General features: G+C 54.1%; 63 protein-coding genes, 1 tRNA gene and 4 pseudogenes. 6 read left to right on the top strand and 62 right to left on the bottom strand.

Annotated elements, in window-relative coordinates; genetic code table 11:
- Positions 1-71: 71 nt before the first annotated feature.
- Positions 72-236, bottom strand: coding sequence for a hypothetical protein (locus B5F35_RS18905; protein ID WP_164488526.1), 165 nt, complete (start codon positions 234-236; stop codon positions 72-74).
- A 65-nt stretch (positions 237-301) separates the two neighbouring features.
- Positions 302-544 carry a DNA-binding protein gene (locus tag B5F35_RS12810; protein ID WP_206424049.1) on the bottom strand — a complete coding sequence of 81 codons (243 nt, stop codon included), beginning with the start codon at positions 542-544 and terminating at the stop codon, positions 302-304.
- Between the two features lie 457 nt (positions 545-1001).
- Here B5F35_RS12810 and B5F35_RS12805 point away from each other — a divergent pair.
- Positions 1002-1086 (top strand) — tRNA-Leu (locus B5F35_RS12805).
- Positions 1087-1147: 61 nt separating this feature from the next.
- Here the strand turns inward: B5F35_RS12805 and B5F35_RS12800 are convergent.
- The 4 genes from B5F35_RS12800 to B5F35_RS12785 form a co-directional block, all read right to left on the bottom strand.
- Positions 1148-2857: a recombinase family protein gene (locus B5F35_RS12800; protein ID WP_087241549.1), complete on the bottom strand. Its 1710-nt coding sequence runs from the start codon at positions 2855-2857 to the stop codon at positions 1148-1150.
- A gap of 97 nt (positions 2858-2954) precedes the next feature.
- Positions 2955-3134 carry a hypothetical protein gene (locus B5F35_RS12795; RefSeq protein WP_087238612.1) on the bottom strand — a complete coding sequence of 60 codons (180 nt, stop codon included), beginning with the start codon at positions 3132-3134 and terminating at the stop codon, positions 2955-2957.
- Positions 3135-3538: 404 nt separating this feature from the next.
- Positions 3539-3781, bottom strand: a complete 243-nt coding sequence (locus tag B5F35_RS12790) for a helix-turn-helix domain-containing protein (protein WP_087241547.1) — start codon at positions 3779-3781, stop codon at positions 3539-3541.
- Positions 3774-4199: an RNA polymerase sigma factor gene (locus B5F35_RS12785; RefSeq protein WP_242969517.1), complete on the bottom strand. Its 426-nt coding sequence runs from the start codon at positions 4197-4199 to the stop codon at positions 3774-3776. Before B5F35_RS12785 ends, B5F35_RS12790 begins: the two co-directional genes overlap by 8 nt.
- Before the next feature lie 489 nt (positions 4200-4688).
- Between B5F35_RS12785 and B5F35_RS12780 the strand changes: the two genes are divergently transcribed.
- Positions 4689-5018 carry a helix-turn-helix domain-containing protein gene (locus B5F35_RS12780; RefSeq protein ID WP_087241544.1) on the top strand — a complete coding sequence of 110 codons (330 nt, stop codon included), beginning with the start codon at positions 4689-4691 and terminating at the stop codon, positions 5016-5018.
- 62 nt (positions 5019-5080) lie between these two features.
- Here the strand turns inward: B5F35_RS12780 and B5F35_RS12775 are convergent, their stop codons facing one another.
- From B5F35_RS12775 to B5F35_RS12735, 9 genes are all read right to left on the bottom strand, one after another.
- Positions 5081-5455 (bottom strand): metal-dependent transcriptional regulator, encoded by a 375-nt coding sequence (locus B5F35_RS12775; protein WP_087241542.1) that lies wholly within the window; start codon positions 5453-5455, stop codon positions 5081-5083.
- 15 nt (positions 5456-5470) lie between these two features.
- A complete protein-coding gene (locus B5F35_RS12770; protein ID WP_087241540.1) occupies positions 5471-5989 on the bottom strand; it encodes a TetR family transcriptional regulator in 519 nt (172 codons plus the stop codon).
- A gap of 20 nt (positions 5990-6009) precedes the next feature.
- Complete coding sequence (locus tag B5F35_RS12765; protein WP_204750626.1) at positions 6010-6543, bottom strand: manganese efflux pump MntP; 534 nt, start codon at positions 6541-6543, stop codon at positions 6010-6012.
- A gap of 39 nt (positions 6544-6582) precedes the next feature.
- Positions 6583-8319: an ABC transporter ATP-binding protein gene (locus B5F35_RS12760; RefSeq protein WP_087241536.1), complete on the bottom strand. Its 1737-nt coding sequence runs from the start codon at positions 8317-8319 to the stop codon at positions 6583-6585.
- A gap of 2 nt (positions 8320-8321) precedes the next feature.
- Positions 8322-10136: an ABC transporter ATP-binding protein gene (locus B5F35_RS12755; RefSeq protein ID WP_087241534.1), complete on the bottom strand. Its 1815-nt coding sequence runs from the start codon at positions 10134-10136 to the stop codon at positions 8322-8324.
- A gap of 159 nt (positions 10137-10295) precedes the next feature.
- Positions 10296-10913, bottom strand: coding sequence for an MptD family putative ECF transporter S component (locus B5F35_RS12750; RefSeq protein ID WP_087241532.1), 618 nt, complete (start codon positions 10911-10913; stop codon positions 10296-10298).
- Between the two features lie 32 nt (positions 10914-10945).
- Entirely contained in the window at positions 10946-12358 is a 1413-nt protein-coding gene (locus B5F35_RS12745; protein ID WP_087241530.1) for an ABC transporter ATP-binding protein, read from the bottom strand.
- Positions 12359-12360: 2 nt separating this feature from the next.
- A complete protein-coding gene (locus B5F35_RS12740) occupies positions 12361-13074 on the bottom strand; it encodes an energy-coupling factor transporter transmembrane component T (protein ID WP_087241528.1) in 714 nt (237 codons plus the stop codon).
- Between the two features lie 122 nt (positions 13075-13196).
- Positions 13197-14144 (bottom strand): helix-turn-helix domain-containing protein, encoded by a 948-nt coding sequence (locus tag B5F35_RS12735; RefSeq protein WP_087241526.1) that lies wholly within the window; start codon positions 14142-14144, stop codon positions 13197-13199.
- A 299-nt stretch (positions 14145-14443) separates the two neighbouring features.
- Here B5F35_RS12735 and B5F35_RS12730 point away from each other — a divergent pair, with 299 nt between their 5' ends.
- From B5F35_RS12730 to B5F35_RS12720, 3 genes are all read left to right on the top strand, one after another.
- Entirely contained in the window at positions 14444-14773 is a 330-nt protein-coding gene (locus B5F35_RS12730; protein ID WP_087241524.1) for a plasmid mobilization protein, read from the top strand.
- Positions 14734-16083, top strand: a complete 1350-nt coding sequence (locus tag B5F35_RS12725; protein WP_087241522.1) for a relaxase/mobilization nuclease domain-containing protein — start codon at positions 14734-14736, stop codon at positions 16081-16083. The genes B5F35_RS12730 and B5F35_RS12725 overlap by 40 nt, the downstream gene beginning before the upstream one ends.
- A 92-nt stretch (positions 16084-16175) precedes the next feature.
- On the top strand, positions 16176-16511 hold the full coding sequence (locus B5F35_RS12720) for a DUF6050 family protein (RefSeq protein WP_087241555.1): 336 nt from the start codon (positions 16176-16178) through the stop codon (positions 16509-16511).
- A gap of 48 nt (positions 16512-16559) precedes the next feature.
- On the opposite strand, the gene B5F35_RS12715 is transcribed toward B5F35_RS12720, so the two are convergent.
- From B5F35_RS12715 to B5F35_RS19030, 34 genes and pseudogenes are all read right to left on the bottom strand, one after another.
- A complete protein-coding gene (locus B5F35_RS12715) occupies positions 16560-17426 on the bottom strand; it encodes an alpha/beta fold hydrolase (protein WP_087238580.1) in 867 nt (288 codons plus the stop codon).
- A 13-nt stretch (positions 17427-17439) separates the two neighbouring features.
- Positions 17440-17931, bottom strand: coding sequence for an ABC transporter permease (locus B5F35_RS12710; protein WP_206424048.1), 492 nt, complete (start codon positions 17929-17931; stop codon positions 17440-17442).
- A gap of 17 nt (positions 17932-17948) precedes the next feature.
- Complete coding sequence (locus B5F35_RS12705) at positions 17949-18608, bottom strand: L-2-amino-thiazoline-4-carboxylic acid hydrolase (RefSeq protein WP_206424047.1); 660 nt, start codon at positions 18606-18608, stop codon at positions 17949-17951.
- A 14-nt stretch (positions 18609-18622) separates the two neighbouring features.
- Positions 18623-19438, bottom strand: a complete 816-nt coding sequence (locus tag B5F35_RS12700; protein WP_087241517.1) for a class I SAM-dependent methyltransferase — start codon at positions 19436-19438, stop codon at positions 18623-18625.
- 19 nt (positions 19439-19457) lie between these two features.
- Positions 19458-19970, bottom strand: a complete 513-nt coding sequence (locus B5F35_RS12695; protein WP_087241515.1) for a hypothetical protein — start codon at positions 19968-19970, stop codon at positions 19458-19460.
- 681 nt (positions 19971-20651) lie between these two features.
- The gene (locus B5F35_RS12685) at positions 20652-22511 is read right to left on the bottom strand and encodes an antirestriction protein ArdA (RefSeq protein WP_087241511.1); all 1860 of its coding nucleotides are present in this window, start codon (positions 22509-22511) and stop codon (positions 20652-20654) included.
- 12 nt (positions 22512-22523) lie between these two features.
- Positions 22524-22850, bottom strand: coding sequence for a hypothetical protein (locus B5F35_RS19260; protein ID WP_242969516.1), 327 nt, complete (start codon positions 22848-22850; stop codon positions 22524-22526).
- Between the two features lie 190 nt (positions 22851-23040).
- Complete coding sequence (locus tag B5F35_RS12675; RefSeq protein WP_087241507.1) at positions 23041-25137, bottom strand: type IA DNA topoisomerase; 2097 nt, start codon at positions 25135-25137, stop codon at positions 23041-23043.
- Positions 25134-25673 (bottom strand): annotated as a pseudogene (locus B5F35_RS19665) (CD1107 family mobile element protein); the annotation flags it as partial. The pseudogene B5F35_RS19665 and the gene B5F35_RS12675, both read right to left, overlap by 4 nt.
- A gap of 114 nt (positions 25674-25787) precedes the next feature.
- Positions 25788-26300 (bottom strand): annotated as a pseudogene (locus B5F35_RS19660) (SH3 domain-containing protein); the annotation flags it as partial.
- Positions 26290-26571 (bottom strand): DUF4315 family protein, encoded by a 282-nt coding sequence (locus B5F35_RS12665; RefSeq protein ID WP_071430338.1) that lies wholly within the window; start codon positions 26569-26571, stop codon positions 26290-26292. The pseudogene B5F35_RS19660 and the gene B5F35_RS12665, both read right to left, overlap by 11 nt.
- A complete protein-coding gene (locus B5F35_RS12660) occupies positions 26558-27331 on the bottom strand; it encodes a phosphoadenosine phosphosulfate reductase (RefSeq protein WP_442856475.1) in 774 nt (257 codons plus the stop codon). Before B5F35_RS12660 ends, B5F35_RS12665 begins: the two co-directional genes overlap by 14 nt.
- Positions 27306-27755, bottom strand: a complete 450-nt coding sequence (locus tag B5F35_RS12655) for an XF1762 family protein (protein ID WP_087241503.1) — start codon at positions 27753-27755, stop codon at positions 27306-27308. Before B5F35_RS12655 ends, B5F35_RS12660 begins: the two co-directional genes overlap by 26 nt.
- A 13-nt stretch (positions 27756-27768) precedes the next feature.
- Positions 27769-29667 (bottom strand): C40 family peptidase, encoded by a 1899-nt coding sequence (locus B5F35_RS12650; protein ID WP_087241501.1) that lies wholly within the window; start codon positions 29665-29667, stop codon positions 27769-27771.
- Positions 29668-30684 carry a DNA cytosine methyltransferase gene (gene dcm / locus B5F35_RS12645; protein ID WP_087241499.1) on the bottom strand — a complete coding sequence of 339 codons (1017 nt, stop codon included), beginning with the start codon at positions 30682-30684 and terminating at the stop codon, positions 29668-29670. It lies immediately after the preceding gene.
- Positions 30672-31307: a hypothetical protein gene (locus tag B5F35_RS12640; RefSeq protein ID WP_087241497.1), complete on the bottom strand. Its 636-nt coding sequence runs from the start codon at positions 31305-31307 to the stop codon at positions 30672-30674. The genes dcm and B5F35_RS12640 overlap by 13 nt, the downstream gene beginning before the upstream one ends.
- 2 nt (positions 31308-31309) lie before the next feature.
- Entirely contained in the window at positions 31310-32065 is a 756-nt protein-coding gene (locus B5F35_RS12635; RefSeq protein WP_442856474.1) for a BRO family protein, read from the bottom strand.
- Positions 32066-32073: 8 nt separating this feature from the next.
- Entirely contained in the window at positions 32074-34515 is a 2442-nt protein-coding gene (locus B5F35_RS12630; RefSeq protein ID WP_087241492.1) for a VirB4-like conjugal transfer ATPase, CD1110 family, read from the bottom strand.
- Positions 34445-34867, bottom strand: coding sequence for a PrgI family protein (locus tag B5F35_RS12625; protein ID WP_087241490.1), 423 nt, complete (start codon positions 34865-34867; stop codon positions 34445-34447). The genes B5F35_RS12630 and B5F35_RS12625 overlap by 71 nt, the downstream gene beginning before the upstream one ends.
- Positions 34868-34872: 5 nt before the next feature.
- Complete coding sequence (locus B5F35_RS12620) at positions 34873-35430, bottom strand: MT-A70 family methyltransferase (RefSeq protein ID WP_087241488.1); 558 nt, start codon at positions 35428-35430, stop codon at positions 34873-34875.
- Between the two features lie 12 nt (positions 35431-35442).
- Positions 35443-36309: a VirB6/TrbL-like conjugal transfer protein, CD1112 family gene (locus B5F35_RS12615; protein ID WP_087241486.1), complete on the bottom strand. Its 867-nt coding sequence runs from the start codon at positions 36307-36309 to the stop codon at positions 35443-35445.
- A gap of 66 nt (positions 36310-36375) precedes the next feature.
- Positions 36376-36462 (bottom strand): annotated as a pseudogene (locus B5F35_RS12610) (Maff2 family mobile element protein); the annotation flags it as partial.
- 91 nt (positions 36463-36553) lie between these two features.
- Positions 36554-38218, bottom strand: a complete 1665-nt coding sequence (locus tag B5F35_RS12605; RefSeq protein WP_087241484.1) for a recombinase family protein — start codon at positions 38216-38218, stop codon at positions 36554-36556.
- A gap of 5 nt (positions 38219-38223) precedes the next feature.
- Positions 38224-38421 (bottom strand): hypothetical protein, encoded by a 198-nt coding sequence (locus tag B5F35_RS12600; protein WP_087241482.1) that lies wholly within the window; start codon positions 38419-38421, stop codon positions 38224-38226.
- A gap of 253 nt (positions 38422-38674) precedes the next feature.
- Positions 38675-39973, bottom strand: a complete 1299-nt coding sequence (locus B5F35_RS12595; protein ID WP_087241479.1) for a virulence-associated E family protein — start codon at positions 39971-39973, stop codon at positions 38675-38677.
- A 13-nt stretch (positions 39974-39986) separates the two neighbouring features.
- Complete coding sequence (locus B5F35_RS12590; RefSeq protein ID WP_193500438.1) at positions 39987-40631, bottom strand: CHC2 zinc finger domain-containing protein; 645 nt, start codon at positions 40629-40631, stop codon at positions 39987-39989.
- A gap of 72 nt (positions 40632-40703) precedes the next feature.
- Complete coding sequence (gene mobQ / locus B5F35_RS12585) at positions 40704-42296, bottom strand: MobQ family relaxase (protein WP_087241475.1); 1593 nt, start codon at positions 42294-42296, stop codon at positions 40704-40706.
- Positions 42297-42409: 113 nt separating this feature from the next.
- Positions 42410-42826: a hypothetical protein gene (locus B5F35_RS12580; RefSeq protein ID WP_087241473.1), complete on the bottom strand. Its 417-nt coding sequence runs from the start codon at positions 42824-42826 to the stop codon at positions 42410-42412.
- Between the two features lie 2 nt (positions 42827-42828).
- Complete coding sequence (gene relB, locus B5F35_RS12575) at positions 42829-43026, bottom strand: type II toxin-antitoxin system RelB family anti-toxin (protein WP_087241471.1); 198 nt, start codon at positions 43024-43026, stop codon at positions 42829-42831.
- 347 nt (positions 43027-43373) lie between these two features.
- Positions 43374-43694, bottom strand: coding sequence for a transposon-transfer assisting family protein (locus B5F35_RS12565; RefSeq protein WP_087241468.1), 321 nt, complete (start codon positions 43692-43694; stop codon positions 43374-43376).
- Positions 43691-43990: a DUF3847 domain-containing protein gene (locus B5F35_RS12560; RefSeq protein WP_087241466.1), complete on the bottom strand. Its 300-nt coding sequence runs from the start codon at positions 43988-43990 to the stop codon at positions 43691-43693. The genes B5F35_RS12565 and B5F35_RS12560 overlap by 4 nt, the downstream gene beginning before the upstream one ends.
- Positions 43987-44139, bottom strand: a complete 153-nt coding sequence (locus B5F35_RS19655; RefSeq protein WP_442856477.1) for a DeoR family transcriptional regulator — start codon at positions 44137-44139, stop codon at positions 43987-43989. Before B5F35_RS19655 ends, B5F35_RS12560 begins: the two co-directional genes overlap by 4 nt.
- Positions 44140-44325, bottom strand: a complete 186-nt coding sequence (locus tag B5F35_RS19650; protein WP_442856473.1) for a hypothetical protein — start codon at positions 44323-44325, stop codon at positions 44140-44142.
- Complete coding sequence (locus B5F35_RS19030; RefSeq protein ID WP_172455309.1) at positions 44326-44517, bottom strand: hypothetical protein; 192 nt, start codon at positions 44515-44517, stop codon at positions 44326-44328.
- A 533-nt stretch (positions 44518-45050) separates the two neighbouring features.
- Here B5F35_RS19030 and B5F35_RS12545 point away from each other — a divergent pair.
- Positions 45051-45863, top strand: coding sequence for a helix-turn-helix domain-containing protein (locus tag B5F35_RS12545; RefSeq protein ID WP_087241464.1), 813 nt, complete (start codon positions 45051-45053; stop codon positions 45861-45863).
- A gap of 94 nt (positions 45864-45957) precedes the next feature.
- Here the strand turns inward: B5F35_RS12545 and B5F35_RS12540 are convergent, their stop codons facing one another.
- The 13 genes and pseudogenes from B5F35_RS12540 to B5F35_RS12480 form a co-directional block, all read right to left on the bottom strand.
- Positions 45958-46707 carry a class I SAM-dependent methyltransferase gene (locus B5F35_RS12540; RefSeq protein WP_087241462.1) on the bottom strand — a complete coding sequence of 250 codons (750 nt, stop codon included), beginning with the start codon at positions 46705-46707 and terminating at the stop codon, positions 45958-45960.
- Between the two features lie 51 nt (positions 46708-46758).
- Positions 46759-46986 carry a helix-turn-helix domain-containing protein gene (locus tag B5F35_RS12535; RefSeq protein WP_087241460.1) on the bottom strand — a complete coding sequence of 76 codons (228 nt, stop codon included), beginning with the start codon at positions 46984-46986 and terminating at the stop codon, positions 46759-46761.
- A 260-nt stretch (positions 46987-47246) separates the two neighbouring features.
- Positions 47247-48866, bottom strand: coding sequence for an IME_Rho_tet family element recombinase (locus tag B5F35_RS12530; protein WP_000945966.1), 1620 nt, complete (start codon positions 48864-48866; stop codon positions 47247-47249).
- 111 nt (positions 48867-48977) lie between these two features.
- Positions 48978-49166, bottom strand: a complete 189-nt coding sequence (locus B5F35_RS12525; protein WP_087241457.1) for a transposon-encoded TnpW family protein — start codon at positions 49164-49166, stop codon at positions 48978-48980.
- Positions 49167-49180: 14 nt separating this feature from the next.
- The gene (locus B5F35_RS12520) at positions 49181-50020 is read right to left on the bottom strand and encodes an ATP-binding protein (RefSeq protein ID WP_000200031.1); all 840 of its coding nucleotides are present in this window, start codon (positions 50018-50020) and stop codon (positions 49181-49183) included.
- On the bottom strand, positions 50017-50811 hold the full coding sequence (locus B5F35_RS12515) for a replication initiator protein A (protein ID WP_001205019.1): 795 nt from the start codon (positions 50809-50811) through the stop codon (positions 50017-50019). The genes B5F35_RS12520 and B5F35_RS12515 overlap by 4 nt, the downstream gene beginning before the upstream one ends.
- A 72-nt stretch (positions 50812-50883) precedes the next feature.
- On the bottom strand, positions 50884-51270 hold the full coding sequence (locus B5F35_RS12510) for an IME_Rho_tet family cysteine-rich VLP protein (protein WP_000998386.1): 387 nt from the start codon (positions 51268-51270) through the stop codon (positions 50884-50886).
- Positions 51260-52927: a relaxase/mobilization nuclease domain-containing protein gene (locus tag B5F35_RS12505; RefSeq protein WP_009249723.1), complete on the bottom strand. Its 1668-nt coding sequence runs from the start codon at positions 52925-52927 to the stop codon at positions 51260-51262. Before B5F35_RS12505 ends, B5F35_RS12510 begins: the two co-directional genes overlap by 11 nt.
- Positions 52899-53297: an IME relaxosome accessory protein gene (locus B5F35_RS12500; protein ID WP_087241455.1), complete on the bottom strand. Its 399-nt coding sequence runs from the start codon at positions 53295-53297 to the stop codon at positions 52899-52901. The genes B5F35_RS12505 and B5F35_RS12500 overlap by 29 nt, the downstream gene beginning before the upstream one ends.
- Before the next feature lie 393 nt (positions 53298-53690).
- Positions 53691-54167, bottom strand: a complete 477-nt coding sequence (locus tag B5F35_RS12495; RefSeq protein ID WP_087241453.1) for a pyridoxamine 5'-phosphate oxidase family protein — start codon at positions 54165-54167, stop codon at positions 53691-53693.
- 304 nt (positions 54168-54471) lie between these two features.
- On the bottom strand, positions 54472-55164 hold the full coding sequence (locus B5F35_RS12490) for a phosphatase PAP2 family protein (protein ID WP_087241451.1): 693 nt from the start codon (positions 55162-55164) through the stop codon (positions 54472-54474).
- A 109-nt stretch (positions 55165-55273) separates the two neighbouring features.
- On the bottom strand, positions 55274-55879 hold the full coding sequence (gene relB / locus B5F35_RS12485) for a type II toxin-antitoxin system RelB family anti-toxin (RefSeq protein WP_087241449.1): 606 nt from the start codon (positions 55877-55879) through the stop codon (positions 55274-55276).
- Positions 55880-56008: 129 nt separating this feature from the next.
- A pseudogene (locus tag B5F35_RS12480) lies at positions 56009-56137 on the bottom strand (Maff2 family mobile element protein); the annotation flags it as partial.
- Between the last annotated feature and the right edge of the window lie 194 nt (positions 56138-56331).

Genomic DNA, 56331 nt, shown 5'->3' with positions numbered 1-56331 from the left:
GGCATGAAAAAAAGCCGCCTATTCTATGAAAAGAATAAACGGCTTGATTTAGTCGGCACAATATGTAGTTTTCAAATTCTTTTGACAGGGGCGCACATGACTTTGAGCAGAAGTTCATCCAGGCAGCCGGTGTCCCGATTTTCACGGAGCATAGTATTGCGCAGGTGATTAAGGCTCTGAATCACAATACTGTTCTCGGCGGGGGTGAGGTATATCTTGAATTTCCGTTTTTTCATAGGGCCTTCCTCCTTTGTGATTTCATTATATGTTGAAGGACTGCTTCACCGCAAATGTGCGAAAATCAAACTTGAGCTTTCAGGGCGGATCTGTATTTAGCATAATGCTCACTCAGTACATATTCGATTACGCTGGTTTTGGGAATCAAATATGTATGCCGAATGCAAAAATGCTGAACATGGTTTCCTCGCATAAGTTTCCGTGCTGTGGAATCGCCAATCCCTCCAAGCATTTTCGCAAATTCGGGAAGTGTTACCACATCGGGATATGCCTCAAACAGTTTCTCATAATGTTCGCGTGTTCTCATAATGAAATCCTCCATTTTCTATTGTCAACGGCAGAGGATTACGCTATAATTTAAATGTAAAGTGAGTTGATCGACGATCTAAGGCGTCTGCTGATGTGGCACCAGAAAGCGAAGGGGCCTCCTGATGGACCTCCGATATTCCTCATTTTCGTCGAGAAGCTCAACTGCCCGCAATCGCAGGCGTATCAAAGTATTTCGCCTGTGGGAACAGGATTGTCTTTGACGGATAGGGCTTTAGGGGTGTCTTTAGGGACCTCCATAGGGAATTACAGTCCACTCATTGCCCCGCAACCGGTAAAACTCAAAATCTACTTCGTAGGATGTTGGGTGCCTTGGCAAAACCCTTGATAAATCGGCGCTTTCACAACTTCATATTTTCATTTGGTTTTAATATCCCTCCCGCACATCCCTCCAAAATCTGAGATGTGCGGGACACAAGGGAAATTAAAATATAAATGCCGGTGTGTCGGAATTGGCAGACGACCGCGACTCAAAATCGTGTGGAGAAATCCGTGTGGGTTCGAGTCCCACCACCGGCACCATGGCGAGTGTTCTTATAGCATTTGAAACGCTGTAAGAACACTTGTCTTTTTTCTTTTGTTTTCATCCGGCGATGGTGGATGGGGCGTAGTTGACGACTACGCCCTTTCTTGTATTTACGGACACCTCCGGGGCGGGCAGCGGGATCAGCTCCGGGATCTCAATGACCCCTACGCAGTTATAGTGGATACGGAGCCGTTGCTCCCATACCCCGTCGATCTTCTCGGCGTTGAACACCTCGATCTTCTCGATGAGCTCGTTGAGCATCCGGGGCGTTAGTTTGCGGGCGCGGGTGTATTTGCGGACCAGAGAGATAAACATATCCGTGGTCATGGACTGGCTGCTCTGCTTGTCGATCTCGGCACGGAGCGCCTTGATTTTCTCCGCCAGCTCCTTCTGCTCCTCCTCGTACCGCCTCGACATACGGGCGAAGCGGTCATCAGAGAGCTTGCCAGAAACATTGTCCTCATAGATCCGTTCAAACAGGCCGTCCAGCTCCTCATCGCGGGCTTGCAGGGCTTTCAGCTCCTTTTCCTTCAGCTTTCGGTCGGTGGCCTCTGCCTGCTGGGAATGGCCGATCACAGCCTTCACAAACTCATCCTCAAACTGACTGGCAAACTTGGTCAGCCGCCGGATCTCGCCCAGCACCACCTGCTCCAGGAAGTCCACGCGAACATAATGGGTGGAAGTGCAGCTCCCACGGTTGCCCTTGTAGTTGGAGCAGTTGAAATACTTGATGTCGGGGTTGCCCTGATTGAAATGAAAGTGCAGGTTGTGTCCGCAATCAGCGCAGACCAGCAGGCCGGAAAACATATTGCGTTCCCCTTCGTGAGTACGGCGCTTTCGGATCTTGCCGCGCTTCTGCTGGACCTGCTCAAAGACCGCCCGCTCAATGATAGGTTCGTGGACGTCCTTAAAGATAACCCAGTTCTCCCGGTCATTTTCAATCCGCTTTTTGTTCTTGTACGACTTGGAGTAGGTTTTGAAATTAAGGATGTCGCCGCAATACTCTTGCAAAGACAGTATTTTGGTAACACTGGAGCTGTTCCACTTTGTCGGAGCCTGCTCCTTTCCTTTGCCGGGCCGTTTAATGCCTTTTTTGAGCCAGTAAGCGCGGGGCGTCAGGATACCGTCTTGTTCAAGACTTGCTGCAATCTGCTCTGTTCCATAACCATCCAAGGTCATACGATAAATCCGACGAACCACCTGGGCGGCCTCCTCATCCACGATCCACTGTTTGGGATTGTCAGGGTCCTTGATATAGCCGTAGGGAGGCTGCCCCATCGGCTCGCCCGCATTGCCCTTGATCTTGTTGCTGATCCGGCGCTTCTTGCTGATGTCACGGGCGTACCACTCATTGAACAGATTGCGGATGGGCGCCAGTTCGTTCTCGCCCTCGGCGGTGTCGATGTTGTCCGAGACCGCCACCAGGCGGATGTCGTGCTCCGGGAAAAACTCCTCGGTCAGCCGCCCCACCTCAATGTAGTTGCGGCCCAGCCGGGACAGATCCTTCACAAACACGGCGGCGGCCTTGCCGGCGGCAAGCTGCTCCATCATGTCGTTGAAACCGGGGCGGTCCATCGTGACGCCGGAGATGCCGTCGTCCAGGAAGTGGACCAGATTGGTGTATCCTTTTTCCTTCGCCACCTTGGTCAGCAATTTCTTTTGGTTGCCGATGCTGTAACTCTCGCCCTCCAGGTTGTCATCGCGGGAAAGCCGCTCATAGAGGAACGCGGTCACATCACGGGATTTGCGGTTGTTCGACTGTCTCATTCAGTCCTCCTTCCTCCGGGACAGCCGAATAGCACATATAACTTGTCTATGTTCATTATACCGCCATCCGCCGTCCCTGTCAGCCGGGTCCGGGAATTTACTTTGCTTCGCTCTCGGATTTCATCAGCCGCAGAAGGATGCTGCCCAGAGTATCCGGGCCATCTTGCCGAAAAACAGGTTCAACGACAAACGACCTATTGCCGAAGCGATAGGTCGTCTTTTCATCTAACGATTTCTTGGAAGAGCCGGGCTTACCGGCAATAGTTTTTTCTTGCATAAAATGACCCCCTTTCGCAAGAAAGATCAATACGAAAGAGGCAGAAAACGGATGGCTGCTGGCACAGCTCCACGGGAATCTCACCCCGGCCCATACTGATGGGTGCGGCGCACGATGCTTTGCGGGCGTCCAATGCGCGAGTCTCATTATCCTGCCTGCGCGTCCTCGCCCACAGGTTGCCACACCTGTTTTACGGCCTGGTGTTCGTCGCTCTCCTGTTTGGTAGGGGTCCCGTCCTGCGGACTTGCAACAGGGTCTTGGCGCACCGGCCGACCGGCTCCACACAGACAGATCGTATCCGTCTGCCTTATGCTGCGCCGGAGGCCTCCCGCCGGGCTTTCTTTGTCAAGGAGCTATAAAGGGACGCCGTGTGGAAAGGGGAACACACAGCGCCCGGCCCTGGATCAGCTCAGGTCAAAATCCAGGATGGAGATAATCAGCTTTGCTTCCAGCCGACCGCGCAGATCTTCGTCCACCTGGGGACGGGGATAGCCGTCAGGGCCATAGCTCGTCCGTGTAGACAGCGCGGCGATGTAGCCGGAGTAATGCCGGACTACCCGGCTCACCGCTTCGGGGTCTCCTCCCACAGCGGCGGCGATCACCGGGTAAGGGATCAGCGATGCCCGCGTGCGCGCAGATTTACTCATCCGCTTCACCTCCCATCAGCTCCTTCAGCAGCCGATAGGCTTTATGCCTGCGGGTGTTGACCGTCCGGCGGGCCATATCCATGTACCTGGCGATCTGTTCATCGGTCATCCGCAGGAACCAGTGCATCATAAAGATTTCCCGGTCCTCCTGGGACAGCCCCAGAAGCGCCTCGGCCAGCCGGTCGTCCTCGATTAGGATCACGGCCCCTCCGATGGGGAAGGTCGTGTATTCCCACGAGTAGCGGTCATAAAACGCAAGCTGGGCCATTTCAGCCTCGGACAGTTCCTCCAAAGACGCGAAACGCTTTTGGCGGCGGCTGATCTGTCGATAGCCGTTGCAAGCCTCGCATTTCAGGATCTTCTTGCAGTAGCTGTCAAAGGCGTACTGCTTGTGCTCGTAGTGGCGGTCAGGTTTCAAGTTCTCACCTCCCTTCGTGCCGGGAGGCAGTTCTTTTCTTCCCCTTTCGCTCACTACTCGTTCACGAGTGGTCCGGTTTGGCCGGTTTTCGCAATCTATCTGAAAATATTTTTTGCCGCTCATACTTGGCTCCTTTCGTTTCGTTCGGGTTGACAGGCCGGAACGGAACGGGGCGGGGAGCGGCAGCCCACGCCCAGGCGCTCAAAGAAACGGGTTTTATGAGATATGAGCCACAGCAAATAAAAAGCGAGCCATAACTCACTTTCGTGAGCATGGCTCGCTGCTGCGTTATTGGAATATTCTTCGTAGTGGAATGGGCGTCCGCCGTACAAACGGTAAACCCCGCCTTATTTTGACCTCCTTTGTGTTGGCGCTCTCATCCATATCTCCCTTTACTCCGAAATATGAGTTATAACTCATTTTACATGAGTTTCATGGTTATTTATATGAGCGGAAGCACACCCTACAATGATGTAGAGGTGATGTGTAGTGAACAATCCGCTGGATCTATTTGCATGGAAGGTGCGATCAGAACGGAAGCGCCAGCATCTGACGCAAAAGCAGTTGGCTGAACGCCTCGGTATGAACCCCCGCACGATCATAGATTTGGAGACCTGCCAGAGTAATCCGAAATTTGAAACGGTGATCCTTCTCGCCAGAGAACTGAATATCAGCGTGGATGCCGCCATCTTCCCGGAAATGGTCAGCGCGACAGTTTCAAAAACAGTCATAGACTTCTTCGCGGGGAAAAGTGAAGCGGAGATCCAGATGTATATCGCGCTTTGTAAACAGGCGGAGGCCATCCAGAAAGACAAATAACGCGGTCGGGTTTTGAGGTGCCCGGCCGCGTTACTGTTTACCCCGTTTGCCATGCGGGCAGATCATTCTTCTTTATGTGCGTTGTAAGCATCCCGCAGATGCTCGAAGGACTCCTTGCTGATGACATGTTCCATCCGGCAGGCGTCCCGCTCCGCCGACGCCGGATCGACGCCGGCCTCGGTGAGCAGATCCGTGAAAAAGCGGTGCTTCTCATAGGTCTGCTCGGCAATTTCTCGCCCTAAGTCAGTCAGATGAAGAAAGAAGTCCTCATCCATCGTAAGGAACCCACCTTCTTTTAGAGTGGTCACGGCATGGCTCACACTGGGCTTTGACACCTCCAGGTGCCGGGCAACATCCACGGAGCGTACCATGCCCTTTTGCCTTTGGAGAACAAGGATAGCCTCCAGGTAATCTTCGCCCGATGCTCGGAGTTTCAAGGTTTTCCCCCAATCTTAAAGAAGCATAAACTTATCCATTATCTGGATGCTTCTTTGTGCTGTTTCAAAATCGTAGTTGCAACGGATAATTTCTAAGAACCCAGCCAAATATGCTTTGGACAAGAAGAATGGCAGATGCGCTTGTCGAGATAGCTCCCCTCTACACTGTAATAATCGTTGATACAATGTTTCGGATAGCATTGTGCGAAATTCAGCATAGAAGGGGGCATCCTTACATCGAACAATCGTCCTGAACACATCCCAGTAGGTATAGGTAAAGGTCAAGCATGGTTCAGGAATAATAGCATTGACATTTTCCTGGGGACATATCAGTTTTTCTAATAGTTCATTGGATGCTGGTTCAACAACAGCACGAAACAGTGCATCCTTGCTTGGAAAGCGATGATATAAAGCGCCGGTTGTCACTCCAGCCTGTCCGCAAATGTTCGCAAGGGAAGTGCCCTGATAGCCGTTTTGCAAAAAACCGTTTTTCGCATACCTCAAAATTCTTATAGTGGTATCTTTATCTACCATTTTTTCAATGGTCCTTTCTCTTATCCAGTAACGAGGATTTTCACCCCGATTGCGATAAGAATAAGTCCACCTATAATCCCTGCCTGCTTTTCCATGCGGTCGCCAAATATACTTCCGATTTTTACTCCCACACCGGAAAAAAGAAATGCAGTGCAGCCAATCAGCAAAACAGCCATCGCTACATTTACTTTCAATGCCGCAAATGTGATACCTACCGCAAATGCGTCAATGCTTGTTGCTATGGCAGCGGGGATCATTACCTTTGCGGCAATCGATGCAGAGTTCGATGTGGACGTTTCTTTTATTGTTTCTCTCAGCATATTCAAACCTATCAGAGTCAATAGAATGAAAGACAGAATACGAGAGATAGGCGCGATGTACTGAATTACGGTTTCCCCACATAAAAAGCCGAGAAGGGGCATAATTGACTGAAAGCCGCCAAAATACAGGCCGGTTACAATACACGCTTTTTTACATTGTCCTTGAATAGTTAATCCTTTGCCCACAGAAACGGCAAAAGCATCCATCGCAAGACCAACTGCAATTAAAAGCATTTCTACTCCGTTCAACTATGCCCCTCCTTCAGCTCCGATTTACACAGCCCAGCCAAGGCTCTCCTGCTGAATATGGAACAGCTTATGATACAGACCGTTCTTCTTCATCAGCTCATCGTGGGTTCCATGCTCTACCAACCGTCCATTGTCAAGAACGAGGATCTGGTCCGCATCCACAACTGTACGGAGGCGGTGGGCGATCATAATAACTGTCTTACCTTCCACCAATCTGGCAATCGCCTTTTGAACCAGAACTTCATTCTCCGGGTCGAGGGATGCTGTGGCCTCGTCAAGCAGAATAATGGGCGCATTTTTCAGCAATGCTCGGGCGATGGAAATACGCTGGCGCTCACCGCCGGAAAGGGTGCTGCCGTTTTCACCGAGGACCGTCTGATACCCGTCCGGCATCTCCCGGACAAATTCATCACAATAGGCTGCTTTGGCAGCAGCAATTACCTGATCGTCCGTTGCGTTTGGATTGCCCAGCCGGATATTGTTCATAACTGTATCATTGAACAGGGTCACATCCTGGAACACGAAGGACATATAAGACATGAGGCTTTCCGGCTCCATACTCTTGATGTCTTTGCCGCCCACGGTGATCTTGCCCTTCTGAACATCCCAAAAGCGGGCAATCAGTTTGGAAATCGTGCTTTTACCGGAACCGGACGGCCCAACGAGGGCAGTCACGCTCCCTTGGGGGATTTTGCAGGAAACATCTTTGATGACATCTTCCTGATTGTAGGCAAAAGTCACATGGGAAAGTTCAATATCGCAGTTCGGGACCGTTTTCCCGTCACCGTCCATTGCAGGAGTGGTGAGCAGGGTACGCATACGACTTGTGACCACATTCAAATTCAGCAGCGAGGACAGATTTGCCAGGATTGACAGGATCGGGCCATAAATCCGTGTTACCATCAACAGGAACATAAGCAGCGGAAGAAGCTCAATCTGCCCATTTGTCAAGAGGATAGCACCGACAAAGATTGTGATACCAACGCCTGCCTGCAAAATCATACTGGCACTGGACATAAACACACCGACAGCCATTTCTACCTTGATGGCGATCTTTTTCATGGCAAGCAGAGCTTTATCCAACGCACTGAAATGTGAGCCGGACAGCCCGCAGGACTTGATGATCTTCATGCCTTCCAGGTATTCCTGTACCTGGTCAGAGGTAGCCAGCTTTGCGTCAACCTGCTTTTCAAAGAGTTTCTTTTGATGGTTCCGGCTGAGCCAGATAATGAGGAAGGCAATCGGAACCGTGATGAATACGCACAGGGCAAGCCGCCAGTCAAAGAAGGCCAGCAGGATGCAGGTCAGGGTCACCGTGATGCCGTTTGCAATCAGCGGAGGAATCGTGCTGCTGAGCAGGGACTCCATGCTGCTGCAATCTGCCATCATATTCGTGGTCAGTTCGGAAAGGTCCTTGGTGTTAAAGAAATTCATAGGGAGTTTCCGAAGATGCTCCGCAATCCGCAGCCGGGTCGTATTCGACTCCTTATACGAGGCAATATAGGTTTTGCGGTAATCGTTTTTGGCGGCCAGAAATACCAGGATGGCCGAAACAATACCTGCGCCCCACAGCATCCAGATATGGTTCCACTGAATGGAGCCGCCACTGACAAAGGGTGTCAGAATTTCACTGAAAATCATAACAGTTACACAGAACGGCAGAAGCATAGCCAGGTTCGTCAATGTGCAGGCGAAGATTGCTTTTTTCAGATCTGCGTAACCCTTGTCTGACAAAAAGAGAGCTTTTTGTAATCTGCTCATAGTTACACCGCCTTTCCGCTGATTTTCCAGCCAATCGCTTCTGTATAGTGGTTCCACATTTGTGCATAACGTCCGCCCGCGGCCACCAGCTCGTCATGTTTTCCTTCTTCGACCAGGTGACCTTTCTCCATGACGATGATCTTATCTGCATTGCGGATCGTGGAGAGGCGGTGTGCGATGATGATAACTGTCTTACCCTGCATCAGCTTTTCAAATGCTTTCTGGATCAGGTATTCATTCTCCGGGTCGCTGAACGCCGTTGCCTCATCCAGTACGATGATAGGCGAGTCTTTGATTATGGCCCGCGCAATGGCAATCCGCTGGCGCTCGCCGCCAGAGAGATGGATGCCTTTGGAGCCGACCACCGTGTGATACCCGTTGGGCAGTTTGGAGATGAACTCGTGGCATTGCGCCGCTTGCGCCGCCGCAATCACTTGTTCCTCACTGGCCGAAGGGTTGCCCATACGGATATTATCCAAGATGCTCTGCTTGAACAGGAAAATGTCCTGGAACACAAAGCTGACATGGCGCATCAGGTCATCCTCCGCCATATCACGCACATCTACACCGCCGATGGTAATGCTGCCGGAAGATACATCCCAAAACCGGGAAATCAGATTGGCAATCGTACTCTTGCCACCACCGGACGGGCCAACAATAGCCGTGATTTGTCCCTGCTTCGCAACAAAGGAAACATCCTCCAGCGCCTTTTCGTGTGTATCTCCCGTGTAGGAAAAGCTGACATTCTTGAAAGCAACATCATCATTGGCGGGCTTCTTGGGATGGTTCGTTTCCGGCATTTCGGGGATGTTCAGAATTTCATCCATCCGAGCCACATTCCCATCAATCTGCATGAACGACTCGGAGATATACATGATCTTGTTCAACACACCGGAAATTGCGGGTACAAAGAGCAGATAAAAAATGAAGGTCATGGCAAACCCAGCAAAATCATCCGACCTGGAGCCGATTAAAATTCCGACAGGTACAAGGATCAGATAAACATTATTGATGATTGTGGTAAAGGCGGGCATACAGTTCTGCCAGCCCAGGGAAAATTTCAGGACCCACTCTGTATATCCGGTAATCGCTTCTTTGAGCTTTTTGAAAGAGGATGCCGTCTGGTTGAACGCCTTCACAACCGACATTCCACGAACATACTCCACAGAAGCGTTGTTCATTTCCTCCAGGGCTTTTTGATACTTGCCCATGTTCTCTTTCATCTCGCCGCTGCCAAAGCCAATAAATTCCGCAACAAACGCCAGAACGATACCGACCAGAGAGGCAAGCCCGAACCGCCAGTCAACGGCCAGTAAAATGATGACCATGACGATGGGGGCTGTAACAGACGCCACAAAATCCGGGAACTGATGGGCAATGAACCCTTCCACGCTCTCGATATTCTCATCCATGATTTTACGCAGACGCCCGCTGCCGATGGTCAAATGATAACCCAACGGAATTTTGGTGATATGGTCAGCGAACAAGACCTTCAGCTCGTACAGTGTGCCGAACGCCGCCATGTGGGAACTGAAAATAGCCAGAAAATATAACAGGATATTCGCCACGATCCCGGCGAGCGCCAGCCAGCCATAATTCATGACCATCCCCATATCCAACTGGTCAAGGTTCGGAAAAACACCGATAATTGAGCGGATCATAAAATAGACCGCTATGTACGGGATGAACGAAGCAATGGCCGCCAGTGACGAAAGAACCGCAGCTAAGAATACAAGGCCCTTTCTGTCAGAAGCCAATTCCATGCATCGTGCCAAACCCGTCTTTGGTTTTGCCTGTTTCGACTTTGCGTTTGACATAGCATGAACCCTCCTTAAAAGTGAAAATGGCGAGGTTAGCAACTCCTAACCTCGCCATTCATTTTATCAACCTTTGAAATTGCTTGCTACTCCATACCTCTGTTCCGATGCCAAAAATAGCCCAAAGATACCAGAGAGTTAGCCGTAACTATATCGTCCTTAGACAATGCCCGCCTTCTGGAAGTGCTTTTTGAACACGCCTTTTGCAATCAAAGCGCCGATAATGCCTGCAACGAAGGTCACAACAGCAATGATGACTACCATTGTTCCATTCATAAAGCTATGCAGCTCCGTCAGATACTCGGCACTCACGCCGTTAGAGGTGGACATATCATCCACATAGCCGGTCATAATGACCATAGGGAGATAGGTGCCCAGCGCAAAGAATGTCATATAGACGGAATAACCAATGGTATTCAGCCAGAAGCTCTTGTAGTGGCCGGCGCGGGCCAGCAGCTCCGCAATTACGGCACCGGCAATAAAGCCAACGGCAACCGCCCATCCTGCGCCAATCAGGAACTCAATCAAGCCGATCACCACACCGCTCAAAAGGACGCTCCCGGCCTTTGGCACTTTAGCGCGCATCAGCATATAGATAATGCCTCCAGGAATTGCAGCAATGGCGCTCCCAAAGGCGAAAGTCACCACGGTAGCTGCGGAGGCAAAGATGCACACCATTACCACAGCAAAGAATAGCACCGTAAAAATGCCCAGCGTGATAAAGTCCTTTGCTTTCATTTTGTCGGATGCCCCGACAGGTTTTGCTTGTTCACTCATACAGATAGCCCCTTTCTATTATTTGTATATAACTAAGATGAAGTCCTTTCAGTCACGCGAATGACACGGGAACAAATCTTCATCAGTAGTTCATTGTCATGGGAAATCACCAGGATGGCTTTCCCTCTTTTGGACAGCGCACTTAAAATTCCTGCAACGCTCTCCATGTTTTTGTAGTCCAAGCCGCTTGTGGGCTCATCAAAAATAAGTACCTCTGCATCCCGGAGTGCCGCAACGCCAATAGCGGTGCGCTGCTTCTGACCGCCAGAGAGGGACATTGGATGCCGCTCTTTATAAAGTGTCAAATTCAACTCGTCCAGAATATCATCTATTCGTTTTTCATCTTTATCCTTTTGGTCAGACAATGCCAGCAGTAGTTCTTGGTAAACGCTATCAGTAAACAGTTGATAGTCCGGGTCCTGCATGACAAGATACGCTTTCTTAATCCGCCGTTTACTTGGAACCGTACTGTTTTTGTATAGAACTTCTCCATGCAGTTCCTTTTGCAAACCACATAGGGTTCTGGCCAAAGTTGATTTGCCACAACCATTTTTCCCTACCACGCCGACAATTTCTCCGGGGTAGACACAAAAGTTCAGGTGCTGCGCCACGGGTTCTCCCTTTTCATATCCAATCGCGAGATCTCTGACTTCGACAGCCGGGGTATCGTTTCGAGAGGGTGTTGTTTCGGGAAGCTCTAACCTTGTAGGCGTATAGCTTCTAAGTCCTAACGCCTTGACTTGCTCGGTACTTAGTAAAGCAAAATCACTGGCGGACCAAGATTGTTTCAGCTTACCATGCTCCATAAGGACAATGCGGTCGGCAATCCCATTCAAGAAGTAAAGGCGGTGTTCGGATACAATAATCGTTTTTCCCTGCGCCTTAATCAGCAAAAGTAGCCGCCGTAGTTCTTGAATTGCCTCCGGGTCCAGGTTTGAGGAAGGCTCGTCCAGAACAAAAATATCAGGGTTTAATGCGTAAACACTGGCAAAGGCTATGGTCTGCTTTTGTCCGCCGGACAAGTCAAACAGGTTGCGATCCTTTAACTTTTCAATATGCAATTCCCGGATAGTCTGTTGGTAACGGTCCAGCATCACTTGATAGGGCATTCCCTTATTTTCCATACCAAACACAATCTCGCTGTCCGTATCCAGACTAAAAAACTGACTGCGTGGATTTTGGAAAACTGAGCCTGTCTTGTCCGACAAATCGTGCGGTTGGATCGTGCGGGTATCAACTCCGTCAATGAGAACCATCCCGGACATTTCCCCTTCGTAAAAGTGGGGAATAAGTGTATTTATCAACCTGGTCACACAAGTCTTTCCACATCCAGATTCGCCAGTAAGAACAACACACTCCCCTTTTTCAATCTGCAAATTAAAATCTTGCAGATTCTCCCGTTCAGCACCGGAATATTGAAAAGATACATGGTCAATATCAATCATCATCATATCCTCCCATATATCTGATATTTGCAGAAAAACAGCACCACAAAGGCAACGAGAAAGAAGAACAGTACCATCCAATCTTTAGCATGAACTTTTAGCTGAATGAACGAAGTCCGTTGCGCCGGATTATCAATGCCTCTCGTCACCGCAGAAGCAGATAATTCTTCTGCAATCGAAGCAGAGCGCATCACGATGGGGATAGCGATTGCCTCCAAAATGAGCATGGGGCGCGTGAATACATTTTTCCACGAAAGGGCGATGCCTCTTAACTTCATCGCGTCATAAATATTGTGGATCTCCTCACTGAAAGTAGGAAAAAAGCGCAATACCATAGCGAATGTAATGGTAATGCTCCGAGGAATTTTTAGCGAGTACATGGCCGCAATCAATTCGCTGACTTTCGTTGTAGCGATAAAAGTTGAAGCAAAGAGTACCACGGGTATCATCACCCGGATGAACAATGTGAAGATCGACAAAATAGTTTCGATGGCCTGGGGAAGGAAGGCGCAAAACTGCTGTATGGCCGCAATCACCACATAAAAGATGATGTATTTCAATACAATCTTTTTCTGCCCCATCAGGCACGAAAGAATACAGATAAAGGAAAAACACACGCTGCCAAGGACAAAATCTTTCAAGCCAAATACCATGAAGTTGATAAGTAAAAATAAAAGCAACTTGATTCGAGTATCTATGGTCAGCAGGGATACCACCTCCTAAATAAAAGCCGATGCGTTAGCATAAACTAACCGCACCGGCTCATTATATCTTTTTGCGTAAATTTTTTCTGCTCCATTCCTCTGGAAAGACCTGAAAAACAGCCCGTTCTTCCTATCTATTTTTTCCGGTAGTCTTTTGGGAGCATCCCATACACAGATTGAAACGCTTTAGCAAATTTGCTGGCATTGCTATATCCAAGTTCTAAAGCTATATCCCCGATTTTCATTTTATTTTCCGAAAGCCACTGGGCTGCTAAATTCATTTTGTATTTTTTGAGATAGGCATACGGTGTGTCCCCATAGATATGGGAAAACACCAGATGAAAAACGGAGAGGTTCAAGTGTGCCTCTTTTGCCAACTGCTCCAGGGAAACTTTCTCATCCAAGTGAGAAATAAGGTATTCCCGAATAGCTTTTGTAGTCTGTATCTGCTTCTTATCAAAATATTTTAGATCGCACCCGTTGACTTGTGCCAGCTGATCCATGTGATACAGAAGCTCGATGGCCTTAATTTTGAAATAGCCGATGGGTTCCATTTCTGCCGCAGCATACAATTCTGAAAAAAGATGTTGTAATTGTCGCGGTGTCTCACTGACATACCATCTTGTTTCTATTCCCAGTGTAGTTCCGATCTTATCAAGATCAATGGGAATTGTCTGCATCATCCGACGCGTTCCGACCGAAAGTGCCTGCCGGTCTATGACAAGACTGACTCCATAATATTTTCCCAGCGGAAAAGAAAAAGAAACCGGCAAATGCTCTGTTGCTGCAACACTAAAATAGCCCTCTGGCAAATACGACACAGTATGATTGGCAAATTCACATTCATAGCGTCCGGTTTGACAATGCGTGATCTGGATAATATCTGGATTAAACTTCTGAGCCTTCATTGCTCCATCCGTTTCAAAGTCGAGAAAGCAAAGCTGTATACCCTCAAATAAGTTATAGTTTTTCACAATACCACGGCCATTGCAACCATAATCAACGACCACACAATCGTCACTCTGCGACAACACTTTGGCCTGCATACCGTACCAGTCTTGATTAAAGTTGGGTTTGTCCACGCACATCCCTCCAATCGGTTAGTTTTGACTTACTCGCCATTATGATAACACAAGCATGAGCATAATTCAAGAAATTAGCCCATTCCTTAATAGCACTCCAATTCAGTATAGTCAGCCAAAATCTTCGTTTCAAATTGTAGTATTAGTAGAGGGGAAAACAAGGGAAGGGTTACGGTAGCAAGCACAGCCAGCGAGTACCCACTGGCGGATTTTCGGTTTAGGGGGACCCCTGCCCCTAAACACGAAAATTGCTTGCTGGGATAGTCCCAGACCCTTATAAGAAACGGAGGCGAAGCGGAATGGTAAACAGAAAGCGGAACATCCAGATGAAGTTCTGGGTGACGGAGGAGGAGAAGCGGCTCATCGACGAGAAGATGGCGCAGCTCCCCACAAAGCGGTATGGGGCATATCTGCGGAAGATGGCGATTGACGGATACATCATTCAGGTGGACACCACCGACATCAAGGAGATGACACGCGCCCTCTCCGCCATCGGCCGGAACATCAACCAGATCGCCAAGCGGCTGAACGCCGGCGGTTCGGCCTACCAGGCCGACATGGAGGAGATCCGGGAGAGGATGGACCAGATATGGCAGTTACAAAGACGCATCCTATTAAGTCAACGCTGAAAGCGGCCATCGACTATATCTGCAATCCCGACAAGACGGATGGAAGGCTGCTGGTGTCCTCCTTCGGCTGCTCCGCCGAGACCGCCGATATTGAGTTTGCCTGGACCCGCCGCCATGCCATCGACAAGGGCACGAACCTGGGCCGGCACCTCATCCAGGCGTTTGAGCCTGGGGAGGTCACGCCGGAGGAGGCCCACCGGATCGGCATGGAGCTGGCGCGGGAGGTCCTGGGGGGAAAATATGAGTTTGTCCTCACCACCCACATAGACAGGGATCACGTCCATAACCACCTGATTTTCAATGCGGTCAGTTTCCAGGATCACCGGCACTACCACTCCAATAAGCGGAGCTACCATGAGATCCGCCGCACCAGCGACCGAATCTGCAAGGAGCATGGCCTGTCCGTCATCGTCCCAGGCCGGGACAAGGGCAAGAGCTACATCGAACACCAGGCGGAACAGAACGGCACCAGCTACAAGGCGAAGCTGCGCTCCGCCATCGACCGGCTCCTGCCCGGCTGCGCCGGCCTGGAGGACCTGCTCCGCCGCCTTCAGCGGGAAGGGTACGAACTGAAACGGGGCAAGTACATCTCCGCCAGGGCACCGGGCCAGGAGCGGTTCACCCGATTGAAGGCCCTGGGCGCCGACTACGCAGAGGAGGCCCTGACCGCCCGGATCGCCGGCAGGCCCAGCCCCTCCCGCCAGCCGAAGCAGCGCACCGGGAGGCCCAGCCTGCTCATCGACATCCAGAACAACATCAAAGCCCAACAGAGCGCCGGTTACAAGCATTGGGCAACCATCGAGAACTTGAAGCGGGCGGCGGAAACGCTGAACTTCCTGACGGAGCATGGCATCGGAAGTTTGGAGGACCTGTCCGAGCGGTGCGACGGGGCGGCGGCCGCCACCGCCAGGGTGAAGGCGGACCCCCGGGCAACGAAGAAAGAAATGGAGCGGCTGACCCTCACTATGAAGCACGCCGCCACCTACCGCCAGCTCCGTCCCCTGTATGAGGAATACCGCCAGTCCAGGGACAAGGAGAAGTTCCTCCGGGGGCATGAGGGCGAAATCATCCTGTTTGAGGCGGCGGCAAGAGAGCTGAAACGCCTGGACGCTGTACCCCTGCCCGCCACCAAACGGCTCCGGGCCGAGATGGACGGGCTCACCGCCAGGCGGACCGCCCTGCAATCGGAATATCGGAAGGCCCAGCGGGAGGAAAAGGAGTACGACACCCTCCGCCGGAATGTGGAGGTTCTGCTGGAAAAGCCGAGGGAGACCGAACCACAGAGGCAGCGGAGCAACGAACTGGAATAGCTGGGATTGTGCGCTTTGCCGGACTTTTCATAAGCCCCTGGGCGCGTTTCAATTTTTCCGGTATAATGGAGGCGGGAATGGAGGTGCTGCCAATGACGAGAACCGAGGCCGTCAAGGAATTTTTCAAGAAGGCGGTTTTGCCCGTCGCCATCGCCGGGCTGTTGTACTGCATTTTCAAATCCGCCTGCATGAGGGCTGGGGAGCTGGATCTTTTCTGGCTCTGGATACTCTGCGGCCTGCCCTTCGGCATCCATCGGATGTGTGTCTGGATCGTGCCGGGCGGGGGCTCCCTGGGCGGCGGCGCCGCGCTGTTCGTGCTGAACTTCGTGATCGGCGGTATCATCGGCGGCTTCGTCCTGGTGTGGCGCCTGCTGGTGGCGGCATGGTATGTGCCCCTCACCATCTACCGCCTGATCGTGGGATATTGAGATGGACAAATGATAGAGAGCCGGCTGGCATTGACCAGCCGGCTCTCCTCATGGTGTCCGCTCCAGAATAAATTTTGTTACCAGATCCGCATACTGTTCCAGCCGCACCATCAGCGCCAGGTGGCCGCCGGTCAGGTCGGTGACCACCGTGGGACTTGGCATCAGGGCGATCAGGTCCTCCCGGCAGGCCGGGGTGAAGGTGGTGTCGTCCTCGGACAAAATCAGCAGCACCCGCCCCTCCCACGGGGCAAAATCATTGCGGGTCATGCCAAAGTAGTGTTCTGCGTCACAGAGAAAGTCAATCATGTGCTGTTCATAGGGCTTGGTGAGCAGTTCCATCATAGCGCCGCACAGTTCCTCCATAGCGGCCTTTTCCTGGGCTGTAAAGCCATCGGTTTTCTTTTTCATCACCGCCCATCTCATCATCCGCTTGATGAGCGGAAACGGCAGGAAGGCAAGCCATTTTTTGAACTTCCGCTGGCTTTCGATTATCTTCATCAGATCCTGATACCCGGCCTTGCTCATGTTGCCGGACAGCGAGCAGGTGTTGGAGAGGACCAGCCCCTCCACCACTTCCGGGTGGCGGGAGGCGATGACCTGGGCCACTACGCCGCCCAGGGACTGTCCCACCAGCCAGACCTTTTCCTTCAGGTGGCGGAGTAGTTCAGCCACGGCATCGGCAAACTCGCCGTTGTCCCCGAACTGGAGCTGATAGTCAAAGGTCAGCACCGAAAAATCCCTGGCGAACCGGGCAAAGTGCTTATAAAACAGGTCGGACAGCCCAATGCCGCCCGTGAGCAGGACCAGCGTGGCTTTGGCCTGGGGATTTTGATAGTAGCGATAGGTAAAGAGTTTCCCGCTGCTGACCGTGAAGGCAGCGGTTGGATAAACCCGGCGAAATTCTGCAAGTGTCATGGAACTCCTCCTTTCAGATCCAGGTGAGCAGATACCCGTTGATTAAAGCAACAGCCAAAAACAGAAGAACTCCCCGCAGGAAAGCGTAAAAGTGTTTGCGGGGGTCCGCATATAATTCCGGACTTTCCTCGGTGCCGGAAAACCGCACCCGTTTTGTGTGCCGCCACCAAAGCAGGTCGATCACCAAAAAATCAAACAGATTCAGCGCCTGTCCTAAAAGCAGAGTGTTCAAAAAGTTGCCTGCAAAATATTCCTGCCGGGTGAGAAGCCCCATCGCAAACAGGAGCGCAGTAAACAAAAGCAGATTTCCAGCGAAGATGGCCGCAGGACCTCGCTGCCGAATATTTCCTGATAGCTCCGGGCGGGCTTTCACAATCTTCTGTACCTCGTCCGAGTAAGTAGAAAAATTACGGATGTTTTTCTCGTCGCTCCCGGTGCCCAGCCAGCAAAAAGCCCAAAACAAGGAACACAGGAGCATACCCTCTGCCAGCAGCATTTGAACCATCTTCCATCTCCCGATTTCTATTTTCCCTGCCGTTCTTTGTCCCAACGGGAACCCTTTTTGCAGATATAAAAGTCACAGCAGTCACCGCCGGCAGCCAGCGTTTTGGTACGGTAGAGCCGCCCACCCATCCAGTCGACGGACATCGTGTCCAGAGCGCATAGATAGGGAACCAGATGAGGAAGGCCCTCCTGTCGGCCCAGGGCACACAGACCGCACTGGTGGTAAAGGATCGTATATTCCTCTGCATCCCGGCCGAAGATGACCTCGGCATTCCACTGAAAGGGGTTCCTATCTGCATCCGCCAAAGATGCAGTCGCTGCTCGCTTATATTGAGCCTTCAATGTAAATGCAGTCTTGGCTTTGCCCCGGAAGGCGGTCACAACCAGAGGAGAACGCATACTGGCACTTACCATGCCCTCAAAGCACTTTTCACTCATTTTTTCTTCTGCCGCCTTATAGATAGACAGCCATAGAATTCCACCAGTCAGGCAGACCCGCAACGGGTTTTCCATCATGGAGCCAATATCCGGGGTACGGGATACCATTTGCCGGTAAATCTGCTTAGAGAGCTGCTTCAACGCAGAAATATCCCATCCCAACTCCTGCCTTGCCAGATACCGAAATGCGGCAGGAACGATGGCAGCCCACATCAGCCTTTCACAATATGTATAGGTCATGACAAACCTCCGTCTTACTTCCGCCCCACCAGCATCCGGGAGTCGCCCAGCATCATCATGCCCGCCCGCCGGCGGGAGCCGAAGACCTCCGTGGCCGTGTCGATGAGGCGCACGTCCTCATAGCCCATGTCCCGCAGCTTTTGGACAAAGGCATCCATGTCCCCGTACATTTTTGGCTTCATGTCATCGTTGAGCGCAAAGACGCCGCCCTTTTTCAGCACCCGCAGGGTCTCCAGCAGCAGCGCCCGTTTATCCGAACCCATGATGTTATGATAGACATAGTTGCTCACCACGGCATCGAAGCTCTCATCCGGGAAGTCCAGCTTGTTGGCGTCCCCCTGCTGGAACCGGCACCGGGAGCCAACACCCTCACTGGCGGCATTTTTCTCGCACATAGCCTGGTTGTAGCCGAAGTCTACGCCCCAATAGTCAATGCCCGTTACTTTTACCTCCGGCCACATCAGGGCCGCCCGGATGGATAATGGCCCGGAGCCGCAGCCTACTTCGAGCAGCTGCCCCTGCCCGTCAAAATCCAGATGGGAAAGGATGACCAGGTGGGTCCGCTCCATCATGCCGCCGCCCCCAAAGGCATACTGCCGCCGTATCCAGGCGCACCACAGGAGCAGCGCCAGCAGAATCACTGCGGCAATCACGAACACCACACCAAGCGCCGTGATATGGAACACCGCAAAGGACAGTACCGCCAGTACCACGGACAACGCCAAAAGGGCGCCTATCACATAGAAAACAGGGTTTGACATCCAGCTCCCGTAATGTTCCCCATGCGTCCCAAGGCGGATTTCTTTTTGCTGAACTTGATTTTGCTTCATTTGAACCATCTCCTTATTATCAAATTTTTTGCAGCAGCAGACACAATCCCGCCTGGGCCGCCGCCATGAGGGGGCACAGCAAGAGCGGCCACTGGAGCAGATGCTCCGGCAGAGCGTATTCCTTCATCCAGGCTTTGAACCCATAGCCTGGGTGCCCTTCGGTTCCTGAGATGATAAAACGGCGTTTTGCTTTTTTCTGTATCAGCCAGAAGTCCAGAAAAAGCAGATCACAGACATTGACGACCATCCACTGGATATATCCCGTCAGGGCCAAACGCCAGAAGCCGGTTGTCCCGCCCTCCACAGTACTGACCGCACCATAAAGGAGGAGGGGCAGCAACTCCCCAAAGCAGATCCAAAGCCAGTAAAAACGATTTTCGGCCTTTGTCGGCGGATCTTTTGCCGCCTTGATGATGGCGGGCGGATAGCAGGGAAACATCAGCCGGGGCCTATACAGCGCCACCGCCGCGGCGAACAGGTTAAAATAGGCCGCCATGGCAATCCCGTCCAGGATGGTGCGTGTCCAATTCACATATATCCCCCTTTCACTTGTAAGTAATCATAAGGTTAGCAGTAACTAACCGATATGTATTCAGTATACCTTATCCCGCGTGAAAAAGCAATGCACCATTGATGCCTTCCTGCGATTTTGCACTATGGAAATGTGGAAAACGGCCGCTCCGCCGATGGAAAACAGATATTCACGTCCCGATGGAAAAGCCGCCGGCTTTCCCACAGCCCGCAAACATCGTTTCCCACAGTTCCGCAAGCATGACCGTTTACGCACATTCCCACAGCGCCTACTACGGCGAATATCCTTCCCGTCCGATCCTGATTGAAAGAGAAAAAAGAGAACAAAAAAAGAAGCGGGAGCGTCACCCTCGGCCTAAACCGAAGGCGGCGCTCCCGCTTTGTTATGGAAAAGTGTTCAAAACAGTCTCTTTGCACCCCTTAAATCGGAGGGTGAGGACTACATGGGAAATCATAAGGGCGGCTCCCGGAAAAGCCGCCACAGGCGATTTTTCAGCCCGTTTTCAACCCCTATTCCCGCACTTTTTTGAGCGTGCGGACTGGTAATGAGGGCAGGAGATAAGAACCGCCCGGAAGCTCTGCTTGCAGGGATGGACACAGCCCTTGCAAATCTTGTTGTACCTGCGGCGGCCGTTCTCCCCGAGGAAGAAGGACCATTCCAGCCGCCACTTCTTGCTCCGGCTCACAGGTCATGCTCCGGGGGCTTCTTCTGCTGGGCCCTGTCCGGGGGCTTGCGCTCGCCGCACTCCCGTTTGGCCTCCGCCAGCCGCTCCCGGATGGAAGGGCGCTTCTCCGGGGCGCCCCTATGCGCTTCGCCCTGGGCCTTCTCCTGCTCCTCACCTTTGCGGCCGTTGTTCAGCACCCCGTCGATCATCCCGTAGTCGTCCTCCAGGGTCATCTCGGCGGTGCGGAGCGGGTTCTCCGGCTCCGCTGGCAGGGCGATGATCTGCCCGTTCAGGCTGATGAACTGCTCCGGCTGCTTGAAGTGCTCCGTGTACTTCTGCACCTGCTCCGGGGTCAGGGAGGTGAAGCTGTCCTCACTCAGCCCCACCACCAGGAAAGTGCCGGCCATGATGTCGTAAATCTCTCCATGCTCATCCCGCAGGCCCCGGTTCAGCTCCAGGCCGATGAGCTTGCCCTCATCGTTGCAGACCAGCCCCACCGGGTCGGAGAAGGGATAGGCGGTGGCAATGTCGCCGCCCACTTCCGCCTGTAACGAATGGAGGCCGGGGTCGATCTCCTTCACATAGGGCTCCTTCATGGACTCCACCACCAGGACGGTCATCTTCTCCGGGGCGGTGTGCTCCTGGGCCTCCTTGCTGCGGATAGCAAAGGCGCGGGAACCGTTGCCCATGATGAGGTACTTCCCATCGTCAGACTGATGGTGGAAGCCGTACCCAGCCGCCTCCATCTGCTCCCGGCTCATATCCGTCACATAGAAGGTCCCCCTGGGGGTCCGTACCGTTTCGCCGGTCTCCCGGTCATCCGGGGAGGGCGCCGGGGTCTGCCCGGACAGCTCCGCCTCATACTCCCGGCCCGCCTGCTCCGCAAAGGCCAGCATCTCGTCCACATGGGACTTGTCCGGGTCCTCCAATGCCGCTTTGATTACAGCCGGATCAAAGTCAAGAAATTCCTCATACCCGGTGGCGTCCTTGAACTTCTCAATCTCCGAAGGCAGGTAGTCCTCCTGGGTCTGCCCCAGGGCGGCCAGCTTCTCATCCAGGGCGGAAATGCGGCCGGCCATCAGGTTTTCATAGATTTCTTCTTTCGCCGCGTGCTCCTCCGGGTGCTCGGCGGCGTACTGCGGGTCGTGCTGACGGAAGAACTCGTCCATATCGTAGGCGATGTCCATCGCCCACTCGGATTTTTCGTCCTCGGTCAGTTCCTCCGCGTCCTGGAAGGTCATCACCCGGTATTCCTCCGGGATACTGCCATGCTCCCCGTCGTAATACTCATGGAAGCTGCTCCCGGTATCCCGCACATACCCCAGGTCGGTAAACTCGCCGCCCTCCTCCAGGGCGACGTCCCGGCCGTAGGCCTCATAGTCGATGTAGTTCCGCAGGTGCTCCGGCACCTGCATGGCGTCCAGCTCCTCGATGTAATACCGGCCCAGGTCGTCGTGGTCGTGGATGTCGGGGTAAATGTCGTAGCAGTCCAGGTTCTCGGTCAGGTTGATGATCTCCTGCAAGCTGCCCGAATGGTCGCCGATCTCCATCGCCGCCTGGAACTGTTCGTACTCGCCCTGGCTCATCTCGTCCAGCTTGGAGGCCAGGTAGTTGAGCTCATCTAGGCTCTCATACTCGCCCAGCTTGTCGTAGAGGCCGTCCACATAGCAGTCATAGTCAGTGATGAACCACTCCTCATAGGGCTGGCCGAAGTCATCCTTCTGCCCAATGCCGATCCGTTCAAACACCTTCTGCATCTCCTCTGGCGTGGTGGGGAACTTCACCCATTCGCCCACCAGGTCGCCCTCGTTGTACTTGCCCAGGTTGGTGATGAAGGCGGCAAAGGGATAATCCTTGTCATATTCATAATGGGGCATATACGCACCTCCTTACAGCTCCGGCTCAGACTTCCCCTTGCGGGGCGCCTGGGCCTTATTTTTGTTCCTGCACTCCTGTTTGCTCTGTTCCAGCCGCTCCCTGATGGAGGGCTTGCGGTCCGCCTGCTTCGCCTGGGGGCGGTCGTGCTGCCATGGGTCATCCGTGGGGAACAGATACCCCCGGCTGGTGAAGCACCCCCGGTCCTCCTCCAGGGCGCGCCGGCCGAAGGGGGCGGGGTCAATGGCGGCCCGGAGGTCGTCCGTCAGGCCGATGGTCAGTTTCTCCTCCAGGTACTCCCAGCCCAGGTCCTCCAGGGTCCGAACATGGGGCTCCAGCACGAAGCAGTCCACATTTTTCTCAAATTCCAGGAACTGCTCCGCCGTGGTCAGCCGATAGGGGGACTCCTGGACAGCAGCCAGAAGGTCCCGGTCCTCCTGGGATAGGGCGGCAACGGCTTTCGCTACCGCCGCCAGCTCCTACCGGCTCATGTTCTGTTCAGCGCCGCCCAGGGAAATATCCGGGATTGCTTTATCTGCCATTCACGCCCTCCTTCCGTTTGGGGAACTCCAATTTGAAGCGGACATACTTCTCGCTGGTATCGTCCAGCACCACCACCGCGTCATAGGCGGCGCCCTTCTTTTCAGACCACATCCCCTTGACGGAGGTGCGACCCTTCTTCAAAAGGTCGGCGACCATCTTCTTTGTCAGCTCCTTCTTGCGGGAGGTCCAGAAGCGGTCGTCCTTCCACAGCACGAAGCGGCAGGAGCGGTCGGAGCAGTAAAAGTTCTTCCTGCCCTCATAGACCGGCTTGCCGCAGCGGGGACAGAGGCCCACGGCCTCCCGCTCCGGGGCAAACAGCTTCTGGCCCTCCTCGGAGATGTGGGAATAGGTTTTCACCAGTTCCCGCGCCATGTCAGAGATCCCCGCCATGAAAGCGGCGGGATCGCCCTCACCCCTGGCGATGGCGGTCAGCTTCTGCTCCCACTCCGCCGTGAGCATGGGAGAGGTCAAAGTATCCGGCAGGACGGTGACCAGGTTGATCCCCGCCTTGGTAGGGATGAGACTTTTCCCTTTGCGCTCCACAAACCCGGCCGCCACCAGCTTCTCCAGGATCGCCGCCCTGGTGGCCGGGGTGCCCAGGCCCTTGCGCTCGGCGTCCTCCGGCATCTCCTCTTTCCCGGCAGTCTCCATCGCCGCCAGGAGGGTGTCCTCCGTGTACGCCTTGGGCGGGGCGGTGAAGTGTTCGGTGACAGCGGCCTCCACCTGGTCAAAAAGTTGACCCTCGGTGAAGTCCGGCAGAGCGGCGGGTTCCGCCTCGCCCTCCGGCTGCTCCTTCAGGGAAGCGCGGAAAATGTGGTCGATCTCACGCCAGCCCTCGGAGAGGATGCGCCGCCCCTTGGCGGTGAAGGTCTGCCCGCCGCAGGTAAAGGTCGCCGTCACCGCCTCGTACACATAGGGCTCCGCAACCGCGCACAGCAGCTCCCGGCACACCAGCAGAAGGATATTGCGCTCACCCACGGGCAGTTCGGACAGGTCCGCCTTCTCCAGCTCCAGCGTGGGGATGATGGCGTGGTGGTCGGACACCTTCTTGTCATTTACCAGCAAGGACACATCCGGGAAGAACTCCCCGCACCCGTCAAAGGGCGGTACCTTGGCCGCCAGGTGGAGGACCACCGAAGCGGTCTCCGCCATGTCGGCGGTCAAAAACCGGCTGTCCGTCCGGGGATAGGTCAGCAGCTTTTTCTCATAGAGGGATTGTGCGTAGTCCAGCGTCTGTTTCGCCGTGTAACCGAACACCCGGTTTGCCTCCCGCTGCAAGGTGGTCAGGTCGTAGAGCCTGGGCGGTGCCTCTTTCTTCTGTTCACGGGTGACGGAAGCGCAGACTGCCTCCGCGCCGGCACAGGCCGCCCTCAGGGCCTCCGCCTCCTCCGGGGCGGCGATCTTCTCCGACACCGCCTCGGCCCCGCCCAGGGTCAGGCGCACATGGTGGTATTTCTCTTTGCGGAACATTGTGATTTTGCTGTCCCGGTCCACCAGCATGGCAAGGGTGGGGGTCTGCACCCGCCCCACATTCAGGGTGCGGTGGTAGAGGACAGAAAAAAGTCTTGTGGCGTTGATCCCAATGAGCCAGTCTGCTTTCTGGCGGCAGAGGGCGGACTGGTACAGCGGGTCATACTCCGCGCCGAGGCGCAGGTCCTGGAAGCCCTCCCGGATCGCCGCGTCCTCCATGGAAGAGATCCACAGACGGGAGAAGGGCTTTTGGCAGCCCGCCATCTCATAGACCAGCCGGAAGATGAGCTCGCCCTCCCGCCCGGCGTCGCAGGCGTTGACCAGCTCGGTGACGTCCTCTCGCTCCATGAGGTGCCTCAAGTTCTGGAAGGCGTCCTCCTTGCCCTTCGCCAGCACATAGCGGAAGGGCTCCGGCAGGATGGGAAGGTCATCATACTTCCACTTCTTATAGCCGGGGTCGTACCCGGCCGCATCCATCGGGGACACCAGATGTCCCACGCACCAGGAAACGATGAGCCCATTTCCCTCAAAACAGCCATCGGCCCTGGATGTGACACCCAGGGCCGACGCGACAGCTTTTGCAACACTCGGTTTCTCACAGATCACCAGCTTCATTTCGTATCCTCCATTTCTTCCTCCGGTTCCGGTTCGTCCTCGTTGATATACTCCTCCTCATCCGCAAAATCATAGTCGTCCGGGTCTGCGCTGACCTTGGACGCCTGCTTGGGACGGATAAACTTGATATAGGCGAAGGCTCCGCCGCCGCCCAGCACCACCAGCGCCAGGGCGCCCATGCCCCCGGACTTCTCCGCCTCCGGCTCCGGTTCGGGTTCCGGCTCCGGCTCCGCGCCGGCGCACTCGGCCATATTCACCGCGCACACCTCGCAGGAGGTGTTCACCGCCCCGGCCTGGCATTTCTCCGTACAGGTGCAGACCGCCGGCGCCTCCTGGGCCTCGCCATCCTCCATCAGTGCCAGGAGGTCCGCCTCGTCCACCTGGTTCAGGAAGTGGACGGTCTGCGCCCCCTCGTTATCCCGGTCGATGATGAGATAGAACACGTTGCCGCCCTTGGTCTCCACCGTGATGAACTGTTTACCGGAGGATGTCCCGCCCAGGTCGTCAATGAGGGACAGGTTCCCATCCGGGGTCAGGGCTGCCCCTCCGCCCCCGGAGAGGCCGGAGGCGAACAGCTCCAGCAGGGCGGAGAGGTCCGTCCCGTCCAGGGAGAGGGAGAAGCTGCCCGTGTCCGTGATGGTCAGGTAGTCGGAATGAACATAGCCCTCCCGCTCCGGCAGAAGCACCTTGACCCATTCGCCCTCGGTGCCGATGACTTCTACCTGCGCCCCATCGGGAAGCTGGGTGAAGGCGTCGTTATCCAGCCCAGCGCCGGTGCGGACATTCAGGTTGCCGCCGCAGGTGGTCACGGTGCCGGTCTGCTGGGTTTCCCATTTCTCCGTGTCAGGGGTGAACAGGATACCGTCCTCGGTGACAGTCACAGTCCCCAGGCCGCCCAGCAGCTCGCTGATCTGGTCCAGGGCGTCCCCTTCATCCTCTGTGTTATTGTCCGCGCTATCATCGCCGGCGGGATCTTCCTCATCAGTGATAGTGACCTCCGGGGCCTCGGCGTCCTCCGCAGGGTCCGCCTCCGTCCCGGCAGTTTCGGTGTAGTAGGGTTCGCCCTCCCCACCGCCGGCGAAAGCGGGGACAGCAAAGGCCGTGGCACAGAGCGCCACGGCCAGGGCCGCCGTAAACAGGCGGATGATCTTCTTATTCTTCATACTCGGTATCCTCCATCTCATTCTCGCCGGGGTCCGCCGCGGCCTCCGCCTCCATCATGCCCTCCGGCAGGGTGATGAGGCCGCTGGCGTAGGCCTTCAGGAAGGCCGTCAGTTCCCGGTTGTCCATCTTCACCGCCTTGACCATGCGGACGATCTCCAGGTTCTCCTCCTCGGTGAGCTGGGCCTCCAGGGCGCGGAGGCGCTTCTGCTGCTCGGAGATCTTCTCCTTGGTCTTTTCAATGTCACGGCGGATCTTCTCAACAGTTGCCATGTGTGCAAAACTCCTTTCCATATCGTTCTTTCCATGAATAGTTACGGCCCAGGCCCTGGACCGTTTTCAAATTGGGGCGGGCGTTGTCCTCCAGGGCGATGGCCCTTCGGAACAGGTCCGGGTGGTGGTCCCGCAGGTGGATGATCTCCTCCGCCCTCATGCTGGGGCAGAAGAAGCAGGAGGATTTGCCCGGCTGGGGCAGACCCGCATTTTCAATGGCCTGCATACACGCTGCCCGGTCCCATCCCCATTCCATCAGGGGATACCACTTGCTGTATTTTCGGTCGGCCAGGTCTCCCAGCAGCACCTTGTCGCTGCGGTAGCCCTCGCCTGCGTCGTAGCCGATGAACTTGACCACCCGTTTGCCCGCCGCCCACACCTTCTGACACGGCGGATAATGGTTGCAGAACTTTTCCTGCGGCCCGATCTTGTGTTTCAGGGAACACCGTTTGAAGCCGTAGGCGATGGACGGTAGGCTGCAACTTTGCAGACATTCATCCTCCAACGTCAGCCGTTTCCCGTCACGGGTGGTCTTATACACTCTGGTAATGGGCGGCATCCCGTGGTCCTTCAGCCAGTCATCCATCACCTCCAGATAGGCGTAGGTGTGGGGATGCTCTGCCCCCGTATCCGCAAAGAGGATCAGGTCCACCGGGATGCGGTGCTGGTGCAGGCCGATCAAAAGGGCGGTGCTGTTGACACCGCCCCCGTAGGAAACCATATTGATGTGTGTTTCACCTCCCGTTCCATTCTTTTTCATATCGGTATTTCATTTGTGCGGGATACAGAGGTTCAGAAGGGCGGCGTTTTCCGGTCCACATCCTGCCTCCGGCCAGGCCGGCGCATTTCCAGCCCGCCGCCCGGAGGCTCACGCCATTCTCCGTATCCAAAATGTAAGTGATGATTTTTCGGTATCCCATGGTCCTGGCTGCCCGCGCCGCCGCGCCGTAGAGGAAACTGCAAGCATTTTGCGTCCCATCCGTACACAGCCGGTTTACTTCGAGGGTCAGCCCGTCATCCAAATACCGGCTGACAGGCCGCCCCACGATAGCGACGCCCACAAGCTGTCCATTCACCATACAGCCCAGGGAAAACTTGTGCCCCCGCACCGGCTTATGGTGGCGGTGGTGCTCTGCGACAAAAGCGTTGGCCTCGGCCAGGGATACCGGACATAAAGATAGCATGGAACACCTCCCATCAGTTGTACGGCGGCCGGCCGTAGGCATAGAAATGGGATTGCCAGTAGCTGGTGTTCAAATTGGTGTAGGAAATTGGATCTCCACAGTGCAGCATCATATTGTCACCCACATAAATGCCCACATGGGAAACACCTGGGGTGTCGTAGGTCCCCACGAAAAACACCAGGTCGCCCGGCTGGGGGTCGGAGACCGGCGTGGAGATGTTATAGAGCCCCTGGGCGCCCAGCCGCCCGGTGTTGCACAGGCCGGTATTGGTCAGCACATAGCTGACGAAGCCGGAACAGTCAAAGGAGGTCTCCGGGCTGCTCCCGCCCCAGACATAAGGGTATCCCAGGTATTTCTCCGCCTCGGTGATGAGGGTGGCGAACCGCTCATCCGTCAGGTACTCGGCGGGAATGTCCCAGGCCGTGGGCGGGTTCTCAATGTACTTGCCCACATACCCGGAGGACGGGAACAGGTCCGGTCGGTTGCCCAGGGTGGACATATACACGGCGTACATGGAGAGCTGGTCCTCGCCCATGATATAGACCGGCACATGGGAGAGGTCGAAATTCTCCAGCGTGACGGTGCAGATGTACCAGGTGTAGGGAACCTCTACCTCGTACTCGTTGCCCTCGCTGTCCGTCCTCGTTTCTGTCCGATACCGTGTTTCAGTGGTCACGGTCTCGGTGAGGATGTACTGCTTGTCAAAGAGCATTTCCAGATCCCCTTGCACCTCGTCCAGGGTGAACACCCCCTCGTGAAGCGCCGACAGGATGGACAGCAGCACATAGGGGTCATGCTCGATCTCGTCCAGGTCAAAGTGGTACTCGTCGTAGTCGTGGGTGGCCTCGTAGGTGTTCAGATATTCTTGCAGCTCCGCCTCCATCTCGCAGTAGGCGGCCTCGGCCCCGGTCAGGTCCGCGTCCTCCGAAAGATAGGAGGAGGCCACCAGGCCGGAAGTCCCGCCCCCGAACATGGAGGTGCAGGACTGCATCAGCCCCATGATGAGCATGAGGATCAAGCCAATCCCGCCCACAATGAGGAGGGTGTGTTTGTTCTTGGTGACGAAGCCGCCCAGCTTCTGGGCGATGGTCCCGCCGCCCTTCTTCGCTGCGGAGGCGGCGGTCTGGGACGCCTTGCCCGCGGCCTGGGCTGCGCCGGTTCCTGCCCGGTGGGCGGCGGCGTACTGTTTTTGCAGCCGTTTCTTCTGCCACAGGCGGGAGATGGGGTTACTGGACGCAAGCTGGGGATTTTCCATGACGGACTTCCGCCAGTAGAAATCGGCATTGGATTTCACCGTTGCCTGCTCCGCCTGTTTCACATCCCGCCAGGGTTTCAGTTTCCGGTCCGTGCGTGCCTGATGGATACGCCGGCCGCCATAGCCCACGGCCTTCTCGATCTGCCGCTCCCCCAGGTGGCCGGCCTGGACGCCGGAATTTTCACCCTCCACCTTGCTCACTTCGCTGTGGAGGGTGGACTTCACCTCCTGCACCGGCCGGGATAAGGGGTTGCCATGCTCCTTACCGGGAGGCTTCACGGGGACGGCGGCCTTTGCCGCGTCCAGCTTATCCGCCGCCTTGTCCGACTTGCGGACAGCTTTTTTTAGCTCCGGCGCCGCCCGGTCTGCCTCCGAAAACTGCAAACGGGAGGAAGGGCGGTCCCTGGCCGCCTCACCCTCCCGGAAGGTGTCGCGCCGCTTGCGCCGCGCTTTTTTCGCCTGGCGCCGTTCCACATGGCCCTCCACCTCGTCCACCGCCCGGCTCAATGTCCCCGCCGTTTCATCAGCAGAGGAATAGTCCTGTTCCTGGGGGCGGTCCGAAATGTGGGTGGCCTCGCCGGTCACCAGGTTCACCGAAATGGCCCCGTCACGGGTCATCTTCTGGGCCTCCTTCTCGGAGGCTTTCCATTCCTGCATTTATCCGTCACCTCCTCCATAGGGGCAGATGCTGGCGCACGCCCCGGTCTCAATCGCCGCGATATAGTGAAAAATGGGATAGGCCTGGGACGGGCAGACTGCGTTGCCCAGGGTTTTCAGGCGCAGGGCCCGGTCCTTCGTGTCATCAGTTATGCGGGGGACATCTGCGGGTTCCTCTCGCCAGAGGATACGACCGTCCATCCTTTCGGGAAGCCCATGAGCCATTCCACCCAATCCGGGTTCAGTGCCGCCTTCTCCGACAGGGGCTGCTCCTGGTGGATCACCTGGGCCGACAGGTTGCTGGACGGGGACTTGCCCTGGAAGGCCGTGGGTTTCAGGGTGGAGCGGTAGCCCTCCGACGCCGCCGGCGTCAGGTAGAACACCGCCGCCGAAAGGCTCAGGCTCCAGATCGTCCCGTCCCTGTTCCGCTTGCGGAAGATCCCATTGTCCGACAGGTACACATCCAGGTTTGCCGCGTCCCTGCAGGTGGATTTGTCGGAGGCAAGGGGCGTGGGAAACATCAGCCGCGACGATAAAAGTTCGCTGGCGCTCATGCCACGCGCCGACGCCGCAAGCCGGAAATACGAATGGGAGAACAGCGTATCCCGCTTTTGCCAGGTCAAAAATCGTTTTGTCGAGCCCCATATTGATGAAGCCAGCAACATTTTCCCCAAGCACCCAACGGGGCCGCAGCTCGGTAATAACTCTGCACATTTCCGGCCACAGGTAGCGTTCATCCGCAAAGCCCTTCCGCTTTCCCGCGGTGGAGAAGGGCTGGCAGGGGAAGCCGCCGGAGATGATGGTGACTGTTTCAAGTCCTGTTTTCTCAAAAAACGCCTCCTTCGTGAATGTGGTGATGTCCCGGAACTTCGGCACGTCCGGCCAGTGCCGCTCCAGGACGGAATAGGGGTAGTCCGCCCATTCACACTGGCAGACGGTCTCGAACCCGGCCGCCTCCGCCGCCAGGTCCAGACCGCCGATGCCGGAGAACAGGCTGACATGGGTCAGTCGCTCCATACCTCGTCCCCTTCAAGGTCTCCCTCGTCCTGGGGCTCCTCCACATCCTCCAGGCGGACCAGGTTATGGCGGCGAATGATGGACTCCTCCAGGACGTCCTGGGCGGCGTTGCTGTCCTCCGGGAGGCCCAGGCTGCGGAAGAGCTTTTTCAGCACCTTCTCATAGCCGCCGGCCTTTTTCTTCAGGCGGAGGAAGTCCTTCTCCGTCTCCGCCTCCGACAGGCGGCGGGCCAGCGAATAGTAGAGGACGATCAGGTTGTGGATGTCGCCCACCAGCATACGGAAGCCATAGCCGGGGATGATGTACTCATCCTTATACTTCTTGGGCTTCGGCTCCTCCACGGGCACCGGGGTGGCCTCCGCCAGCTCCTTTGCCATAAGGTCCTTCAGGTCCTTGGGATCGCCGAACACCAGGTAGCGGCCGGGGATACCCCAGCCCTGGAACTTCTCCTCGGCGATCTCACCGTACCGCTTCGCCGTGTCCAGCACATGGAACACATCCTCCTCGTCCTTGATCCGGCCCGCCAGGAAGGCAAGCTGATGGAGAAGGCCATACAGATGGACCTCATCGTTGATGTGGTTCAGATAGGTCTTGCCCTCGATAATGTAAATCTTGTTTTTCATAGTCACGCCTCGCTTTCACAAAAATCAAACTCCATGCACATCTGCCCGCCGCAGAGCATCATCCGCAGGAGGTCCTTCCTCTGGGGCGTGATAAGGGTCTGCTGGCGGAAATGCCCGTACTTCCAGAAGTCCTTCACCTGGAACAGCCCCTTATTGGAGGGCTTGGCGTAGGGCAGAAGGTATCCGGCCGGGCAGCGGTAGAGGAAGCCCTCCTCCATCAGGAAGCGGCAGAAGTCGCGCTCGCCCACGCCCAGCTCCTTGGCTGTGGCCCGGATATTGGTGCAGTTGCCGGGGCGCACAAAGGCGTCGTAAAAATCCGCTTTCGGCCGCAGCCGTTCCACCTCCCCGGTAAGGCGGCGGTTCTTCTCATGCTCCGCCAGGAGCTGGTCCGCAAAGGAGAGAAGGATCTCCGGGTGCCTGGCCGCCTCCTCCAGCAGGGAGGGCGTCATGTAGCCCCCGGTCCTGCGGATCGTGGGAAGCACCTCATCGAACACCCATTTCTCAAACCGCTCCGCGCCGGGCAGCCGGCTATGAACGATCAGGCGGTAGACGTCGCCCTCCGGGAGGAAGGTCATTGTCTGGTCACCGCTTGCGGTGGGGATGGAACGTTTCGTTCCACCCCTCGCATGGTCACGGACAGCCTTTCGGGGATTGCTGTACCCCAGGGCCTTTGCCACATCCGAACCGCAGAACAGGTATTTCCCGTCCTCCTCGATCACGCGGATACTGCCAAATTCACTGTTTCTGATTATCTCCATGTTCATATTCACGCCTCCGTTTCCGCCGCGTGCTCCACCTCGCTGGGCTTGGTGGTAAGCAGCTTATAAAGCTCCGTGTCCTTTGGGAAGTCGTCCGCAAAGGGCAGGATCACATTGTTGAAGAACAGCAGCCCATGGCCCGGCTCGGAATTGGTCACATAGGCAAGCTGTTCCGCCGAAATGCCCAGCCGCTCCGCCAAAATCTTGCGGTCGCCGGCGGCCTGGTTGAGCATATAGATGAAATCGCTGTTTTCCAGGATGTTCTCGATCTCCGGGGAGGAGAGTAAGTCCTTGGGGTTTTGGGTGGCCCCGGTGGGCACCCCGCCCCATTTTCTAAACCGTTTCCAGATCTCCGCCGAATAGGCCGCCGTCTGCTCCTCCTTCAGCAGGAGGTGGAACTCGTCCACGAAATACCAGGTGGAGCGCCCAATGGCCCGGTTGATGGTGACGGTGTTCCACACCGCATCCTGGACAATGAGCATCCCCGGCTTTTTCAGGTTTTTGCCCAGACCCTTGATGTCAAAGCAGACCAGCCGGTTGCGGATGTCCACGGTAGTGCGGTGATTAAAGAAGTTCAGCGAACCGTTCACATACAGATCCAGCGCCTGGGCCACCCGGTCGGCCTCCGGGATGCCCTGCGCCAGCAGCGCCTCCATCAGGTCGCCCAGGATGGGCATATTCTCCGGCCGGGGGTCGGCAAAGTAGGGCTGGTAGATCTTCTGCACCGCCCGGTCGATGACGGTTTTCTCGATGGCTTCCAGCCCGGTCTTGCTGCCCATGATGAGCTCGCAGAAGGACAGGACAAAATCACTTTTCAGTGCCAGGGGGTTCTCCTCGTCCGAGTAGTTCAGGTTGATGTCCAGGGGGTTCACATAGTCGGTGCTGGACGGGGACAGCCGGATCACCTGCCCGCCCAGCCGCTTCACCAGGGGCGAATATTCGTCCTCCGGGTCGCAGATGATGACATTATCTTTGGTGGTCAGGATGATGAAAGTGATCTCCCGCTTGCAGCTCATGGACTTGCCGCTGCCCGGCGTGCCGAACACCAGCCCGTTGGGGCTTCTGGACTGTTTGCGGTCCAGAAGGATCATGTTGTTACTCAAAGCGTTGAGGCCGTAGTACATGGCGTCCCCGCCCATAAACAGCTCCTGGGTGACGAAGGGGACGAACACCGCCAGCGCCGAAGTGGTGAGGCTCCGCTCGATTTTGATACGGTTGAGCCCCAGGGGAAGGCTGCTCATCAGTCCGTCCTCCTGCTGGAAGTCCAGCCGGGTGAGGAGGCAGTTGTAGGTCTGCGCCACGCTGGCCGCCTGGGACACGGCAATCTCCAGCTTCTGCTTGGTCTCCGCCATGTGCATGACCAGGAAGGTCAGATTGAACATTCGCTCATTCCTGCTTTGCAGGTCCTGGAGGATGGTCTTTGCCGCGCCGCCGTAGGTGGCAAGGTCGCTGGGGAGGATGTCCATGTCGTAGCCGCTTCGTACCGCCCGCTTCTGCTCCGCAATCTTCATGGCGTCCAGGTCGGTGATCTTCCGCTTGACCATCTTGATGGCCTCGTTCTGGTTGATGCCCCGGATGTGCATGGTCACCAGGATATTGCCCTCGGTCTCCATGAACTCCGCCAGGATGCGGTCGTGGATCTCCGGGGCGGTGATCTGCAAAAAGCTCACCGCGCCGTACATCTCCCCAATGCGGAAGGTGCGGGTCTCCCCGAAGTGGAAGGAGGACGGGGCGATGAAGTCCTTGACCGAAAGGCCGCTGGGCGCCAGCCAGTCCCAATCGAAGGCGAACTTCCCGCCCTCCGGACGGCGGCCGTCTGCCGGGTGGAGGATGCCGTGAAGCAGCTCCAGCCGCTCCTTCCCGTCCAGCACATGGGCGGCGGCCCCCATGACCTTGAAGCGGTTGAGGGTGTCGGTCTCAATACGGGCAAACCGAGCCCGCGCCGCCGCCAGGTTCTCCGCCTCGATGGTCAGGGTGACATACTTGGTTTTCACATAGCCGTTGCTGCCCCGCTCATACTGGAAACGGAGTATCCCGGCTGCGTCCTCCCGGATGGGGTCAAGGTCATCGCCCTGGGGACGGATGCCGAACAGATCCTCCTCCGGTCCATGCTCCACATACCGGCTGCTAAGTGTCATTTGCACCCCAATGGTGGGGTCATAGCCGTTATAGAAGTCGCAGAGGCTTTCAAAGATGCTCCGCTGATCCTCCGGTCCCGCCAGGCGGTAATTCACATCCTCATAGGCGATGGTCTTGGAGAAGGCTCCGCCATCCAGCCGGCACAGGCCATCGGGGAACATATTGCGGAAGGGGATGCTGTCCTGCACCGTATGGGCTTTCCCGTCCCCCTTGGCCTGCCGGACCACCGCCTCGATCTGCTTACGCTCGGCGCGGGTCAGCTTGCGCCTTGCCCCTGCCGGTTTTGCGGGTCTTGCCGTTTTTGCCTGCAATCGTTCTCACCTCCTGTTCCAATTCGTACTGCCGCGCCAGGGCGGAGTACAGGTTGTTGGTCTGGTAGATCCGCGTCTTTGGGCGGATAAATTTATTCTCAATGAGGTGTCCCAGGAACACCTCCAGGGGCTGCCCGTTCTTCTCATACATGGCGAACAGGAAGAAGGGCAGCATCACCAGGATCATGCACAGGGCCGCCGTGGTGGTGCCCAGCGCCTCCTTGGTCAAAAAGAAAAGCGGCACGCCGATAATTGCTGCCGCCCCGAAACATATCACCTGCCGTTTGGTCAGCCCGAACAGGACTTTGCTCTGTACCTTGCTCAGGTCCTTCGGGATCGTTACATAGGCCAATAAAATCAGCTCCTTTCCGCAAGCTGGATGTCGCTTGCTACTTCATTTCCCCATACATCCCAGCCGGGGGTCGCCTGCCGGGCGAACAGCTCGATCCGGGGGACGTCCCCCATCAGGGCCTCAATCCGGCGCCGCGCCTCATCCGGCTTTTTGCTGTGCTCCGCGATGTGGGAGAGGATGACCTGCTTGACGTCCCTGGCCGCCCGTTTCGGGTGCCCGCGGGTCGCCAGCAGACAGATTTCCGCATTGGCGCGGGTCCAGTATCCCATCCCGGTGAAGATGTTGTCCGATTTGCGGCACTGCTTCACCCACACGAAGGCCACCGTTTTGAAGGTGAAGCCCCAGGCGTCCATAACGCCCCAGCCCTCACGGAGCATGGGGAAGGTGATCCAGAGGAACAGGGCGCAGTCCCTGGCCGCAAGCCGGGATACGGGCAGTGCCTTGATGGCCTCTATACTCATGGTGGGATAATGGCTTTCCGCGCTCCGGCCTGCGCCCTTTTTGCTCCATACCTTGTAGGACCAGGGCGGGTCCGCGTAAATGACATTGTATTTCTTCTCCATACCGGCCTCCCTCTAATGCGCTCCAAATAGGGACTTTGCAAGGCTGCCGGTCTTAAAGAGGGTGAAGCACAGGAGCACCGTGTACCCCATGCACCCCCAGATAGCACCGGAAATGTTGTCACCGCTCAGGGAGATTCCCTCCACCAGCACCGCGTAGATGCCCACGCAGATCATAATGAGGAACGCTTGGAAGCCCAGGGCCAGCAGGGAGCGGAGATAGTTCTGCCCCGTGTTGCCCCACTCCCGGTTCACCATCGTGGCAAAGGGGATGGGTCCTATCGAGGTCACCAAATACACCTCTATCATCCTTCCGTAGATCACCAGGAAGATGCAGATGGAGAGGATCTGCGTACACAGCCCCACAAAGATGCTCTGGAACCACAGCCCCAGCAGGGCGCCGATGCTCCAGTCCGCGAGCTGGGTCTCCAGGTCGGCGGTCACGCCGGATATGTCGATGCCCGCGTCCGAGATGATGACGCCGGCGCTCTGGCTGACCACATTCTGCGCCACATCGAACACCGCCATGACGATGTTCCAGGTGTTGGTGACGATGAGCACCGCGCAGAAGGTCTTGAAGATCCACTTGAAGAAAATCCAGGTGTCGAAATCGTGGAGATTGTTCTTTTCTACGATGAGCTGGATGAGCTCATAGCACATGACAAAGGTGAGGACGATGCCGGCGATGGGAACGATCACGGTCTCCGAGAGGCTGCGGACCATGTTGAAAATGCCGCTGTTCCACGCGGAGGGCGTCATGCCCACCTCCCCGGCGATCTCGCCCACCTTGGTATTCAGGGTATCAAACATCCCGGTCAGGTTTGAAATGATACCGTCGATGAGCAGTTCCTGGAACCACTCCTGTATCGCGTCAAAGATCAACGGGGATCACCTCCTTTCCGGGAGGCCCCGTGTGCCGGGGCCTCCCGTGGGGTCTGCTGGCGGACATCAGGCGGAGAGCAGGCCGGACAGCAGGGGGATCAGGGTCAGGCCGATCAGGGCAACGCCGCCGCCCGCCATGAGCTGTTTTATCCCCAAATAGGTGTAGGAAAACGGCTCGATGGCGGGCGGCGGTGTGTCAAGAAATATCTATGGAGTTTTTAAGAACCGCCCCGGCGGGGGCAGGTCAGGCCGTGACCTGCTCCACCTCCGGGATGGGTTTGAGATTGAAATGAATTTCGATAGAAATGTGTCTTGTCTTTTCGCTGTCTATGCTCTCATGGACAACGATTTCTTTAATCAGGCGGTTAAGGGTGGCGGCGTCCAGTTCCGTGATGTCGGCGTATTCCTGAATGGCTTCCACCCATTGGCGGGCGTCACACGCAAGCCGGATTTCATCGGCCAGCTTCTTCCGGCCTTCCTCAACCTTTGCTTTCAACTCGGCCTGTTCTGCCTGCGTCTTTTCCATCAGCAGATTGAAGTTTGCTTCGCTGATACGCCCGGCAACCATGTCCTCATACAGCCGCAGCACCATCTTTTCCAGAACGTCAATCCGTTCCTCGTCTTTGGTAAGGGAACGCTCCAACGCTTCCCGCTGGCCTTTCTGCTCGGCTTCGCAGGTGTCGGTCAGCTTCCCGGCAACGGCTTCCCCGTCCATCAGGGCGGCTCTGGCGCACTCCCGGATTTTGTTCAGCACAAGGCTGTAAAGGGTGTCGTACTCAACCCGGTGCTGGGTACAGTGCTGCTTGCCGTAGGCGTTGTAGGTCTTACAGGAATAAATCTGCTTCGGGTGCTTGTCGTTGGTGTAGCGGATCGTCAGCGACTTCCCGCACTCGCCGCACTTGATAAGCCCCGCAAACAGGCTGATTTCCCCGGTCTGGCGGGGGCGCTGCCGGGATTTCAGCTTGCGCTGCACGATGTCAAAGGTCTTGCGGTCAACAAGCGGCTCATGCTGGTTCTCCACCACAATCCAGTCCTCCGGCTTCTTTTCCCCGATGGTGCCGATTTTGAAGCGGTATTCCTTCTTCTGGGAAGCGATAGCGCCGGTGTAGACGGGGTTCATCAGGATGTCCTTAATCACGGAGAAGTCCCACATATACCGCCCGTTGACCGGGTCTTTCTTTTCCCACTTGGTTGACACGTTCCGAAAGCCCCGCACCCGGTTCCAGTAGGTCGGGCATGGAATTTTTTCTTCTTCCAGCCTGCGCCGGATGTAGTTGGGGCCGTGTCCTTCCAGCGCCCACGCAAACAGACGCCGGACAATGGGGGCCGTTTCCTCATCAATCAGCAGATGGTTTTTGTCCTCCGGGTCTTTCCGGTAGCCGAAGGGGGCAAGGCAGCCGGTAAACTGGCCTTTCTGCGCTTTCAGCAGATAAGAGGAATGAACCTTCTTGGAAATGTCCTTGCTGTACATCTCGTTGAGGATGTTCTTGAACGGCGCAATGTCGTTGTTGTCCCGCATGGTGTCGATACCGTCATTCATGGCGATATACCGCACGCCGTTGCGGGGGAAGAAATCTTCAATCAGGAAGCCGGTCTGCAAGTAATTCCTACCCAGTCTGGACAGGTCTTTCGTGACCACAAGGTTTATCTGCCTGCGCTCGATGGCTTTCAACATTCGTTTCAGGTCGGGGCGCTCCATGTTCAGCCCCGTGTAGCCATCGTCCTGATAGACTGCAACAACCTCCCATCCCTGCTTCTCGCAGTAGGTTTCCAGCATAGCCCGCTGGTTTGCGATACTGGCGCTCTCCCCGTCAAGGTCATCGTCCTTGGAAAGCCTGCAATAGATAGCCGCCCGGAAGCTGCCTGCCAGTATTGCGTCTACGCCTGTATATTCAAATCCGTTCATCATAACCGTTACCCGCACAATCCAGACGGAACACGGTCACTCTGAACCTTGTCTTTATTATATCCTAAATCTTGCTTTTTCGCAAGATATTCTTTATCATTTCTCTGGCTGTATTTCTGTGCAATCAGGCTCACGAAAACGTCCGTAGCGTCCAGTTCGCCGTCAAATACCGTTGTGACATGGATTTCAGTTTTGCTTTTTGCCATAGGCAGTTACCTCCATAAATGAAATAAGCCAGACAGGAGAGGGTCGGCAACGAAGTCCGGCAACGGGCTTCAAAAAACCTCGAAAACAATCTCTGTCTGGCGGTTGGGTTATTTATTACTTTTTCTTTTATTTTTCTGTTGCTTTGGTTGTCAGAGGGGAGAAAAGCCCGCAGTTACGGGCTTTTTCCCGGCAACCGGCTCGGCAACGGGATAGCAACGGGGTCGGCAACCGGCTGTCATTTCCCCGGATTTTTCAGAAGGGAAGCTCCATCTGCTCTGTGACTTCCACAAATCCGTCCGGCGTTTTTTCACGCCCGTTGTCAGCGCCCGTTGCCGGGGTTTCCCGTTCCCAGCCCTTTTGTCTGCCGTATCCTTCAAATATCCGGGGATTGGAGAAATACTTCCATCCCGTGATACCGTGGTTCATAATGTCGTTGACTTCTCGGATTTCCCATTGTTTCGGCTCGTCAAAGGGGTGGTTTAAGGCTTCCTTGAAAAGCTGCTTGGAGCATACGGCGCTGCCGGTGTAGCGGTCAAGGTATGCCTGTATCATCCCGGCCTTGGTGTCCTCCGGCATAAAATCCCGCTGGTGTTCTTTGAGATACTGTATCATTTCGGGGGTAAAAGACAGCTTAAAATCGCCGCTTTTGTAGGTTGTCATGGCTTCCGCCCATACCTGTTCGATATAGGCTCTGGAAGCGGCTTCATCGTCCAAAATGTGTACCTCGGCCCGTTCGGGGTAGACCATGATCGGCAGGAAGCGCCGGTTCCCGGAACGGTCAAGGGGCAGGAAGTCCAGGGCGTTGGAAGTCCCGCCGAACACGCACTGGCGCAGCCTGTCCTCCGGGTGGGTTTCGTAGGGGATTTTATAGACCTCCTTCTGGCGGCTTAAAAACGACTTAATTTCCTCTATGCTCTTGGCGTTGGCGGTGGCAATCATCTCCGACATTTCAATAATCCAGTGGCCTTGTAGCTTGCGGTACACGTTATCATCATCTAGCTTCCGCAAATCATCGGAAAACCACTCGTCTTTTACCGCCAGCAGCCGGAAGAAGGTGGACTTCCCGGCTCCCTGACCGCCCACCAGACAAAGCATGACCTCAAATTTACAGCCGGGGCAAAACGCCCGGTGGATGGCTCCCAGCAGGAACAGCCGCAGCGATTGGAAGGTGTAGTTGTCCGTGTCGGTTCCCAGAAAGTGTCGCAGGCAATAGCGGACACGCTCTTTCCCGTCCCAGACAAGGCCGTTCAGGTAGTCCCGGATGGGATGGTAGCTGTTGGCGTCTGCCGCAAGGTCGGCGGCGTCCGCTATCTTTTTCTCGCTTGTCAGGCCGTAGGTCTTTTCCAGATACAGGCGGATATATTTCATATCCGTGTCGGTCATGGCCTTGCTGCCGGTTCTGCGTTTCCTGCCGATGGGCTTTAGAAGGTCAATGCGCTCGGTCAGGAGATTTTTCGCCACCGCCCCGGAAAGTTCGGGGTCATACTGGAATACCGTCAGGCAGTTGTGAATACTGTTGCGGACGCCGCCTTTCTCGGTGCCCTCCAGCATGGCTTTCACTTCCTCAACGCTCCGGGGCGGGGGTGCGGCTTCGATGGTGTCCGTCACGGCCTGCCGCAGTTCGGGCGGCAAGGTCTGCCATTCTCCGCTCAAGGTTCCTCACTTCCTTTCCGTAGCTGGCAATCAGGGCAGCCCGTTCCCTCATATCGGAGAACAGCAGCACATCCAGCAGATATTCCACATGGGATTGTTTCTGCAAGGCTTCCACGAAAAGCGGGTGCCATTCCTCGTCCGGCGTCTTGGGGGCATAGTCCCGCTTCCAGCGGCGCAGCAGATTGTGATAGTCAGACAGTACCCGGAAGCAATATCGCTCCATGCGCTTAAATTGCTGTTCCGGGGTTTCCTGCCGGGGATGGGGGCGGCGGCTCCTGCCGGGTGGCTCCTTATCCTCATAGGGGATGGAAAAGTCCTGTGCCAGCATGAGGGCGGCTTCCTTGGGGCTGACGTTTTCCAGACGGGAAACAAAGTCAATCACATCCCCGTCTGCCTGACAGCCAAAACAGTGGAAGCGCCGGTCAACCTTCATGCTGGGGTTTTTATCGTCATGGAAGGGGCAGACGCACATCCCGGTTCTTCCCACCCGGACGCCGTAATGCTCGGCGGCCTGCCGGGTGGTAATAGACTGTTTCACGGCTTCAAATACGTTCAATAGGCAAATCCTCCTGAAAATAAGAAAAGCGCCTGTCATTCTCACGGGGAAAATGGCAAGCGCCTGATTGGTTTAAAGTTCCATATCCTGTTTTTGCTGGCGGCGGGGCTGCTGGCGTTTCTGTTCTTCCCGCTGTTTGGCGCCCTCAATCTTCCAGCTTAATTGTTCGTTGATGGACGGCTTCTTTCCCGGCTCCGGCACAACCCGGCGCTGGTCGGGCGGCAGCACATGGTTTATCCAGTAGCGCACATCCCGCAGCAGCTTCATGTCCTCCTGAACCGCCTGCAAGCCCTCATTCTTTTCCGACAGTTCCCCGGAAAGCTGCTCCCGTTCCTTCTTCAATTCTTTCGTATCAAAGGGCAGTTCCTCCTGATGGGCTTTGAAAAAACGCTTGGCGGCAAGGTAGGCGTCCAGTTCTTCCCGGTGTTCGGCGGCAAATTTCTCCTTCCGGGTTTTCCAGCCGATGGAAGCGTACTTTTTGTAAACCTCTTTGTAGGCTCCGTGGTTGGCAAGATGGGAAAGCGTGGTATCAATGGCCTTTATCCGGCGTTCCGATTTTTTAATGTCGGTCTTGGCGGAAAGTATCTCCCCGCTGACCTTATCCAGATAGGCGTCAAGGCTCTCCACGGTGGAAATCTCTTTCTGCCGCAGGAAGTCAAGGGCTTCCATGACCTTGTTGAAATCGCCAACAGTGCCTTTCAGCTTCCCCTTGGAAGTCCAGCCGGTGCGTTCCCCGCTCCGCATATCCAGATACCGGGAAAGCAGTTCGGGGATGGTCGGCTCCTTGGCCTGTTCCAGCGCTTCCAGCAGCGCCGCCTTTTTCTCTTTCAGGCCGGACAGCCAGCCCCTTAAGCTGCGTACCATCTGTCGGATAGACTGCATGAGGGAATTGGCGGCTTTGATGTCCCGGTTCAGGTTGCCGATGTTGGTCTGTATGCCTTTCTTCTCCAACTGGCTGACCGCTGGCCCCATGTGGACGGTGGGGATTTTATCAATTCCCTGTCGGGCATAGGAACGAAGGTCAAGGCGCTCCGGGCTGCCGATGGCTTCCAGATAGCGGTTCGCCGTGTCCTGCCACGCCTGCCGCCATATCTCCCCGTACTTCTGGTCGTTCCAGTCCACGGTGTCCTCTTTGTGGCTTTTCCAGTTCCCGGACGGGAGCCGGATACGCTCGCCGTTCTCGTTAAGGTCGTACACCTTCCGGCTCTTGGGGAGCCACCTGCCCTGTTCGTCCATCCCCCGCATGGTAAAGAGGATATGGGCGTGGGGGTTGCCGTCCCCCTTGTCATGGATGGCAAAGTCGGCAATCATGCCTTTGGAAACAAAAAACTCCCGGCAGAAGTCCCGGATAAGGTCGGCTTGCTGCGCCGGGGGAATATCCCTCGGTATGGCAAGCACTAATCTCCGGGCAAGCTGGGAGTTCCATTGTTTTTCTATGGCTTCGGCGGCGTTCCACAAGGTATTGCGGTCTGCGTACTCCGGCGGGGCGTGGGGCGGCAGCATGATTTCGGTGTGGACGATTTCGCTTTTATGGGAATAGTATTTCTGTTTCTGGTCGTATTCGGAAAACAGCCGTTCCCCGCTCTGGTAGGCGGCGGCAGCGACAGCAGACTGGCGCTTGCTGCGCTGGACGATTTTCAGGTCAAAGTGCGGGCATGGTGGCATGACGGATTGTGACCTCCTTTCTCCCGGCGTCCGGGCATAGAAAAAGCAGGAAACCGTTTCTGATTTCCTGCTCGGTGGTGCCGCTGATGGGCGGCGGATATTTCAAAATACATTTACATGGTTTTGTGCAAATACCAGAGTCGCACAATAAAGGCAAGTTGACCAATCGCAAAGGCTCCAATAATAGTGAAACAAGGAACTACTGTCATATATCCAGTAAAAATCAAAGCAACGAGGGAAACAGAAATCGTGACATTCATTACTTTGAAGCCACTTGCCATTGCGGCATTGCCGAGTGCGATATTTCTCTCATCATTTTCTTCTATTTGCATTTCCTTGGTTTTCTTGCCAAGCAAATCGCACGCACCAGATACAATTAGTGAAATTCCAATGAGAGATGTGCCTACTACGATCAAGTCAGGACGCGGCACAGGAACGATCTCATTTATTCCCAAACCGTATATTAGCAATCCTCCCAGCAAAACAATCATTCCGGCAACTACCATTAAAATCAATAACCCTTTTTTCATAATCAATCCTCCTCGTAAATAAAAATCTCCTCAATCGTCATATTGAAGTATCGAGCAATTTTGAACGCCAACTGAATAGACGGATTGTAGCGTCCATTTTCTAAAGAGCCAATTGTTTGTCGTGATACTTCCAAGGCGCTTGCCAATTCTTCTTGCTTGATTCCTCGTTGTTTGCGGAGTTCTTCCAGTCGATTTTTCATGCGAGCCTCCTTTCTTATGGAAAGTCTACTTTCCGTATCTTTAGTATAGCACATTTGAGAAAAATGTCAAGTCTACTTTCCATATCCTTTTGTAAAAAACTTGTCGGACGGGAACAGCTTGCAGCGCAAGGTGTTCCCAGGCGGCAAGTCCACAAAGGGGTAGCTGGCGGCAGCCAGCGCAGGGGAAGTGTAGCTCCCCCTGTGATGATTGGAACAGATTGAAAATCTGCGGAAATCATCTGCTCCCTGCAAGGGGCTTCCGGCAGGACGCAACGCACCGGCTTGACCGGTGTATAGTTGCGCCCTCTTTCAGAGGGGCAGTCCACGGGCTGCGGCTCTGGAAGCGATTATGACCGTTCCCGGTCTGGCTCTTTTCTCTTGGGATGTGGCTTTTCCGTCCTCGCCTGTGCCTTGGCTTCGGCAAGCCTGCGCCGGATGGAATGGTCCCGCTTCTGGATAAACCGCTGCTTTGTATCAGCGATAAAGCGGCGGCACTCCGGCTCCGGGATGGCGTCCAGCTTTCGGATGGTACTCTCCACAATCTCCCTTGTCTGCCGGTCACGGATAACCGGAACGATTTCTTTCAGTCCCGCAAGGGTTTCTTCCTTCGTACCGGCGGCGTACTGATAGACCATAGCCAACTCGTCTTTAGAAAAATTCATCTTCATTCTGCGCCCTCCTTCTCTGTGCCGTTTCCGGCGAATACTTTTTCCATAAGCTGGCGGGTGCTGTCTTTGTGGAACAGCAGCTTCAAAAATACGCTGACCTGTTCATCCGTGATGGCTTCCGGGTGGGGAAGGTAGCTTTCCAGCATGGCGGCTCTGGTGCAAAGCCGGTGCGTCCGTTCCTTCCGTGTCAGCGTCTTTATCTGGTGTTCCAATATCTTTTCTTCATGCTGCGCCCTCCGCAGCTTCTTTTCCGTTTTCTCTATCTCCTGATTGAGTTTTTCCAGCTTTTCATTCATAGGCGGCTGTCCTCCTTCTTGGGAATGAGTACATATATTTTGTTGGGTTCCCCGAAGCCCTGACGCACTCGCAGTATTAGTCCGGCGTCCTCCAATTCATTCAGGGAACGCTTCACGGTCATGGTGCTGCGGGCAAGTGCCGCCGCCAGTTACACGATGGGGAAATGGATAAATAAAATCCCGTTGGCGTCCTCTATGCCGGACAGGAAAACAATATCCAACATCCGGGCGTACATGACCTTGGCGGTGCTGCTGATCGGGAGCCGCAGCATGGCTCTTGGCAGCGGCATACAGGGCGGCAGGGCGGTGTCTGCGGTCATAAATTCAACTTCCATTCAATCGGTGTCCTCCTTTACTTTTCGTTTTGAGCGTTTGGAAAGATAATGGGGGCAGTCCACAATGACCGCCCGGAAACTCTGCTTGCAAGTGCGCTGGCATTTCCGGCAGAGGTCGTTGTACGTTACCCGCCCCCGTTCATTGAGGAAGAAGGATAGTTCCAGCTTCCTCTTTTTCGGCATTCTCGGCATGGTGCCTCCTTAAACAAAAATCCGCCCATTTCAGCCGTAACAGCCGCAATAGACGGATAGCAGATTTTAGTGTCGTGTTTCGGGGCGATTTTCGGGGAAAAAGCGGCCATAGAACCGCCCGGAAATCCCCCGAAGTATTACGGATAGTGCAGACTACGCCCTATCGGATTGTTGTGTTTCAGTATCAATTCGGTGTTCATTTTCGCCGGTTCTCCCTGATGTCGTTCCTGCCCCTGGCTCTCACAACGGCGTTTTGCTCCCTTTGGTACGCTCGTTGCGGTCAGGGTTCCTCCATTTCCCTTCCGCAAGTCGTTGCGCTACATCGCCGGGGAGCATATCCCATACAGGCCGGTCATTCGATTGGAATAATCCATCGATGAACTACCTGTATCATAGACCATTTTTGTTCCCTGTGCCGTATATCCACAAAGTAGGATTTCGGGGCGAAAAACGGAAATTTCCACGATTATGGAAAGTATGGTATAATCCAGTTAGCGGCAGGAAAACAGCCGTCGGAAAGGAGTGAGCGCCCTATGCTGAGGGTAACTACCATACAGGAACGCCTTTGGGAGTTACGCAAAGATAAAGGCTTAAATCTGAAAGAACTGGCGCAGCAAACCGGCATTTCAAAATCAGCCCTTGCCAGCTATGAAGCCAACGACAATAAGGAAATCAACCACGGCAACCTTATCACGCTGGCCGACTTTTATGAGGTATCTCTTGATTATCTGTTCTGCCGGACAGAAAACCGGGAGCAGATAAACACGCCCCTGATGGAACTGCACCTGAATGATGAAATGGTGGCGCTTCTAAAGAGTGGCCGTATCAACAACCGGCTCCTGTGTGAGATTGCTACCAACGATAAATTTGAGCAGCTTTTGACCGACACGGAGATTTACATAGACGGCCATGCAACCTCCACCTTCCGCACCCTTTATGAGTCTTTGGAAGAACAGCGGCAGACCATCATCCAGAAATACAAGCAGGCGGAAAATGATTTCTATTCAAAGACCATCCTTGCCGCAGAGGTAAAGGAAGAAGATTTCTTCTGTCATGTGACGCACAAAACATGGGACGCCATTCTCCATGACATACGGAAAGCCCATGAGCATGACATTGACAGCACGCCGGATTATTCCCTTGCAAAGAAGATGGCTCTGGAAATCCGAAAGGCTATTCAATCTTCCGGGGATTATCTCGGAAAAGTGTGGGCGGTCATTTTCAATATGCTCGGCATTGACTTTTACAAGCTGCCGCCGGATGAACAGAAGATATTGAAAAGGATACTGTCAAAATCTCCGAACATCAAGAACAGTCCCTTCAACTTCCGGCGCAAGAGAAAATGAAAAACTGCCGTTGTGGGAATGAGTGTTCCTGCAACGGCAGCTTTGTGTAATGAATTGAATTTTTACTTCAGTATTTCAATCTGGATTCATCATTTTACGATTGTTTTTTACATCTAAAAAATATAAAATCTGGTCGGTGAAGTGTTCCACCAAACTGGGCTGGATACTGCTTTCTCATTTCATCGGATACATGAGATTCCTCGCATTCTTCAATCAAAAATCCAGCATTTACTATAGTATTAACAATACTGGAAAATGTTCGATGATAAACTTCATAGTCCTCGACAACCCATTTGACTGTCCTTTTTCCCTCAACCATATAGTTGCTGATATTCGCATAAAGTCTTTCGCCCGATTCTGTCCGGGTATATCTATCATATTGACCATCCCATGCGGTTGCCATTGGATGAGACATACTAAATACAAAATGGGCACCATATTTTAATAGACCATATATATTTTTCATTAGTTTGTCTAAATCTTCGGCATAATCAAATGCTAAGGAACTTGTAATCAAATCGAACTGCTCATCAATTTGACATATATCTTCCAATGCCATTTGTCGGTAAGTAATATTTTTTGCATGGAAATGTTCCTTTGCATACTCAAGCATTTTCTCAGAAATATCAATACCCAATACAGATTCAGCCCCCATATCAGAATACTGCTTTGCGTGTTGTCCCATGCCACAACCTATGTCCAGTACCCTTTTTCCATCTACTTCTGGAATCATCGCAAGTAGAATCGGGGTTTCTATGCAATCATTGAAATTAATCTTGTTGTTGCGAAGATTCTTGAAATTTTCAAAAAAGCTATCATTATCATAAATATTTTGTTTTGCCATGTATTCTTCTCCCCTTGGTGCATTTTTGTAAATACTCCACGTTCAAATTTATCACTCTGCTTTATCAACAGAATGGTCTTCCTTCTCCAATTCTATTACATCCAAAATGCCACAATTCAGGGCTTCGCAAATACGAACCAGCGTTTCCATGCTGATATTTTTGCCCTTACCCATGTTGGCAATCATATTTGTGGTAAGACCGGCGGCAATCCGCAAGTCCTCTTTCCTCATATTGCGCTCAACCAGCGTGTGCCAGAGGGGTTTATAGCTTATGTGCATTTATCCTCCTGCCTTTCTCCCGGTTCCGGGGTTCCTGTTCCCATTATATCAAAGTTCTTGCTATTCCACAAATATTTCTTGACACAATCGCCGGTTCCGTCTGGATTGTGCTTTTCCTTTCTTCTCTTGATTACATCTACTTAGCCATAAGCTGCTTGATGCCCTGGGATTTTGCTAATGTGCGATAAAGAAGTAATAGAAGTGTAAAAAATTTTGCCGTTCCTATCCGGCACTTAGGGCTGTGTCGGATAGGTCAGGCGTTAGGCTTCCGGCAAGTCTATCTTGCCGACAAAGCTGTAATAAATCTCAATGTCCTGCCTGCGGGTGCCGTTCTCGTCATAGCTGCACTCATGCACGACGATTTTCTCAATCATTTCCCGCAAGAGGGTGGGGGTCAATTCTTCAAAAGCAAGGTGCTTTCTCACAATCCCCATGAATTTCTCGGCGTTGACGGTGGCGGCCTGCGACTTGGAAAGTTCCTCCTGCAAAGCGGCAGCCCGGTCTTTCAGTTCCCGCTGCTCCTGCTCATAGTCCGCCGACAGCTCCATGAAACGCTCGTCGCTGATTTTGCCGCTTACATTGTCCTCATACAGCCGCTTGATAATGCGGTTCACTTCGGCAATGCGTGTCTGGGCCTGTTCAAGCTGCTTCGTGGCTGCGGCGGTCTTTCTCTTGCCGCCGATTTCGTTCTGCTGGATGAGCAGCTTTACAAAGCGGCTCTCATGCCTGGCGGCGTATTCCGTCACTTGCCGGAGATTGGAAAGCACGCCCGCCGTCAAAAGGTCGGTGCGGATAAAGTGTGCCGTACAGTCACGGGTACGCTTCTTGTAGCTGCCGCAGATATAACAGTCCTGCTTGCGGTTCTTGTTCTGATACCGCTGCTGATACAGCACATGGCCGCAGTCGGCGCAGAACAGCATACCAGAGAACAGCCCCACTTCATCATAGCGGTTCGGGCGTTTTCGCTGCTTGCGTAACTCCTGCACACGCTCCCATGTTTCCGTGTCGATAATCGGCTCATGGTGATTTGGGAAGATAGCCTGCTTCTCGATGGGGTTCTCAACGCTGTGCTTGACCTTGTAAGAGGGCTTCTCCGTCTTGAAGTTTACCAGACAGCCAGTGTACTCCCGGTTTTCCAGCAGATGGACGACGGTGTTTGTCGCCCACTTGCACTCATAGCCGGGGTGGTAGCGTCGGGTGCTGCCCGTCCTGCGGTATTCCAGCGTCCCCGGCGTGGGGATTTGCTGCTCCGTCAGCATACGGGCAATCTTGGTCGGGCCATTTCCCGCAAGGCAAAGCTGGTAAATCTGCCGGACAACCGGGGCGGCTTCCTCGTCAACGATATAGTTCTCGTCCTTGTCCATGAGATAGCCATAGACTGGCTTGCTGGTTACAGGCTTGCCGCTCATGCCTTTTGCTTTCTTTACTGCCTTGATTTTCTTGCTCGTATCTCTCACCAGCCATTCGTTAAATAAGTTCCGCAGAGGGGTAAAATCATTGTCCATGCCGCCGTTTGCGCTGTCCACGTTGTCATTGACAGCGATAAAACGCACGCCCTTTTGAGGGAACAGCATTTCCGTGTAAAATCCCACCTGCAAGTAATTACGCCCCAGCCTGCTCATGTCCTTGACTATGACGGTGCCGACTTTCCCGGCTTCAATGTCTGCAAGCATGGCTTGAAATCCGGGCCGCTGGAAGTTCGCACCTGAGTAGCCGTCGTCGGTGTACCAGCGCAGATTGGTAAAGCCGTTCTGCTTGGCGTAGGCTTCCAAAATCCGTTTCTGGTTGGAAATGGAATTGCTCTCGCCTTGCAATTCGTCCTCATGGGACAATCTCGGATAAAGGGCGGTAATGAGGTTTTGGGTGGCTTGTCTTAACATAAAATCCTCCGTTTCCGACAGCCAGCCCCACTATTCCGTAGCTTTATTGTACCACGGAATAGCGGGGGCTGTATAGCGGCAAAAGTGTAAAATCTGCTTCTTTATGGTTTGTCAAATTGCCGGTTTTTGTGTAGCAGCGGCTTCCGCTTCCAGTACCCTCGCCATCTTGTCGGCGGCGGTGCTGGTGGTGTCTTTCTTGAAAAAGCCGGACACGACAAGAACGGTATTCCCCATGCGGATTTCCGTCACGCAGTCGGGGCGGCGGGTGGTACGGTGGTCGTGCTGCTTGATATTCTCCATAGGCAATACTCCTTTCATTCAGCCAGCAGTTTCTTCATGGTTTCCATTTTCCGCTTTGCGGTTTCCTGCCGGAAGTTGACGCCAGTAAAGCGTATCGGGACGCACATGGACAGCAGTCGGTCATAAATCCGGGAATGGGCCGTGTCTGTCGGCTTTTTCAACTCGTCCAGCGGGCGGTTGGTGGTGGCGATCAGCGGCTTGTTGCTGCGGTATCGGGTATCAATCACATGGAATACCTGTTCCAGTCCATAGTCGGTGCCACGCTCCATGCCGAAGTCGTCAATGATAAGCAGCGGATAGCGGCAAAGGCGGGAAATATACTCATTCCGGCCTGTAAAGCCGGGAGAGAGGTCGCCCAGGATAACGGCGAAGTTCGTCATATATACGGGGACTTCTTTCTCCATGAGGGCGTTTGCGATACAGCCCGCAAGGTAGCTTTTCCCGTTGCCGACGTTCCCCCAGAACAGGCAGCCGATGTTTTCGGCCTGCATTTCTTCCCAATGCTCCGCATACCGCCGGGCAATCCCGGTCTGCGGGTTTCTGCCGTTGTCGTTCTCGAATGTCCATTGCTGCATGGCTGAGTCGGCAAAAGCCCTCTGTTTCAGATTTTCCACGGCTTCCACATGGCGGCGGTGTTCCTCGGCGGCCTGCCGCTGCTCACGGGCGGCTCTCTGGCAGTCGCACTCTGCCGGGTGGCGGTCACGGCCAAACAGCTCCTTACCCTCCGGGAAGTAGGCTTCTTTCGGCGTATGGCACTTTCCGCAGTAAAGCAGTCCGTCCTCGCCGATATAGTCCTCCATCTCCGGGGCGGCGGTTGTCATGTTCTCCAAAATATCTTTGATTTCACTTGTCATAAGCTTTCTCCCTCCATACAGGTATAGTCGGGGATGCCCTGTTTTACGGCTCCCTTTTTGTCATTGGCCGCCCATCTGTGCAAGGCGGCGGCATAATTCTGGTAGGCTTTCCCGCTGGCGGCAAGGTAATGGCTCATTTCCTCAATCAGCCGTTCCAGCCTGTCCGGGTATTCTGCCTGTAACTCGTCATATTCGTCCTTTGACAGAAAAATATTCTCATATCGGCCATAAGCTGTGGGCGGCTCCCCACTCGCTCTCATTGTTTGGTTCTCTATTAAGTTGTTTATATTAGTTTTGTTAGGGGTCGGTTTTCCGACCATCATAGGGTCGGTTTTCCGACCGTCATAAGGTCGCTTTTCCGACTGTATGAGGGTCGCTTTTCCGGCCATCAGTTGGTCGGAAAACCGTACCACTGGGACAGGCGGCACTTTCACATAAAGCCGATTGGGTGCGGAGAAGCCCCGCCGTTCCCGTTCTAAAAGCCCGGCTGCGTCCAGTTCTTTCAAGGCTCCCTTGATGGCGGTACAACCCTTGTCCAGCATTTCCGCTATCTCCGCAACGGGGTAGACAATGAATATCCTGCCCTCGCCGTCCTGCCAGCCGTTCTTCTGTGACAGGGTGGAGCGGTCTAATAAAAGCGCATACAGCAGCTTGGCGGTCTGTGAAATCTCCATTTTCAGCAGGAAACGGGGGTATGGAAGATAGGCGGGCAGCGTGGTGTCTGCCCTGATATAATCAGCGATAGTATCACCTCCCTCTGTGTTGTGTCGTTTTTGGGCTTTGTCACGCATTAGGACGGCATTTCCGGGGGGAAAGGATAAATGTATCGCATACCCTTTGACACCCACGAAAAAAGCCTTGATTTATGCGGGTTTGAAAGGCTCTAAAGCGTGACATTTCTGCCTTTGTTTCCGCTTTCTCTCGGCGGCTTTGCGTTTCTTCATGCACCCGGCGCAGCCGGGGCAGTATTTCCCCCGGTTGGATTTGGGGACAAAGGCCGCCCCGCAGACCGCGCAGCGTTTCCGGCTCCCCCGGTACAAGAGGGCTGCGGCCAGCTCCCCGTCAAGGGGCAGGACAGCCACACGGAACCAGCGGCACATGAGGGAATAGGAAATGCTCTGGACGCACACGCAAGGCTCCCCGTCGTCTAACAGCAGGCAGTTCCCCTCGTCGTAGTTACAGCACTCATGCACAAGGCGGCGGGCTGCCTGGTGCTGGCGGTAGTCCATGCGGGACGGCTTATCGTTCATGGCTCTGCTCCTTTCTGCGGTGCGGCTCTTCCCGGCGCAAAATCTGGTCGATGTTCCGCTTGACGGTCTGCAACTCCCTGAACCGCTGCTTCTGTTCGTGATAGGTGTTGTACAGGCCGTCTTTCTCGGAGATAAGCTGCTCGATCTCGGCCTGCAACGCTTTTCGGCCGGGCAGCTTGGTAAGCCCCTGTGCCTTGAAATACCGGGCGGCGGCTTCGGCTATGATAAAATCGCTCTCGTTTGCCTGGCGGTATGCGGCGCGGGCTTTCTCGGATTTCTGCGCTTTCAGCCCCTCGCGGATGGGCTTGGTCTTGGCATAGGCAAGTACCTGTTGCCGCAACTCCCTTTTCCCTTGCAGCTTCGTTTCCAGTGCTTTCAGTTCGCCGCTGGTCTGGCGCATTTCCTGATAGGCGGTAGCAACGGCGGCTTCAAGCTGTTCCGGGGAAGAAAAGCCGTACTGTTGGTAGATGGTCAGGGTCTTGGCGGCCTGTTTCAGATTGTGTATCTTCGCCCATCGTTCATAGCCTTTGCCCTTGCCCTCGGCCATCTTCTGCTCAATGTCCACAAGCCGCTGCACACTGTCCTGTCTGGGGTCGATTTTCCCTGTCTTTTCGCCCTGTAAGCGGCCTTTCCCGGCGTGTAGGTATTCGGGTATGGCTGCGGTCTGTTCGGCGGCTCTGGCGGCTTGGTGCTGCGGGGTGTAGCGAACCGTTACGCCCCTCTGGGCGTTCTGCTCCAAAACGGCAAGGACGGCGGTGCGGTCAAAGTCGCCGCCCAGCTTCCGGGCGGTGATAGGCTTCGTCCTGTCTGGCGTGAGGTAGGACAGCCGCCCCCGGCTCTCCTTGACGGTCACACCCTCCCGCAACAGCAGAGAGGAAAACTCGTCAAAGCTGGCAGCGGTGGCAAGGGCTTTCCGTAGGGTCTGCCGCAGCTTCTCCTTGTTCGTTTCAAACTTGGTCTGCCGGGGCGTGATACCGCCTGCAATCATGGGGGCGTTCTGCTTGTCCAGTGCGGCCTGTCCCTTTTTCTGCGCCCAATATTCCCGGTCTGTGACACGGTTCTTGCTGCCGTTCAAGAGGTCGATTTGGTAAAGTCCTTCCCGGTGGCACATCTCCATGACCTCGGACTTGAAGTAGCGTAGGGCTGCGTCGGTGCAGCGGTGCTTGCACCCGGCTTTCGTGTCCGCTGGCCTGTCCATGTAGGGCAGGAACGGCACTTCCTCTATCCGCAGGCTGTTAATGACGATATGCACATGGATGTTGCCGCTGTGGTTATGCCCGTCCGGGTGGGTGCAGACAAGGGCCTGATGGCCGGGGAAATGCTCTTTACAGAATTGCTCCCCCAACGCCTGCGCCCGGTCTACGGTCAGGCCGTTGTCCGGCCCGTCCCGTGGGTCAAAGCTGATGATATAGTGGTGGCTTTTCACATCCTCCCGCCGCTGATTTTTCTCATAGCGGAGATTGGAGCGCATACACGCAACGGCAAAATCCTCGCCGCCGCAGTTCAGCGTGGACAAGCGATAATCCTCACGGGGGATAAGCCTGCCGTTTTCATCAAGGACGGGCTTCATAGTAAATTCGTCATGCTCAAAGAGCAGGTATTGTTCGGCGGCTCCGTAGTCGGCGTTCTTAGAGCCTAAATGCTTGAGTGTTGCCAACGGCGTCACCTACTTTCTTTAGGACTTCATACTTGAGGGCGGCAAGGTCGGCGGCCGCTTCCCGCAATTCCTTTGCCATAGCCGGGTAGGGGCTATGCCACTCGTTGAGGGTGCGGGCAATCTGGTTGAGATTGCCGCCAATCCTGCCGTACTCGGCTGTGAGCTTCCCGACAGCGGCAAGCAGCTCGTCGTTGACGGGGGAAACGGTTATGATGGGGCGTATGGCTGCCCCGGTTATGGCTTGCCGGATAAACTCGGCTTGGCTCATGTGGTAAGCAGAAAGCCTTTCCGCAAACTCGGTGTATTCTTCCTCGGTCATGCGTGTCTTGACTACCCGGCTGCGGTGCGGCGTGTTGTATCGTTTTCGCATGATAAAAACCTCCTTTCGGCTGCCGCATGGCTGCGGCGGGATAAGCGGCGTAAGCCGCATAAGCAGGGTTTGGGGAAGGCACTCCCCAACAAGATTCCCGCAAGGACAAAATGAGCAAACAGCGAAATTTGGTACTGCGGTAGAATCTTGCTCTAAGAAAAGCACGCTCCGGCTCGGCGTACTTTTTACTCAATTTCTCCTGTTATGTCCTACTACGGACAACTTGCGATTTTGCCAAACGGAACGGCAAACTTTTTTCAACGCTGCACACTTTAGGAGAAATGGGCGCAAAAAAAGCAGCAAACCTTTTTCAGATTTACTGCTTGTATGTGCCGCTATGACGGCGGCGGGTATTCAGTTGTATTTGCTTATTTCAGTTCGGCAAATTGGAATTCATCGTTCCTGCACTTCTTTTCCGCTCATATGCTCTATTTCAATTTCAAACATCTGAACGGCTCTTCCGGATGATGCCACTGCTTCATCTACCAGCTTTTCATCAGGATAATATTTCATCGCAAATTTCTTTATCAGCATCATTGTGGCTTCCTGATTTTCGACTAAGTGGCAGCGTCCAAAGACAACCGTACTTTGAAGAAATGGTGCCCACGATTCTTCCTGAATGCGTTCATTACCATATACAGTAAAGCAAACCTTATCACATACTTTCAAACAATCCACCTTATAGCCTGCTTTGGCTCCATGAAAAACAATCTTATGCGCATCTTCATCATATAGATAATTGATCGGTATCGCATAGGGATAACCATCATCACCGTTAACTGCCAGTATACCACGTCGAGAAGAACGTAGCAGTTCTTTCGCTTCGTCTGTGCTGATTTCATTTCTCTTTTTTCTAATTGATCTAAACATTGAAATTACCTCCGAAAATTCTAAGTTGTTAACCTCTTTCTCTGTTCCATCTTCTTGCCCTTAGGACAAGAAGCATCTTTCGCTCTAAAGAGCTCGGTCAATTCATGTTTGTAACTGGCTTCATTCTATCATATTTCGATACGAAAATCAATACTCAACGGTCAAACTGAAACTTAAAAATGCTCTCAATCAAATTCTGTTTTCCATATCAACATTATTAAGGGGCGGCAGCACTTTAGTCTGTCGCCCCTTGATTACCCGTCTGCGAAACCGGGCGGTGCTGTCAACGGCGGGCGAAGCCCGTTCATCTTGACCGTTGACTGCTCCGGTTGGCTTTGCTATTTACTAACTGATTTGTGGAATAGTACAACATAACAAGTGTTGCACTAAGCAATATTCCACCCACAATATCAGTAAACCAATGCACACCAGATAAAACCCGCCCAATGACCATAGAACTTGCATAGATACCACAAAGGATATTTACGATGTTTCTTAATCCTTTGCTTGAAATCAAGTGGTGAAATTGCATAATAGCCGTAGGCATAATGCACATCATAAGCATTGTTGTAGAGGACGGATAAGAGGCTTCCAAAACACCCTCAATCAAAACAGGTCTGTAATTTACAACAAAAAACTCAAAAAAGAGATATGCCAAAAATACAAGCACATAAAAACCGCCTAATACCAAAATACTGCTATCTACACGAAACAGACTTTTCCTTTTAATAAGTTGCACAAGACCTACCATTGCAAATCCGAACATGATAAACAGTACAGCAATACTCAACCAGTCTGTTATACTATATAGCAGCATATTCACACCAAACAGCGTATGAAAATATTGATTGACTTCCGCAAACCCGACAGATGAACCCTGTGGGCCGATTGGCTGCACATCAACAAACATAATTGCCACTGTGTAGAGAATGAACAAAACCAACAGTCCGGCAGCTACAATAAAATTGTTTTGGATTTTTTTCTTTTCTTCTTTCATTTTTTTGCTCCTTTGTTTTTAATGTATTTGGCTCTTGCCTAATCACACTTTAACTTTGGAGTGAAAAAAACGAAAGAATTTGCCCGTCACATCATTGATACGCTTCGTGTCATGGGCGTTTTAGCAACAAAGCGCCCTTGATAATCAACAAAACAAATGTAAAAAAGGCTACATAAGGTTGAAGGCTTGCAATAAAGATAACAACGCTAATTATAGTCAATGTCATAGATAAGATAGTCTTTGTTTTTATCCAAATAATGCTGGAATAATTTTGCAAAGCTAACGTAGCAATACCACAAGCAACTGTTAATAAAATGATTGCAAAATATGTAACTTTTATGAACAATGGTGTTTCCTGTAACGATAGCAAAGACACTTGACGAATTATCTCGCCCCCTTGCTGTCCAAAAAGAGGGATAAAAAACAACATCCCAACAGAGCAATCAATCAAGCCAAATACTAAATCACGCATATGCTGTGTTTTTTGGTGACTATCTTTTTCTGCCATACAAATCAGTTCTCTATTGGATAACAGTTCATCTATTGTTACTCCGAAAAATTCTGCAATGGCTTTTAAGGAGTCAATGCTTGGATAGCCACGCCCTGACTCCCATTTTGAAATGGCAGTTCGTGAAACAAACAGTATTTCAGAAAGTTCTTCTTGTGTTAGATTTTTTTGTTTTCTAAGTTCTTGCAGCTTTTCGTGAAATTCCATAAACGTTTACCACCTTGATATTTTTTGTTTTTATTTTACCATACGGATACAACTTTTTATAGCCGGTCTTTCAAATTACGGAATAGGGGCGGTTGCCTATCAAATTATTGTGTTACTTTACGGCACATGAGCATTACTGGCAGGGTTGTCCTGGCCGTAACCTTCCAGAAGGTTGATGCCGCCCCACACGCACAGGCCGCCGCCCAGCGCGATCACCAGAGTCTGCAATACGTCGATAGCGTTAGTGAAAAAATCCATAAATCATATTTCCTTTCGTTTGTAGAATTGTTATTGAAGATCCGTTGCTGTCAATTCGTACATCTCGAAAGGCTCATCCGGCTTTACGATGGCCGGTTTGCGTTTCATGTACCGTTCCATATCAAAGAGGTACTTCTTGTCGGCGTCGGCGGTGTACTTATAGTTCGGGTGCTTCGTCAGGTCGTACTTGTCCG

Origin of the sequence: Anaeromassilibacillus sp. An200 (genome assembly GCF_002160025.1) — a bacterium.
GTDB lineage: Bacteria > Bacillota > Clostridia > Oscillospirales > Acutalibacteraceae > Caccousia > Caccousia stercoris.
The sequence above is the reverse complement of the archived record's forward strand: the minus strand, read 5'-3'. Positions and strand labels throughout refer to the sequence as shown.

Coding starts and splice junctions, on each gene's coding strand:
- B5F35_RS18905 (WP_164488526.1), bottom strand. CDS start 236: ATGAAAAAACGGAAATTCAAGATATACCTCACCCCCGCCGAGAACAGT.
- B5F35_RS12810 (WP_206424049.1), bottom strand. CDS start 544: ATGAGAACACGCGAACATTATGAGAAACTGTTTGAGGCATATCCCGAT.
- B5F35_RS12800 (WP_087241549.1), bottom strand. CDS start 2,857: ATGAGACAGTCGAACAACCGCAAATCCCGTGATGTGACCGCGTTCCTC.
- B5F35_RS12795 (WP_087238612.1), bottom strand. CDS start 3,134: ATGCAAGAAAAAACTATTGCCGGTAAGCCCGGCTCTTCCAAGAAATCG.
- B5F35_RS12790 (WP_087241547.1), bottom strand. CDS start 3,781: ATGAGTAAATCTGCGCGCACGCGGGCATCGCTGATCCCTTACCCGGTG.
- B5F35_RS12770 (WP_087241540.1), bottom strand. CDS start 5,989: ATGGTAGATAAAGATACCACTATAAGAATTTTGAGGTATGCGAAAAAC.
- B5F35_RS12765 (WP_204750626.1), bottom strand. CDS start 6,543: ATGCTTTTAATTGCAGTTGGTCTTGCGATGGATGCTTTTGCCGTTTCT.
- B5F35_RS12760 (WP_087241536.1), bottom strand. CDS start 8,319: ATGAGCAGATTACAAAAAGCTCTCTTTTTGTCAGACAAGGGTTACGCA.
- B5F35_RS12755 (WP_087241534.1), bottom strand. CDS start 10,136: ATGTCAAACGCAAAGTCGAAACAGGCAAAACCAAAGACGGGTTTGGCA.
- B5F35_RS12750 (WP_087241532.1), bottom strand. CDS start 10,913: ATGAGTGAACAAGCAAAACCTGTCGGGGCATCCGACAAAATGAAAGCA.
- B5F35_RS12745 (WP_087241530.1), bottom strand. CDS start 12,358: ATGATTGATATTGACCATGTATCTTTTCAATATTCCGGTGCTGAACGG.
- B5F35_RS12730 (WP_087241524.1), top strand. CDS start 14,444: ATGGTAAACAGAAAGCGGAACATCCAGATGAAGTTCTGGGTGACGGAG.
- B5F35_RS12725 (WP_087241522.1), top strand. CDS start 14,734: ATGGCAGTTACAAAGACGCATCCTATTAAGTCAACGCTGAAAGCGGCC.
- B5F35_RS12720 (WP_087241555.1), top strand. CDS start 16,176: ATGACGAGAACCGAGGCCGTCAAGGAATTTTTCAAGAAGGCGGTTTTG.
- B5F35_RS12715 (WP_087238580.1), bottom strand. CDS start 17,426: ATGACACTTGCAGAATTTCGCCGGGTTTATCCAACCGCTGCCTTCACG.
- B5F35_RS12710 (WP_206424048.1), bottom strand. CDS start 17,931: ATGGTTCAAATGCTGCTGGCAGAGGGTATGCTCCTGTGTTCCTTGTTT.
- B5F35_RS12705 (WP_206424047.1), bottom strand. CDS start 18,608: ATGACCTATACATATTGTGAAAGGCTGATGTGGGCTGCCATCGTTCCT.
- B5F35_RS12700 (WP_087241517.1), bottom strand. CDS start 19,438: ATGAAGCAAAATCAAGTTCAGCAAAAAGAAATCCGCCTTGGGACGCAT.
- B5F35_RS12685 (WP_087241511.1), bottom strand. CDS start 22,511: ATGCCCCATTATGAATATGACAAGGATTATCCCTTTGCCGCCTTCATC.
- B5F35_RS12675 (WP_087241507.1), bottom strand. CDS start 25,137: ATGAAGCTGGTGATCTGTGAGAAACCGAGTGTTGCAAAAGCTGTCGCG.
- B5F35_RS12665 (WP_071430338.1), bottom strand. CDS start 26,571: ATGGCAACTGTTGAGAAGATCCGCCGTGACATTGAAAAGACCAAGGAG.
- B5F35_RS12660 (WP_442856475.1), bottom strand. CDS start 27,331: ATGAAAAAGAATGGAACGGGAGGTGAAACACACATCAATATGGTTTCC.
- B5F35_RS12655 (WP_087241503.1), bottom strand. CDS start 27,755: ATGCTATCTTTATGTCCGGTATCCCTGGCCGAGGCCAACGCTTTTGTC.
- B5F35_RS12650 (WP_087241501.1), bottom strand. CDS start 29,667: ATGCAGGAATGGAAAGCCTCCGAGAAGGAGGCCCAGAAGATGACCCGT.
- dcm (WP_087241499.1), bottom strand. CDS start 30,684: ATGGAGCGACTGACCCATGTCAGCCTGTTCTCCGGCATCGGCGGTCTG.
- B5F35_RS12640 (WP_087241497.1), bottom strand. CDS start 31,307: ATGAAAAACAAGATTTACATTATCGAGGGCAAGACCTATCTGAACCAC.
- B5F35_RS12635 (WP_442856474.1), bottom strand. CDS start 32,065: ATGGAGATAATCAGAAACAGTGAATTTGGCAGTATCCGCGTGATCGAG.
- B5F35_RS12620 (WP_087241488.1), bottom strand. CDS start 35,430: ATGGAGAAGAAATACAATGTCATTTACGCGGACCCGCCCTGGTCCTAC.
- B5F35_RS12605 (WP_087241484.1), bottom strand. CDS start 38,218: ATGATGAACGGATTTGAATATACAGGCGTAGACGCAATACTGGCAGGC.
- B5F35_RS12600 (WP_087241482.1), bottom strand. CDS start 38,421: ATGGCAAAAAGCAAAACTGAAATCCATGTCACAACGGTATTTGACGGC.
- B5F35_RS12595 (WP_087241479.1), bottom strand. CDS start 39,973: ATGCTGGAGGGCACCGAGAAAGGCGGCGTCCGCAACAGTATTCACAAC.
- mobQ (WP_087241475.1), bottom strand. CDS start 42,296: ATGCCACCATGCCCGCACTTTGACCTGAAAATCGTCCAGCGCAGCAAG.
- B5F35_RS12580 (WP_087241473.1), bottom strand. CDS start 42,826: ATGAAAAAAGGGTTATTGATTTTAATGGTAGTTGCCGGAATGATTGTT.
- relB (WP_087241471.1), bottom strand. CDS start 43,026: ATGAAAAATCGACTGGAAGAACTCCGCAAACAACGAGGAATCAAGCAA.
- B5F35_RS12565 (WP_087241468.1), bottom strand. CDS start 43,694: ATGAAGATGAATTTTTCTAAAGACGAGTTGGCTATGGTCTATCAGTAC.
- B5F35_RS12560 (WP_087241466.1), bottom strand. CDS start 43,990: ATGAATGAAAAGCTGGAAAAACTCAATCAGGAGATAGAGAAAACGGAA.
- B5F35_RS19650 (WP_442856473.1), bottom strand. CDS start 44,325: ATGGAAGTTGAATTTATGACCGCAGACACCGCCCTGCCGCCCTGTATG.
- B5F35_RS19030 (WP_172455309.1), bottom strand. CDS start 44,517: ATGCCGAGAATGCCGAAAAAGAGGAAGCTGGAACTATCCTTCTTCCTC.
- B5F35_RS12545 (WP_087241464.1), top strand. CDS start 45,051: ATGCTGAGGGTAACTACCATACAGGAACGCCTTTGGGAGTTACGCAAA.
- B5F35_RS12540 (WP_087241462.1), bottom strand. CDS start 46,707: ATGGCAAAACAAAATATTTATGATAATGATAGCTTTTTTGAAAATTTC.
- B5F35_RS12535 (WP_087241460.1), bottom strand. CDS start 46,986: ATGCACATAAGCTATAAACCCCTCTGGCACACGCTGGTTGAGCGCAAT.
- B5F35_RS12530 (WP_000945966.1), bottom strand. CDS start 48,866: ATGTTAAGACAAGCCACCCAAAACCTCATTACCGCCCTTTATCCGAGA.
- B5F35_RS12525 (WP_087241457.1), bottom strand. CDS start 49,166: ATGGAGAATATCAAGCAGCACGACCACCGTACCACCCGCCGCCCCGAC.
- B5F35_RS12520 (WP_000200031.1), bottom strand. CDS start 50,020: ATGACAAGTGAAATCAAAGATATTTTGGAGAACATGACAACCGCCGCC.
- B5F35_RS12515 (WP_001205019.1), bottom strand. CDS start 50,811: ATGCGTGACAAAGCCCAAAAACGACACAACACAGAGGGAGGTGATACT.
- B5F35_RS12510 (WP_000998386.1), bottom strand. CDS start 51,270: ATGAACGATAAGCCGTCCCGCATGGACTACCGCCAGCACCAGGCAGCC.
- B5F35_RS12500 (WP_087241455.1), bottom strand. CDS start 53,297: ATGCGAAAACGATACAACACGCCGCACCGCAGCCGGGTAGTCAAGACA.
- B5F35_RS12495 (WP_087241453.1), bottom strand. CDS start 54,167: ATGTTTAGATCAATTAGAAAAAAGAGAAATGAAATCAGCACAGACGAA.
- B5F35_RS12490 (WP_087241451.1), bottom strand. CDS start 55,164: ATGAAAGAAGAAAAGAAAAAAATCCAAAACAATTTTATTGTAGCTGCC.
- relB (WP_087241449.1), bottom strand. CDS start 55,879: ATGGAATTTCACGAAAAGCTGCAAGAACTTAGAAAACAAAAAAATCTA.